Origin of the sequence: Kitasatospora sp. NPDC001547 (genome assembly GCF_042894165.1) — a bacterium.
Classification (GTDB): Bacteria; Actinomycetota; Actinomycetes; order Streptomycetales; family Streptomycetaceae; genus Kitasatospora.
The window spans coordinates 405,852-462,788 of record NZ_JBIAVL010000004.1 but is presented as its reverse complement, the minus strand read 5'-3'; the positions used below and the strand labels follow the sequence as shown (position 1 = coordinate 462,788).

General features: G+C 74.4%; 46 protein-coding genes and 1 pseudogene (2 of these 47 running past the window's edge). 21 read left to right on the top strand and 26 right to left on the bottom strand.

What is annotated here, in order from left to right:
* From ACFY0X_RS10275 to ACFY0X_RS10250, 6 genes are all read right to left on the bottom strand, one after another.
* Positions 1–1,476, bottom strand: partial view of a glycoside hydrolase family 36 protein gene (locus ACFY0X_RS10275; protein WP_387751597.1) — the 5' portion only. 273 nt of this gene lie to the left of the window's left edge; only the first 1,476 of its 1,749 coding nucleotides appear in the window; the start codon lies at positions 1,474–1,476; its stop codon lies beyond the left edge, outside the window.
* 2 nt (positions 1,477–1,478) lie between these two features.
* On the bottom strand, positions 1,479–2,306 hold the full coding sequence (locus ACFY0X_RS10270; protein WP_387751594.1) for a carbohydrate ABC transporter permease: 828 nt from the start codon (positions 2,304–2,306) through the stop codon (positions 1,479–1,481).
* A complete protein-coding gene (locus ACFY0X_RS10265; RefSeq protein WP_387751591.1) occupies positions 2,303–3,217 on the bottom strand; it encodes a carbohydrate ABC transporter permease in 915 nt (304 codons plus the stop codon). The genes ACFY0X_RS10270 and ACFY0X_RS10265 overlap by 4 nt, the downstream gene beginning before the upstream one ends.
* On the bottom strand, positions 3,214–4,554 hold the full coding sequence (locus tag ACFY0X_RS10260) for an ABC transporter substrate-binding protein (protein WP_387751589.1): 1,341 nt from the start codon (positions 4,552–4,554) through the stop codon (positions 3,214–3,216). Before ACFY0X_RS10260 ends, ACFY0X_RS10265 begins: the two co-directional genes overlap by 4 nt.
* A 277-nt stretch (positions 4,555–4,831) precedes the next feature.
* Positions 4,832–6,058, bottom strand: coding sequence for a radical SAM protein (locus ACFY0X_RS10255; RefSeq protein WP_387751586.1), 1,227 nt, complete (start codon positions 6,056–6,058; stop codon positions 4,832–4,834).
* 20 nt (positions 6,059–6,078) lie between these two features.
* Positions 6,079–6,813, bottom strand: coding sequence for a hypothetical protein (locus tag ACFY0X_RS10250; RefSeq protein WP_387751583.1), 735 nt, complete (start codon positions 6,811–6,813; stop codon positions 6,079–6,081).
* A gap of 304 nt (positions 6,814–7,117) precedes the next feature.
* On the opposite strand from ACFY0X_RS10250, the gene ACFY0X_RS10245 reads away from it, so the two are divergent.
* Both ACFY0X_RS10245 and ACFY0X_RS10240 read left to right on the top strand, forming a co-directional pair.
* The gene (locus tag ACFY0X_RS10245) at positions 7,118–8,074 is read left to right on the top strand and encodes an aromatic prenyltransferase (RefSeq protein WP_387751581.1); all 957 of its coding nucleotides are present in this window, start codon (positions 7,118–7,120) and stop codon (positions 8,072–8,074) included.
* The gene (locus ACFY0X_RS10240; protein WP_387751578.1) at positions 8,071–8,862 is read left to right on the top strand and encodes a class I SAM-dependent methyltransferase; all 792 of its coding nucleotides are present in this window, start codon (positions 8,071–8,073) and stop codon (positions 8,860–8,862) included. Before ACFY0X_RS10245 ends, ACFY0X_RS10240 begins: the two co-directional genes overlap by 4 nt.
* Positions 8,863–8,936: 74 nt before the next feature.
* On the opposite strand, the gene ACFY0X_RS10235 is transcribed toward ACFY0X_RS10240, so the two are convergent.
* The 3 genes from ACFY0X_RS10235 to ACFY0X_RS10225 all read right to left on the bottom strand — a co-directional run bounded on the left by ACFY0X_RS10235 (position 8,937) and on the right by ACFY0X_RS10225 (position 11,265).
* Positions 8,937–9,518, bottom strand: coding sequence for a DUF2785 domain-containing protein (locus tag ACFY0X_RS10235; RefSeq protein WP_387751575.1), 582 nt, complete (start codon positions 9,516–9,518; stop codon positions 8,937–8,939).
* Positions 9,519–9,623: 105 nt separating this feature from the next.
* On the bottom strand, positions 9,624–11,012 hold the full coding sequence (lysA, locus tag ACFY0X_RS10230) for a diaminopimelate decarboxylase (protein ID WP_387751572.1): 1,389 nt from the start codon (positions 11,010–11,012) through the stop codon (positions 9,624–9,626).
* A 61-nt stretch (positions 11,013–11,073) separates the two neighbouring features.
* Positions 11,074–11,265, bottom strand: coding sequence for a hypothetical protein (locus tag ACFY0X_RS10225; protein ID WP_387751570.1), 192 nt, complete (start codon positions 11,263–11,265; stop codon positions 11,074–11,076).
* Between the two features lie 274 nt (positions 11,266–11,539).
* Here ACFY0X_RS10225 and ACFY0X_RS10220 point away from each other — a divergent pair.
* The 3 genes and pseudogenes from ACFY0X_RS10220 to ACFY0X_RS10210 form a co-directional block, all read left to right on the top strand.
* A pseudogene (locus ACFY0X_RS10220) lies at positions 11,540–11,752 on the top strand (potassium-transporting ATPase subunit B); the annotation flags it as partial.
* 274 nt (positions 11,753–12,026) lie between these two features.
* Positions 12,027–12,512, top strand: a complete 486-nt coding sequence (locus tag ACFY0X_RS10215; protein WP_387751567.1) for a universal stress protein — start codon at positions 12,027–12,029, stop codon at positions 12,510–12,512.
* 482 nt (positions 12,513–12,994) lie between these two features.
* The gene (locus ACFY0X_RS10210) at positions 12,995–13,456 is read left to right on the top strand and encodes a hypothetical protein (protein WP_387751564.1); all 462 of its coding nucleotides are present in this window, start codon (positions 12,995–12,997) and stop codon (positions 13,454–13,456) included.
* Positions 13,457–13,491: 35 nt separating this feature from the next.
* On the opposite strand, the gene ACFY0X_RS10205 is transcribed toward ACFY0X_RS10210, so the two are convergent.
* The 6 genes from ACFY0X_RS10205 to ACFY0X_RS10180 form a co-directional block, all read right to left on the bottom strand.
* A complete protein-coding gene (locus ACFY0X_RS10205) occupies positions 13,492–17,304 on the bottom strand; it encodes an ATP-binding protein (RefSeq protein WP_387751562.1) in 3,813 nt (1,270 codons plus the stop codon).
* A 105-nt stretch (positions 17,305–17,409) separates the two neighbouring features.
* Positions 17,410–18,765 (bottom strand): nitrate/nitrite transporter, encoded by a 1,356-nt coding sequence (locus ACFY0X_RS10200; RefSeq protein ID WP_387751559.1) that lies wholly within the window; start codon positions 18,763–18,765, stop codon positions 17,410–17,412.
* Positions 18,762–19,121: a nitrite reductase small subunit NirD gene (gene nirD / locus ACFY0X_RS10195; RefSeq protein ID WP_387751557.1), complete on the bottom strand. Its 360-nt coding sequence runs from the start codon at positions 19,119–19,121 to the stop codon at positions 18,762–18,764. Before nirD ends, ACFY0X_RS10200 begins: the two co-directional genes overlap by 4 nt.
* The gene (nirB, locus tag ACFY0X_RS10190) at positions 19,118–21,706 is read right to left on the bottom strand and encodes a nitrite reductase large subunit NirB (protein ID WP_387751554.1); all 2,589 of its coding nucleotides are present in this window, start codon (positions 21,704–21,706) and stop codon (positions 19,118–19,120) included. Before nirB ends, nirD begins: the two co-directional genes overlap by 4 nt.
* Positions 21,703–22,926 (bottom strand): NAD(P)/FAD-dependent oxidoreductase, encoded by a 1,224-nt coding sequence (locus ACFY0X_RS10185; RefSeq protein ID WP_387751551.1) that lies wholly within the window; start codon positions 22,924–22,926, stop codon positions 21,703–21,705. Before ACFY0X_RS10185 ends, nirB begins: the two co-directional genes overlap by 4 nt.
* On the bottom strand, positions 22,923–25,040 hold the full coding sequence (locus ACFY0X_RS10180) for a molybdopterin oxidoreductase family protein (protein WP_387751927.1): 2,118 nt from the start codon (positions 25,038–25,040) through the stop codon (positions 22,923–22,925). The genes ACFY0X_RS10185 and ACFY0X_RS10180 overlap by 4 nt, the downstream gene beginning before the upstream one ends.
* 330 nt (positions 25,041–25,370) lie before the next feature.
* On the opposite strand from ACFY0X_RS10180, the gene ACFY0X_RS10175 reads away from it, so the two are divergent.
* Together ACFY0X_RS10175 and ACFY0X_RS10170 are read left to right on the top strand one after the other, a co-directional pair.
* A complete protein-coding gene (locus tag ACFY0X_RS10175; protein ID WP_387751549.1) occupies positions 25,371–26,492 on the top strand; it encodes a uroporphyrinogen-III synthase in 1,122 nt (373 codons plus the stop codon).
* Positions 26,492–27,187, top strand: a complete 696-nt coding sequence (locus tag ACFY0X_RS10170) for a sirohydrochlorin chelatase (protein WP_387751546.1) — start codon at positions 26,492–26,494, stop codon at positions 27,185–27,187. The genes ACFY0X_RS10175 and ACFY0X_RS10170 overlap by 1 nt, the downstream gene beginning before the upstream one ends.
* A 323-nt stretch (positions 27,188–27,510) precedes the next feature.
* Here ACFY0X_RS10170 and ACFY0X_RS10165 read toward each other — a convergent pair whose 3' ends face one another.
* From ACFY0X_RS10165 to ACFY0X_RS10150, 4 genes are all read right to left on the bottom strand, one after another.
* Complete coding sequence (locus ACFY0X_RS10165; RefSeq protein ID WP_387751543.1) at positions 27,511–28,458, bottom strand: phosphorothioated DNA-binding restriction endonuclease; 948 nt, start codon at positions 28,456–28,458, stop codon at positions 27,511–27,513.
* A 53-nt stretch (positions 28,459–28,511) separates the two neighbouring features.
* On the bottom strand, positions 28,512–30,620 hold the full coding sequence (locus ACFY0X_RS10160) for a hypothetical protein (RefSeq protein WP_387751540.1): 2,109 nt from the start codon (positions 30,618–30,620) through the stop codon (positions 28,512–28,514).
* A gap of 85 nt (positions 30,621–30,705) precedes the next feature.
* A complete protein-coding gene (locus ACFY0X_RS10155; RefSeq protein WP_387751537.1) occupies positions 30,706–31,803 on the bottom strand; it encodes a tetratricopeptide repeat protein in 1,098 nt (365 codons plus the stop codon).
* 132 nt (positions 31,804–31,935) lie between these two features.
* On the bottom strand, positions 31,936–32,583 hold the full coding sequence (locus ACFY0X_RS10150; protein WP_387751534.1) for a lysophospholipid acyltransferase family protein: 648 nt from the start codon (positions 32,581–32,583) through the stop codon (positions 31,936–31,938).
* A gap of 422 nt (positions 32,584–33,005) precedes the next feature.
* On the opposite strand from ACFY0X_RS10150, the gene ACFY0X_RS10145 reads away from it, so the two are divergent.
* Positions 33,006–33,611: a transglycosylase family protein gene (locus ACFY0X_RS10145; RefSeq protein ID WP_387751531.1), complete on the top strand. Its 606-nt coding sequence runs from the start codon at positions 33,006–33,008 to the stop codon at positions 33,609–33,611.
* A 128-nt stretch (positions 33,612–33,739) separates the two neighbouring features.
* On the opposite strand, the gene ACFY0X_RS10140 is transcribed toward ACFY0X_RS10145, so the two are convergent.
* The 4 genes from ACFY0X_RS10140 to ACFY0X_RS10125 form a co-directional block, all read right to left on the bottom strand.
* Positions 33,740–35,677: an amino acid transporter gene (locus ACFY0X_RS10140; RefSeq protein ID WP_387751529.1), complete on the bottom strand. Its 1,938-nt coding sequence runs from the start codon at positions 35,675–35,677 to the stop codon at positions 33,740–33,742.
* A 335-nt stretch (positions 35,678–36,012) separates the two neighbouring features.
* Positions 36,013–37,644, bottom strand: coding sequence for a multicopper oxidase family protein (locus ACFY0X_RS10135; RefSeq protein ID WP_387751526.1), 1,632 nt, complete (start codon positions 37,642–37,644; stop codon positions 36,013–36,015).
* Positions 37,645–37,790: 146 nt separating this feature from the next.
* Positions 37,791–38,321, bottom strand: coding sequence for a hypothetical protein (locus ACFY0X_RS10130; RefSeq protein WP_387751524.1), 531 nt, complete (start codon positions 38,319–38,321; stop codon positions 37,791–37,793).
* An 85-nt stretch (positions 38,322–38,406) separates the two neighbouring features.
* Positions 38,407–39,330, bottom strand: coding sequence for a LysR family transcriptional regulator (locus ACFY0X_RS10125; protein WP_387751521.1), 924 nt, complete (start codon positions 39,328–39,330; stop codon positions 38,407–38,409).
* 125 nt (positions 39,331–39,455) lie between these two features.
* Between ACFY0X_RS10125 and ACFY0X_RS10120 the strand changes: the two genes are divergently transcribed.
* From ACFY0X_RS10120 to ACFY0X_RS10060, 13 genes are all read left to right on the top strand, one after another.
* Positions 39,456–40,502: a YncE family protein gene (locus ACFY0X_RS10120; RefSeq protein ID WP_387751518.1), complete on the top strand. Its 1,047-nt coding sequence runs from the start codon at positions 39,456–39,458 to the stop codon at positions 40,500–40,502.
* A gap of 381 nt (positions 40,503–40,883) precedes the next feature.
* On the top strand, positions 40,884–41,024 hold the full coding sequence (locus ACFY0X_RS10115; protein ID WP_387751516.1) for a hypothetical protein: 141 nt from the start codon (positions 40,884–40,886) through the stop codon (positions 41,022–41,024).
* A gap of 128 nt (positions 41,025–41,152) precedes the next feature.
* Positions 41,153–41,377: a hypothetical protein gene (locus tag ACFY0X_RS10110; RefSeq protein ID WP_387751513.1), complete on the top strand. Its 225-nt coding sequence runs from the start codon at positions 41,153–41,155 to the stop codon at positions 41,375–41,377.
* A 105-nt stretch (positions 41,378–41,482) separates the two neighbouring features.
* Positions 41,483–43,093, top strand: coding sequence for a Rieske 2Fe-2S domain-containing protein (locus tag ACFY0X_RS10105; RefSeq protein WP_387751510.1), 1,611 nt, complete (start codon positions 41,483–41,485; stop codon positions 43,091–43,093).
* 11 nt (positions 43,094–43,104) lie between these two features.
* Positions 43,105–44,196 carry a glycosyltransferase family A protein gene (locus tag ACFY0X_RS10100; protein ID WP_387751507.1) on the top strand — a complete coding sequence of 364 codons (1,092 nt, stop codon included), beginning with the start codon at positions 43,105–43,107 and terminating at the stop codon, positions 44,194–44,196.
* Positions 44,193–45,272, top strand: coding sequence for an NAD-dependent epimerase/dehydratase family protein (locus ACFY0X_RS10095; protein WP_387751504.1), 1,080 nt, complete (start codon positions 44,193–44,195; stop codon positions 45,270–45,272). Before ACFY0X_RS10100 ends, ACFY0X_RS10095 begins: the two co-directional genes overlap by 4 nt.
* 20 nt (positions 45,273–45,292) lie before the next feature.
* Positions 45,293–46,306 (top strand): decaprenyl-phosphate phosphoribosyltransferase, encoded by a 1,014-nt coding sequence (locus ACFY0X_RS10090; protein ID WP_387751502.1) that lies wholly within the window; start codon positions 45,293–45,295, stop codon positions 46,304–46,306.
* Positions 46,300–47,487 carry an endonuclease/exonuclease/phosphatase family protein gene (locus tag ACFY0X_RS10085; RefSeq protein ID WP_387751499.1) on the top strand — a complete coding sequence of 396 codons (1,188 nt, stop codon included), beginning with the start codon at positions 46,300–46,302 and terminating at the stop codon, positions 47,485–47,487. The genes ACFY0X_RS10090 and ACFY0X_RS10085 overlap by 7 nt, the downstream gene beginning before the upstream one ends.
* Positions 47,480–48,478: a glycosyltransferase family 2 protein gene (locus ACFY0X_RS10080; RefSeq protein WP_387751496.1), complete on the top strand. Its 999-nt coding sequence runs from the start codon at positions 47,480–47,482 to the stop codon at positions 48,476–48,478. The genes ACFY0X_RS10085 and ACFY0X_RS10080 overlap by 8 nt, the downstream gene beginning before the upstream one ends.
* Before the next feature lie 5 nt (positions 48,479–48,483).
* Entirely contained in the window at positions 48,484–49,566 is a 1,083-nt protein-coding gene (locus tag ACFY0X_RS10075; protein ID WP_387751493.1) for a lysylphosphatidylglycerol synthase domain-containing protein, read from the top strand.
* A 3-nt stretch (positions 49,567–49,569) separates the two neighbouring features.
* A complete protein-coding gene (locus tag ACFY0X_RS10070) occupies positions 49,570–50,529 on the top strand; it encodes an aldo/keto reductase (protein WP_387751490.1) in 960 nt (319 codons plus the stop codon).
* A gap of 270 nt (positions 50,530–50,799) precedes the next feature.
* The gene (locus ACFY0X_RS10065) at positions 50,800–51,129 is read left to right on the top strand and encodes a hypothetical protein (RefSeq protein WP_387751488.1); all 330 of its coding nucleotides are present in this window, start codon (positions 50,800–50,802) and stop codon (positions 51,127–51,129) included.
* 119 nt (positions 51,130–51,248) lie between these two features.
* Entirely contained in the window at positions 51,249–52,184 is a 936-nt protein-coding gene (locus tag ACFY0X_RS10060) for an aegerolysin family protein (protein WP_387751485.1), read from the top strand.
* Between the two features lie 65 nt (positions 52,185–52,249).
* On the opposite strand, the gene ACFY0X_RS10055 is transcribed toward ACFY0X_RS10060, so the two are convergent.
* From ACFY0X_RS10055 to ACFY0X_RS10045, 3 genes are all read right to left on the bottom strand, one after another.
* Positions 52,250–54,934 (bottom strand): LuxR C-terminal-related transcriptional regulator, encoded by a 2,685-nt coding sequence (locus ACFY0X_RS10055; protein WP_387751482.1) that lies wholly within the window; start codon positions 54,932–54,934, stop codon positions 52,250–52,252.
* A 225-nt stretch (positions 54,935–55,159) separates the two neighbouring features.
* Positions 55,160–56,137, bottom strand: coding sequence for a LuxR C-terminal-related transcriptional regulator (locus tag ACFY0X_RS10050; protein WP_387751479.1), 978 nt, complete (start codon positions 56,135–56,137; stop codon positions 55,160–55,162).
* Positions 56,138–56,545: 408 nt separating this feature from the next.
* Positions 56,546–56,937 carry the 3' portion of a LysE/ArgO family amino acid transporter gene (locus ACFY0X_RS10045; protein ID WP_387751477.1) on the bottom strand. 232 nt of this gene lie beyond the right edge of the window, so only the last 392 of its 624 coding nucleotides appear in the window; its start codon lies beyond the right edge, outside the window; it ends in the stop codon at positions 56,546–56,548.

Here is a 56,937-nt window from a genome sequence, read left to right as displayed (position 1 = left end):
GCCGAGGTCCGGGCGGGCCGGGAGCAGTTCGCCGAGCTGGAGGGTGGCGGCGTGCTCGCGGAAGACGCCGAGCCAGAAGGCCATCGCCTCGCGCTGGCCCTCGCTCTGCGCGGCGAGGTCGACGGAGACCTGCGGCACCGAGAACAGCACGTTGATCAGGTGGCAGGCGACCTGCTCCGGCGGCTCGTCGCGGTGCCACATCAGCATGTCGGCGTGGACCGGGACGGGCCCGGCGGCCAGCCGCACGTCGACGGTCCGCTGCCGGTTCTCCTGCGGGCTGAGCGGGCAGTCGGTCGCGCGGATCATGGTGGCGTACGGCCACAGGCCGGGGCTGACGTACGGCTGGCGGTGCTCGATCATCGCCTCCGGGTCGGCGGCGGTGATCCGGCGGCGGATCCCGGCGAGCAGCCGCTCCACGCCCTCCTCCACGCTCGCGCAGTCCGCGCCGGGGCGGGCCGGCGCGGCGTCGGCGCTCTCGGCGGCGCGGGCGAACCAGTCGACGAAGTCCACCTTGAGGCCGTCCATGCCCCACTCCTCGACGGCCCGGGCGAGCCGGTCGGTGAGGAAGGCCCGGACCTCGGGGTGGCGCGGGTCGGCGACGATCGCGCCCATGTGGGGGACGTCGGCCAGCGCCAGGTGGCCGATCTCCCGGTACGCGGCGCTGTCCTTGCCGATGAACGGCAGCGCGTACCAGAGCAGGTAGCGCACCCCGAGGTCGTGCACCCGCCGGACGTGGGCGGCGGTGTCGGGCAGCGAGACCGGCTCCCAGTCGCCGCAGTGGGCGTAACCGCGGGTGCGGTCGGCGGTCATCCAGCCGTCGTCCACGATGATCACGTCCAGGCCCAGCTCCTTGCCGAGCGCGGCCTGGGTCTCGACGCCCTTGGGCGTGACGTCCTGGTGCATCGAGTACCAGGTGGAGTACGCGGGGCGGCGGGCGGCCTCCGGGATGTCAGCCGTTCGGCCCTCGCCCCACCAGGCGGCGAGGTCGGCCAGGGCGCGGCCGAAGTGCCGGCGGGAGGTGTCGATCCGGACGGTGAGCCGGTCCTCGGCCTGGGCCCAGAACCGGAACTCGCCGGTCTCCTCGACCACTCCGGCGCCGACCAGCACGTCCGGGCGCCCGGCGGCGAAGGCGCACAGGGCGACGTCCCCGGTGCCGACCAGCGCGGCGATCGGCGCGCCGTTGGCGAGGCCGGTACGGCGCGGGGCGCTCCAGGCGGCGGGCAGCCAGCCGGTGCCGCGCGGCTCGGGGGTCCACAGGGCGGTGGCGTCGACGCAGGGCACCCGCCACTCGATCCGCACCCCGCCCGCGCCCTCGGCGGTCACCTCCACCACCCCGTCGGCGAGGCCCCGGGCGGTGCCCGTACCGCTCACCCGCAGGTCCAGCCCGTCGGCGTACAGCGGGCGCAGGCCGCCGGCGGCGGTGGGGGCGTGCGGCTCCCAGACCTCGGCCGTGGCGGTCTCGTCGGTCCCGGTCATGGTCATCCCTTCGTGGCGCCGGCCAGCAGGCCGGAGATGAACTGCCGTTGGAGGACCAGGAAGAGGACCATCATCGGCAGGGTGGACAGCGCGGTGCCGGAGAGGATCGCGCCGTAGTCGGTGTTGGACTTGTTGCCGTGCAGCGTCGCCAGGGCGACCGGCAGGGTGTGCATCTCGGGGCTGCGCAGGGCGATCAGGGGCCAGACGAACTGGTTCCAGGAGCCCAGGAAGAGGAAGATCGACAGGGCCGCCAGCACCGGGCGCATGACCGGCACCACCACGCTGAACAGCACCCGCAGTTCGCCCGCGCCGTCGACCCGGGCGGCGTCCAGGAGTTCGTCCGGCAGGCTGCTCAGCGACTGCCGCATCAGGAAGACGGCGAAGGGCACGCACAGGCCGGGCAGGATCAGCGCCTGGTAGGTGTCCAGCAGGCCGAAGTCCGTCATCATCGTGAACAGCGGTACCAGCGTGACCTGTTCGGGCACCACGAGGGTGGAGAGCAGCAGGGCGAACAGCAGGGTGCGGCCGCGGAAGCGGAACTTGGCGAAGGCGTAGCCCGCGAGCAGCGCCACGACGAGGGCGCCCAGGGTCTGGATCCCCGCCACCAGCAGGGAGTTCCCGACCACCCGGAGCAGGCCGATCTTCTGCTCCAGGTGGCCCAGGTTCTCGCCGAGGCTCCCGCCGGGCAGCAGCTTGGGCGGCCAGTCGAAGACCTCGGTGTCCTTGCGGGTGGCGGAGACCACCAGCCAGTAGAAGGGGGCGACGGACAGCCCGGTGACGGCGGCGAGGAAGAAGGTCAGCGGCCAGCCGCGCAGTTTCCTGAGGTTCACTTGTCCTTCTCCCCCATCAGGCGCATCTGGGCGGCGCCGAGCACCGACACCAGCAGGGTGAGCGCGTAGGCGATGGCGGAGGCGTAGCCGAAGTCGAAGTACCGGAAGCCGTTCTGGTACAGGTACATGGAGACGGTCAGGGTGGCGTTGTCCGGTCCGCCGCCGGTCAGCACGTACGGCTCGTCGAAGAGCTGGAGCGTGCCGATGGTCGAGAGCACGACGGTGAACAGCAGCACCGGGCGCAGCGCGGGGACGGTGACCGAGGTGAACCGGCGGATCGGGCCGGCGCCGTCGACCATCGCGGCCTCGTACAACTCCTTGGGAATGGACTGGAGTCCGGCGAGGTAGATGACGGCGTTGTAGCCGGTGTAGTGCCAGGTGAGCACCACGACGACGGCCATCCGGGCCCAGCCGGGCTGGCCCAGCCAGTCGACGGAGGGCAGGCCGACGGCGTTCAGCACCCGGTTGACCATGCCGTCGTCGGCCTTGAGCAGGTAGGCGAACATCACGCCGGTGGCGACCAGGCCGGTGACGGAGGGCATGAAGACGCCGAGCCGCCACACCGTGCGCCAGCGCACCAGGGCGGAGTTGATGCCGACGGCCATCAGCAGGGCCAGTCCGAGCATCAGCGGGACCTGGATGACGAGGATCTCGCCGGTGTTGCGCAGGGCCGTCCAGAACAGCGGGTCGTCCAGCAGCCGCCGGTAGTTGGCGAGGCCGGCGTCGCGGGTGGCGGAGCCGGAGCCGGTGGTGAAGGAGAGCAGCAGCGAGTCGACGACCGGGTAGGCCTTGAACACGCCGAAGGTGAGCAGGGCGGGGGCGAGCAGCAGGTACGGTACGGCGGCGCGGCGCCGGCGGGCCGTTCCGGCCTTCCCCGCGAGGGAGGTGGCGGGCGGGCTGGCGGCACTCATGCGATACCGCGCCCCGTCTGCTGGGCGAGCTGCTTGGCGGCGTCCTGGAGCACGGCGGCCGGGTCGGCGCCCTTGAGGAGGACCTTGACCTGGGCGTCGCTGACCAGCTTGAGGGCGCGCGCGTAGTCGCCGGAGTAGTTGGTGGGGTCGCCGCCCTCGGTGGCGAGGTCGGCGAAGGTCCTCAGCACCGGCTGGCCGCCGTAGTAGGCGCTCGGCGCGGCGTACAGCGGGTCGGTGTAGGCCTCGGTGAGGGCCGGGAAGACGCCGCCCGCGTCGAACATGGCGTTCACCGAGGCGGGGCGGGTGACGGCGTACTCGACGAACTTCCAGGCGGCCCGGCGGCGCGGGCTGGAGGAGGCGACGGCCAGGTGGGTGGAGTTGACCAGGGCGGTGCGCCGGCCGCCGGGGGTGACCGCCGGGGGCTTGGTGAGGCGCCAGTTGCCGCTCTGGTCGGGGAACTTCTTCTCCAGGTAGTGGGCGACCCAGGCGGGCATCGCGGCGACCGCGAGCTTGCCGGCCTTCATCACGGGCGGCCAGCTCTGGACGCCGGGGGTGTCGCCGACCAGCCCGGCCTCGTCCAGCCGCTTGATGATGGTCAGGGCGCGTACGGCCGGTTCCGAGCCGACGGTGATCCTGCCCTGGAGGTCGAAGTAGAAGGCGCCCTGGAGCTGCATCAGGGACTGCAGGAAGTCCAGGTCGGGGGTGGGGTTGGCGGCCCGGTTGAGGCCGATCAGGGCGGTGCCGGGGTTGGCGGCCTTGAAGCGGTCGGCGACGGCGAGCAGGTCGTCCCAGGTGGCGAGGGCCTCGGGGTCGATGCCGGCCCTGTCGAAGTAGTCCTTGCGGTAGAAGAAGCCGAGCGGGTTGACCTCCCAGGGCAGCGCGTAGGCGTGGCCGTCCTTGCCGGAGACGACCGGCCACAGGCCCTTGGCGAACCTGTCCTTGTGCGCGTCGGCACCGAGCGAGGAGAGGTCGGCCAGGCCGCCGGGGAACTTCTCCAGGTATCCGGGCAGGTAGTCGCAGCCGATGTGCAGGACGTCGCCGAGGCCCTGGCCGCCGGCCGCCATGCCGACGGTGATCTTGTCCCAGATGGCGGGCTCGCCGATGTCCTGGACGTCGACCTTGATCCCCGGGTTGTCCTTCTCGAAGGCCGGGACGATCCCGCGCAGGGCTTCGGCGGCGGTGGCCCAGGACCAGACGGTGATGGTGCCGGTGTCGGCGTCCCCGCCGGCGCCTGCCGAGCCGGAGCCGCCGCAGGCCGCGAGGGTGCCTCCGGCGGCGACGGCCAGCAGGCCGGCTCCGGATGCGCGGAGGAGGTCGCGACGGGAAAGGTGTGACATTGCATTCCTCTCGGTGGGGTGGCGCCGGAAGGCTGTGGTGCGCAGGGGGGTGCTGGGTGGGGAGAGACGGGTGCGGCGGGGGCTCGACACGGTTTGAACGTTCAAACACACAAAACAAATCAGAACCGAACAGGTTCCAACGAGCGGACACAGCAAACGCCCGCCCTCCCCGTGCCGTCAAGCCCTGGGCACGGGAAGGGCGGGCTCCGCAACCGTTCCGTTATCAGCCGGGGGCCGCGCCTCGCCCGGCGTCCCGACGGCTCCGCCCGGCGCCCCGTCAGCCCCGCCCGGCGTCCACCGGTTCGAACACCGTCCCCGGGGTGACCGGGATGCCCCGGGACATGGCCTCGAAGTCCAGGATCGGGTGGGTCAGGATCTCCTCGACCTCGTCGGTCAGCAGGTTGCCCAGGATGAACTCCTCCTCGGCGCCCGAGCCGAAGGTCACGACCTGCCCGCTCGACTGGATCATCCAGTTCAGCAGCTCCCGCTCGCCGCTCTCCGCCAGGTGGATCTCCCGGCCGGGGTGGTCCCGCCGGATCGCCTCCACCACCTCGCGGACGTCCTCCACCGCCACCCCGAGCCTGCGGACGGTGGCCGGTGACGCCCGCCGGCCCCACCACTGGAAGATCACCCACTGGGCGACCGACGGATGGGACATCACCTCGGCGGCGAGCTCGGGCAGTTGGTGGAGGTTCTCGGCGCTCGCCACGGTGTGCACCCGGACGCGGTCGAAGCCCTCGGCGTCGCACAGGGCGAGGGAGTCCAGCAGCGCCTGGAGCAGGTTGCCGTCCGGACTGCGGCGGAAGGCGCGCTGCACGTCCGCGGTGACGGCGTCCAGCGGCAGCCGCAGCGAGGACAGCCCCCGCAGCCGGGCGAGCTTCTCGGCGGTGAGCGTGTAGCCGGTGGTGTCGAGGCCGACCTTGAGGCCGCCGGCGACGGCGTGGTCGACCACGTCGAAGATCGGCGGCCACAGCAGCGGGTCGCCGCCGGCCAGGACCAGGTCGCTGGTCCCGTGCGCGACCAGCTTGTCGGTGATCCGGTACGCCTGCGCGAGGTCGATCTGCTCCGCGGCGAACGGGTTGTAGCAGCCCTGGCAGGACATCGGGCAGCGGTTGTTGATCGACCAGTTGACCCGTCGGACGCGGCGGCCGGTGCGCGGCTGCCCGGCCCGGCCGCGGATCCCGGCCACCAGGTGGGCCAGCCGCCGGCCCTGCGGCAGGGTGGTGCTGGCGAGCAGGTCCGCGGCCCGCTCGACGGCGGCCGCGGTGGCGTTGTTCTGCAGCAGCAGGAACGCCAGGCGCCACCGCATGGTCTCGTCCGCCGGGTCCTGGCGAAGGGCCTGTTCGACCCGCTCGGTCAGGGCGCCGAGGTATCCCGGGTTGAAGTGGGCCGGCTCCAGGCGCCGTTGGAAGTCGTCGGCGATCGACCCGCGCTCCAGCGCCCTGTCGTAGCCCGCCCGCAGGGGGTGCGGGGGAAGGATCTCCACGTGCTGCCGAGTGGACATGAAGTGCTCTCCGGTCGTGGTCAGTTCGGGGCGGACGGCAGCAGGACGAGCATCGAGTCGGCGGACGGCAGGCCCATGCTCTCGACGAAGACCGCGTCGCGGACGAGCCGGGCGACGTCGGGATGGGTGGGGGTGTCGAGGTAGCGGGCGGTCGACTCGAGCGGGGTCACGCCGCGTTCGGCGATCAGGGTGCGCAGGGCCCGCGGGAGGTTGTCGAGGTTGTCGCGCACCTCCTCCAGGTCGAACCGGTCGGCCAGCCGCGTCGCGGCCCTACGGGCCTTGGCCAGGTTGGTCGTCGGGTCGAGGACGGTGGCCTTCGCCAGGTAGTAGGGGACGGGCTGCATCATCCAGGACAACGCGGCGCGCTGGTCGCCCTCGGCGCGGCCGGGGTGGACGAAGGCCTCCGGCCCGAGCCCGAGCCCGTCGCAGAACCACTCGGGCCGCATGCTGATCCGGTAGTGGGCGTGGCCGGCCATCCGGAACGCCGGAAGCATGGCGATGACGGACGTCGTCTCGATCCGGAAGGTGTCCGAGATCCGCTGCATCCTCCGTTCCACCAGGGCCCGGACCTCCGGCACGTCGGCGCCGTCGGCCACGACGTGGATCAGGTCGAGGTTGGAGACGATGTCGCCGCCGGGCCCGGTGCGGTGGTCGCCGCGCGCGAGTGAACCGGTCGCCGCCACCGACATGTCGGTCACGTCCGCGTACTCGCGGGCCAGCTCCTGGAACAGCAGGGGGACGTCTTCGGGTCTCACGTGGCTCCTCGGGGGTCGGCGGCGGCGGTGAAGGCGCGAGCCTTCACCCTCTCTTCCAAGTCCTTTTACATCGTGGAGACTTCGTATTCAGGCGCGCAGCCTAACAGCGGCCCGCCACAAACGGTCGAGTTCGCATCAACTACCCCAGGAGTCCGGACTGACAGATCGACAGAAGCGGTCTGATTCGGTCAACCGGGAACCGTGCGCCCGCGCTTCTCCCCTCTGGCGAAATGATCTTCTCAGTGGTTTGATCACTGAGGGACTGGGGCGGAGCCCCTGCACGACCGAAGGGGGAACCCCTCTGATGACCTCTGCCGTCGGCTTCTCGCCGTCCCGGTTCCTCCAGGACGTCGAGGCCACCGCGGACCTGCTGGGCGTCGACCACTCCCTGCCGACGACCCGCCGCGTCCTGGACGCGTACGAGGAGAGCTTCCACCGCGGAGCCGTCCTGTGGCGCACCGACGACAGGCCCGGCGGCGCCCTGAACTACCGCTTCTACGACCGCGTCCCCATCGACTCCGTGGACATCGCGGTGCGGGCCGGACTCCTCGGCCCGCACAGCCGGACCGCCGGCCTGGTCTCCGCCTGGAGCTCGCTGTACGACGGCTCGACGGAGCTGTGCGACTTCGACGCGGTCCGGGGCCTGGTCAAGACCTGGGTGTACCTGGGCGGGATGCGGCCCGTGGCGGAGGTCCTCGACGCCCCCGGGGTCCCGGACACGATCCGCCGCCATCACGACCGGTTCCGCGAACTGGGCCTGACGTCGGTGCGGCACGTCGCCGTGGACTACCAGCACGACACCGCGAACCTGTACTTCCGCACCCGGGAAGGGCTCGGTCCGGCGGGCGTGGAGCGCCTGCTCGCCCTGTCCGGGGGCGGGGCGCCGGACGCGGCGACCTTCCGGGACATGACGGCCTTCACGGCCCCGGACGGGCACACCTTCTCGGTGACGCTGCGCCTCGGGACCGGCCGGATCGAGCGCGTCGGCGTCTACGCCCTCCGGCTGCCCGCCGGGCGGTTCCCGCGCGTCAACGAGCGACTGGCCGCCTTCTTCCGGGGCGCTCCCTCGTACGACGAGGAGGAGATGAACGCCGTCGCCTGGTCGTTCGGCGCGGGCGGCAGCCGCTACGTGAAGGCGGAGCGCAGCTACTGCGGCCGGCTGGTCGAGCTGATGCGCGAGTGGAACAGCCCGATGACCGACCCCGGCGAGCAGCCGCGCGTCAGCCCCGTCGCGGCCCGGCTCCCGAACGGAGAACGATGAGCGACCCGGTCTACCAGGACGGAGTCCTCGCCCACGGCACGCGGGGCGAACGCGAACGCCTGCGTCTGCTGGAGGAGCTCAACGACCCGGCCACCGTCGCCGTCTTCGAACAGCTCGGTGTCGCCGCGGACTGGCACTGCGTCGAGGCGGGGGCCGGACACGGGTCCATCGCCCGCTGGCTCGCCGCCCGCTGCCCCGACGGCCGGGTGACGGCCACCGACCTCGACACCGCATTGCTCGAGGCGTCGCCCGTACCGGCCAACCTGACGGTCGCGCGGCACGACGTGACGCGGGACGGCTTCCCGGCGGGCTCCCAGGACCTGGTGCACGCCCGAGCCCTGCTCGGCCACCTCCCCGACCCGGAACTCGCCCTCGACCGGATGGCCGGCTGGCTCAGGCCCGGCGGGTGGATCGTCGTCGAGGACCCCACCTACCTCCCGGCCGCGGCCTCCCCCTATCCGCGGTTCGCCGAACTGCTGGAGGCCTGCCAGCAGTTGCTGGCCAGGGCCCACGGGACGGACCACTCCTGGGCCCGCCGCATCCCGGCGGCCATGGCCCGTGCCGGCCTCACCGACGTCGGCATGACCATCCGCGTCGCCGTGTGCGGAACGGACGACACGGAGGACGCCTTCTGGCGCCGGTGCTTCGCCCAGGCCACCCCCGGGCTCATCGCCACCGGGCTGATGACGGCCGAGCAGATCACGGCGGCGGTCGCCCACCTGGACGACCCGGCCTTCGCCGACACCGCCTGGATGATGGTCTCCTGCTGGGGCCGCCGCCCCGCGTGAGCCACCGGCGCCTGGACCCACCCGCGTGAGAAGTCGGCCGGGCCGACTTCTCACGCGCCGGTGCTCCCCCGGGCCTACAGGACCGGGCGAAGGACCTCGGCCAGGCCGGCCTTGACCGCGTCGCCGTGGGTGAGCGGGACGGGATGCCCGCCGCGCTCCGCCGAGACGCCGAGGTCCGTCGGCGCGAGCAGGCGCTCGGCGGCGAGCGCGAGCATCACCTCCGGGTCGACGTCGGGCCGCAGGCCGACGGCCCCCAGCAGGTCCGCGCCGTGCGCCACGGCGTGCAGCCAGCCGAGTTCGTCGTCACGGCCCCGTAGGTCCGCCTCCGCGGGGTACCAGGCGGCGAACGCGTCGAGCCAGGCGGGCCGGAGCCGGCCCCGGCGCACGATCATCTCCAGGACGAGCGGGGCGAAGGTCCGGGCCTCGATCCGCGGATCGGTGAAGCGCTCCGCCATCAGGTCGCCGAGCGCCAGGCACCGGTCGCCGTCGACCACCCCGCGCCGGATCCAGGCCGCCAGCACCGCGTACGGGTAGCCGTCCCTGACCTCGGGGTCGGGATCGCCCAGCGCGTCCGCCAGCTCCGCCACCAGGTTGTCCAGCCGCCACCCCGGGGGGTGCGCGCAGTCGCTCTCGTAGATCTCCTGCCAGTTCGTCACGGACAGGACCCTACTGATCGCTTCCACCCGCTCTCACCTGCTCTTTCGCCGGGAACCCGCGCGGGAAGTCGGCCGGGCCGACTTCTCACGCGCCGGTGCTCCCCCTCAGCGGCCGACCTCGCGGAGGCGGAAGTCCTCCACCGTCTCCCGCCGGATCAGCAGGCGGGCGCGGCCGTCCCTCACCGCGACCACGGCCGGGCGGCCGACCAGGTTGTAGCCGGAGGCCATCGACAGCTGGTACGCGCCGGCCGACGGCATCGCCAGCAGGTCGCCGGGGCGCAGGTCGGCGGGCAGGGCGGCGTCGCGCACCAGCACGTCGCCGGCCTCGCAGTGGCGGCCGACGACGTCCACCCGGGCCTCGCCCGCCTCCGCGTGGCGGCCCACCAGCCGTACCGCGTACGGCGATCCGTACAGGGCCGGGCGCGGGTTGTCGCTCATGCCGCCGTCCACCGCGACGAAGCAGCGGCCCTCGGCGGCGTGCTTGACGGAGAGCACCCGGTAGACCGCCACCGCGGCCGGGCCGGCGATCGCGCGGCCGGGTTCGACGATCAGCCGGGGCACCTCCAGCCCGGCCTCGGCGCAGCGCACCGCCAGCCGGTCGGTCACCCGTACCGCGAACTCGGCGAGGTCCAGTCCGGTGTCCCCGGGCAGGTAGCGGATGCCGTGGCCGCCGCCGAGGTCCAGCTCCGGCAGCTCCACACCGTGCCGCTCCCGCACCTCGGCGAGCAGCCCCACCAGCGCGTCCAGCGCCCGCAGGTACGGTTCGACCGAGGTGATCTGGGAGCCCAGGTGGCAGTGCAGGCCCGCGAGTTCCAGCCCCGGCTGGCCGAGCACCCGGGCGACGGCGTCCGCCGCGTCGCCGCCCTCGATCGGGAAGCCGAACTTCTGCCCGCCGACGCCCGTCCGCACCGCCGCGTGGTGCCCGGCGGCGATCCCCGGCACCACCCGGACCAGTACCTTCTGCGGCGTGTCGGCGGCCACCAGCGCGGCCAGCCGCGCGATCTCCGCCGGGCCGTCGATGACGATCCGCCCGACCCGCAGCCGCCGCGCCAGCCGCAGTTCCTCCGGGGACTTGGCGTTGCCGTGCAGCAGAATCCGCTGTGCCGGGAAGCCCGCCGAGACCGCCAGCCGCAGCTCGCCCGAGGAGCAGACGTCCAGCCCCAGGCCCTCCTGTTCCACCCAGTCGGCCATCGCGCTGCAGAGGAAGGCCTTGGCCGCGTACAGCACCTCGGCGTGCGGCAGTGCCCGCCGGTAGGCCCGGGCGCGGTCGCGGACCTCGGACTCGTCCAGCACGTACAGCGGGGTGCCGAACCGCTCGGCGGCCTCGGCCAGCCCCACCCCGCCGACCAGCAGGTCGGCTCCCCGGCCGGGCCGCGCCGAGGCCGGCCAGGGGCCGCCGAGCGCGTCGGCGGGCGTGGCGGGGGGCGTGGGGACGGGCGGGATCGGCGGGATCGGCGGGACGGGCGGGGCGGGCGGGGCGGTGAGCTGGGTCATGGCGGCTGCTCCTGTGGATCGGCGCGGGGTGGCGGTGTCGGTCGTCCGCGTGGGGCCGGGGTCAGTCCTCGTAGTGCATCGCGAACCGGCAGTGCGCCGGGCGGATGCGCCCCCGGTCGGCCGCCGGGGCCGGTTCCGGCGGCTCGGGGCGGTCCCCGCGGTCCCGGCGGTCCCGGCCCCAGGCGGCGGGCAGGAGGCGGACCGTCCGCTCCGGCGGCTCCTCGACGTCGACGGCGGCGGTGACAGTGGTCATGGAGGTCCCTTCGAACAGCGGCCCGTACGGCCGGACCCCTCCAGTGGAGCCCCTCCGCCGACCGGTCGCACCCGTCCTTGACGCAGGGCGTACGGTCCGGCGGCCGTCCTTGACGCCCTCCTGACGGCGTTGCGGCCGGGGTGTCAGGGAGGCGTCGGGGACGGCCGCTTCGCCGCCAAGGCCTCGTCAAGGCGGGCATGTTCCCCGTTCCTCCGGTGGTGGGCTGTCCGCCGTCCCCGCAGCCCCACCCCGTCTGCGGCGCACCCCGGCCGCCGGGAACATCGTCGCGACGACCGGCGACGGCACCGACGACGCCCCCGCGCCCGCCCAGGCGGACGTCGGTGTCGCGATGAACTCCGGCACCCCGGCCGCCGAGGAGGCCGGCAACATGGTCGACCTCGACTCCAACCCGGCGAAGCCGATCGAGATCATCCGGGTGGGAGAGCAACTCCTCATCACCCGGGGCGCGTTGACCAAATTCTCGATACGGGCTCGGCGGGCCCGTCCTGCCGTTCCTCGGCATCAAGGCGATCGACCTGCTGATCCAGTTCGTGCCCGGGCTGGGCCCGAGAGGTGCGGGAGCGGGGCCCTGTCAGCAGGCCGTCAAGATGGGTGCGCCCGGCGTCATGGTGGTGTCAGCGGCGGTCCGGAGGGCTCCGTTCCGGGGTTGACTGGAGTCATCCGAAGCAAGGAGTGCCGAACCGGCGGAGCCCGACCGAGAGTTCCGCCGGGCGCTCCGCCGGAGAGACGGAGGAACGGCCATGACCAGGACCACCCGAGTGATCGTCGGCCTGAGCGGATCACTGAGCAGTCTGGCCGCCCTCTACCACGCCGTCGGCGAGGCGGCCCGGCACCGGGCGGTGCTGGTGCCCGTCGCCGCCTGGACCGCGAACGAGCGGGACGGCCTGCGCCCGCCCGCCGAACCGGAGCACGCCGCCCGGCGGCGCCTCGACGTCGCGTTCGAACAGGCCTACGGCGGCTACCCGTCCGGCCTGGTCATCCACCCGCTGGTGGTCAACGCCGACCCCGGCCCCGCCCTGGTCGGCGCCGTCACCGGTCCGGACGACCTGCTCGTCCTCGGCGCCGCCACCCGCCGCCGCCTGGACCGCCTGCGGCACGGCTCGGTGGCCCGCCACTGCCGCCACCGGGCCGGCTGCCGGGTGGTCGAGGTCTCCCCCTCGGCGCTGCTCGCCCGCCTCGAACTCCCCGCCCGCACCGGCGCGCCGCTGCCTCTGCTGGCCCGCTGAGGACGCTTCGCACGGGTTCGGTACGGTCGACCCGCTCGGCCCGCTCGGCCCGCTCGGCCCGCTCGGCCCACTCGGCCCACTCGGCCCGCTCACGTCGGGAGCCCCTGGTGATCAGCCAGGGGCTCCCGACGTTTCGCCGTTCCCCCGCGGGCCCGGGTCCCGCGACTTCGACACTCCTGTCGAAGTTGGCATGCCCGGGCTATGCTGACCCGAAGCCCGGAAGTCCGGCCACCACCGGCCTCCCGCCCCGTCGACGAACGCACCGCCCAGGCGCGACCGACCGGAAGGAGCTGCCTCCAGCCCTCCGAACGCGGCCAACGCCCCTCCCCCTTCACTTTCTTGACGGCCCGTCAATTCACGTCCCGCGATTTCACCGCCTGAGCCGTGACGCGTGCCCCGGGCCGCCCACCACCGTTGTACGGAAGGTGAATCGCCGCGCCCGCCCGAAACCCCCGGCCGCCCCGCCGAGGAGGAGGTTCCGCATGACGACGTCCCGGACCCACCCGCGCCCCGCCGAGGCCGCGGTCCTGCTCACCGCGCTCAGCCTGCTCGTCCTGGAGGAGATCGCCCTCGGCATGGCCGAGGAGGACGACCGCCCCGTCATCGGCGGCATCCTGATCGGCGCCTCCGGCACCGGCCTCCTGGTGGTCGGCGCGGTACTGCTCAGCCGCTGGCTCGACCTCCGCCGCCCCCTCCCGCTGCCCCCGCCCGGCCCCAACGGCCGCGAGTACAGCGCCCGCGCCCTCGAAGGCTTCCCCATGGAGGCCGTCCGCCCACTGCTGCTCGCCGAGAACGCGCCCCAGCTCGGCCACCTCTACTCCGCCTGGATGCTCGCCCGGGCCGGCCGCCCCGCCCCCTGGATCGCCCGCCGACTCCCCGTCCCCCTGGACGCCGCCCAGCTCCTGGTCGACACCGCCCGCTCCGCGGGCCTCGACCGGGCGTGATCAGCGCCGCGGACCGGGCGCCGCGTCCGCGGCGGTCAGGAGGGGTCGGCGTCGGCCGTCGGGACCCGGGCGAGGGCGTCGCGGATCAGCTCAGCCACGTCAGGGACCTCGATGCCCCACGCACGGAACCAACCGGCGATCTGCGCCATCGGATGCCCCGTCCGCAGCGACACCTTCAGCAGGTCAGCAAGGTCGAGGTCCCCGATCCACAACAGCCGGACCGAAAAAGAGCTGCCCCGGCTGAGGAGGTCGACAGCCTGGTCCGTTGATAGTCCGGTCGGCAGATCGTCACAGGACGGCAGGATCCCGCGTGTCCTCAGGTGTCGAGCCAGCTCTGCCGGATGCCGCTTGAGCGTACGAGCCGCCATGATCAAGCGGGCGAACGGCACGGGGTCGGCCACCAACAGGTCGTCCCAGTCCATCGCGCCATCGGGCGAGAAGAGCTCACGGTCCAACCGGGTGAGCGTCTCCGGCAGAACGATCGGGATCTCGAAGCCATAGGCGCCGTACCGCTCGATCACCTCACGCAGCGAGGATTTCCTCAACTCCCGTAGCTCGAAGAGCTTCTGGTAGGTCAGCCTGGCCACGTCGTGCCATCGCAGTCGACCCTCGCAGAACAACTCCAGGTCTTCCGCACAGGCATCCCCTGGAACACGCGCCAGACGGAATCCCGCGCCTCCGAGCACCTCCACGGCCCGTTCGACCGCGATTCCCAGGTCCCGCGCCGCCTGCAAGAGGTGCCCCGCCGGGACCACATCCGCCCTCCTCAACCATGGGTTGGATCCATCGAGACCCCAACTCAACAGCGCCACAGTCGTATCGGACGGGAAGGGCGGCAGGCCCGTCGGATCCGCAGCGAGACCGTGCCGCGCCATGGCCGCACAGACCTGGTCGACCGAAATTCCGAGCACTTGGCTGCTCCTGGCCACAAGCCCAGGAGCGACCTCGCCTCCGGGCTGCGCTCCGCTCCAGAAAGTTCCCTTCCCGGACCGCTTCCAGAGGAAAACCGGATCGGTGTCGACAGCGATGGCGAGATCAACGACTTCCCGAGGGGCCAGCCGACCCTGCTCGACCCAGAGATCTGCCGCAGCCGCTGCCGGGATTCCATTCCGATCGGCCAGAACCAGCACGTCATTGACGGTCACCGGTGAGTCGCCACCGACCGACGAGAACGCGAAAGCCTTACGAGGGACCGCACCGAGTTCGGTAGCGCGGGCGACAGCGATCTCGGAGCTGACGCCGAGTTCCCGCGCGACGTCCGAGGTCCACCGGTCGTAGAGGTACCCCGGGGCCCATGACCTGGCACCGGGCCTGCCACTCGGCGCCAGCACTGCGATATCCGAGGGAATCGCTGGGCGCACCTGCACGGGCTTGAACAACTCCTCGCAGAGCACGGCGAGTTCCGGAAATGATCGATCCAACCCGTGTGCCAGCATCCGCCAGAGCAGGATGTGGTCCGGCGGATTCCCGACGACCTTCCCGCTCACGGATTCATCATGATTCTCGAACCACTTGAGGATTTCGCCATCCGCCAGAAGGAAGCCGGTGCGGCGACTGTCGTAGTTGACGCCGAGGAATTCGAACCGGCGACCCTGGCGAATGGCTTCGCCGGCCACCAGGTCGGCGAGGTCATAGTTCCCCTCCGTCACCCGGTGGATCCACTCCATACTCAGCACGGCCGAGTCGCGGCTCACGAACTCGCCCACTGCCGCCTCCAGCAGTCCCCTGACCGCCTCCGAAACGTCGCTGATGACGCGGCGGCGATCGACCGACAGCTTCGTCGGCGACAGCCTTCCGGAGAGGTTCACCACGGCTCCGGACAACCCGCCCGGCGAGACCACGCCCCGCACGACCTCCGGCTCGACCACCAGACCGTCCACCAGTAGGGCTCCGCCGTGCTCGCACCACGTCACCTGCGCGCGGTCCGGGGCAGCGGCCCAACAGGTAGTCCGGCCACTGGCGTTGAAGCCGAAAGTTTCGCCCTTTGGCGCCTCCCTCGTCTTCAGGACTCCTGGCTCCCAGCTGGCCTGACGGTCGGCGTGCACCGCCGCCGTACTGAACTCCGCCACCGCCAGGAGGCGTTCGAGGACATCCACGCACGACCACGAGTCCGCCATCTCGACGTCGTCCCGCAGGTACAGCCGCACGGTCGTACCGGGCTGACGGCCACAGGCATTCCGTTCGGCAATCCGGAAGAGGTGGCTCGGGCCGTAGATGGAGACCTCCAGCTGCGGGCCGAGGCTGCCGTCTACGTGCATGCGGCAGGTGGTCACCCGGATCTCGTCGGCGAGCATGAAGTAGCTCAGCACGCCGATGCCGAAGCGGCTGTTGGGGTACAGCTCGACGGGTGGGTCGACCTTGCGCCACTCGGCGCGTTCGAGCTTGAAGTCGAGTTGCTCGGCGAAGCGGGCGCCGGCGTTGGAGAAGACGCCCCTGAGCTCCTCCTCGCCCATGCCGACGCCGTTGTCCTGGCATTCCAGGTAGGCGCGGCCGTCCTCGTCCAGGCCCTGGCGGAACTCGATCCGGCCTTCGTAGGTGAAGGTGGCGATCGGGTTCGTGCGGTCGAGGTACTCCGTGCGGGCGCGGCGGTACCGGCATGCGTCCAGGGCATTCTGGTAGAGCTCGCGGACGGCCAGATCCCGGTCGCGGTACAGCTCGACGCCCATCAGCAGGCTGCGTACCCGGCGTTCGTCCAGGCGGAACCTCGCCCAGCCGGTGAAGGCGCCCGCAGCGGGGACGGCCTCGTCCGAGGTGAGGCGGGTTGGCAGGGGATGCGAGGTGAGGACGCGGCGGACGGCGTGGAGGAGTTCGTCGGCCCGGGCGGTGTACTCGCGCAGGCCTTCCACCACTGCCTCGTGATGACACTCGGCGCGCAGCACCGGCAGGTCGTACGAGCCGCCCCAGACGGCGAGTTCGAGTGTCCGGCGCAGGTCGACGAGGTCGACCTCGTACTGCTCCGGGATGCCGAGGTGTTCGGCCACGATTTCGGGCAGGGCGGTCATCTCGACGGCCGTCCCGTACGCCAGCGCCAGCAGCAGCGCCAACCGTGGTTCCCGGACGTGCTGTTCGCCCGGGGCCCGCAGGTGGTCGTCGGCGCTGAGGTTGGCCAGGTAGTCGCGGTTCCCGACGTCGGGGCCGCGGCGCAGGCCGTGCAGCAGGGCGCAGACCCGCTTGAGGGTGAAGGTCTCGCCGAGTTCGAACAGCACAGGCAGCCGGTCGAGGATCTCCCGCACGCCGTCGGCGTCGGCGAGGTCCTCGTACTGGTCGAGCCAGCGGTGGTAGAGCCACCAGCCGAGCGGGGCGGTGGAGTTCGGCCGGGTCCGGGTGCGGCCCACCAGCAGGTCGTAGGACTCTGTGAACTGCTCGTACGCCGCACGCTCGGTGTCTGGCTCGGACGAGGGCAGCAGGTCGGTCGGGGCGACGGAGACCCTCGCCGCCGCCAACCGCAGCGAACGGACCCGGTAGAGGAACGGAAGCACCGCCAGCAGCGCCGCCTCGGCCGGGTAGAGGTCCAGGCGGTCGTTGCCGAGCAGCCAGTCGACTCGTGAGGCGAAGCGCTCCGCGATGCCCGGGTCCTGCCAGGGATCGTCCGCCAGGTCGACCGAGTCCCGCAGCACGGCCAGCTCGCTCACGGCCGTCAGCACGACGCGCCGGTACGGCTCGACGTCCCGGTCCTCCCGGACGTGCTTCCAGACGCGGGACTCCGCGGCGGCCCGCACCCAGTGGTCGGCCCCTTCCGGCACCGCCGGGGGCCAGCTCCCGTCCAGGTAGACGGCCCCGATGCTCCCTGCCTGCACGACCGGCCCGGTCACTGCGCCGTTCACCGCGTTCGTCGTGTTGTCGACCATGCCCTGCGCCCTCCCCATGTGCCGGGGACGAGCGTAGGGCAATCGCGGTTCGCGCCACGGTCGTCGGTCGGGATGCCGCGCGCGGAGTGACGGGCGACCAGCCCCTCAGCGCCGCCGGAGCCAGACCGCCCAGGTCAGCGCCGAGCAGGCCGCGTAGGCCAGCAGGAACCCCGTGTACGCCGCGTCCCCGTTGCCGCCGGCCAGGAAGGACTGCCGGAACGCCAGGTTCACCAGCACCCCGCCGAACGCCCCGACCGCTCCCGCGAGCCCGATCAGCGCCGCGGACCGGCGTCGGGAGTCGGCCTCGGCGGCCGCCGGGTCGGCGCCGGCCGCGACCGCCGTCCGGGCGACGGCCTGGTAGTGCGCCGGGATCATCTTGTACGTCGAGCCGTTGCCGATGCCGCTGAGCACGAACAGGGCGACGAACCCGCCGAGGAACAGCGGCAGCGAGCCCGCCCGGGAGGCGGCGAGCACCACCGCCGTACCGGCGCCCATGGCGGCGAAGGTGCCCAGGGTCACCCGCGCGCCGCCGTACCGGTCGGCGAGGCGTCCGCCGACCGGCCGCAGCAGCGAGCCGAGCAGCGGCCCGAGGAAGGTGAGCGCGGCGGCCTTGGCAGGGGAGTCGAAGCGCTCGTGGAACTGCACCTGGAGCACCTGTCCGAAGGCGAACCCGAAGCCGATGAAGGAGCCGAAGGTGCCGATGTAGAGGGTGGAGACGGCCCAGCCGTACGGATCGCGGGCGACCTCGCGCAGCGCCCGCCCCTCCCCAGATCCGCCCGAGCCGCCCGAACCGCCCGACGCCACTGGCAGGTTGTCCATCCGCCACCACGCCCCCGCCGCCGCCAGCAGGATCAGCGGCAGGTAGAGCAGCGGCAGCAGCCGGGGGTGGGCGGCGCCGGCGGTGGCCAGCACCAGCAGCCCGAGCAGCTGCACCGCGGGCACGCCCAGGTTGCCGCCGCCCGCGTTGACGCCGAGCGCCCAGCCCTTGAGCCGGTGCGGGTAGAAGGCGTTGATGTTGGCCATCGAGGAGGCGAAGTTGCCGCCGCCGACGCCCGCCACGCAGGCGACGGCCAGCAGCGTCCCGTACGGCACCCCGGGTTCCAGCACCAGGGCGGCGAGCGCGGTGGGCACGAGCAGCAGCAGTGCGCTGATCACCGTCCAGGTCCGGCCGCCGAAGCGGGCGACGGCGAAGGTGTACGGCAGCCGCAGCAGCGCGCCGAGGGCGGTCGGCAGGGCGGTGAGGGTGAACTTGCCCGCGGTGTCGATGTGGTACTCGGGGCCGAGGAACAGCACCAGGACCGACCAGAGGCTCCACACCGAGAAGCCGATGTGTTCGGAGAGCACCGAGAAGACCAGGTTCCGGCGGGCGATCCGGGCGCCGTCGCGGGCCCAGAACTCCTCGTCCTCCGGGTCCCAACCGGTCAGCGGGGCGGGCGATCTGGTGTCGAGGACGGTCGTCATGCCGCGGCCTCCCCGGCGAGGGCCCGGACCGGCCAGCGGCGCAGTACGGCGGGCGTGCCGTCGGGGGCGGTGTCCTCGTCCAGGCAGCGGCCGTCGGTGAGGTCGTAGACCTGCTTGTACATCGGCGAGATGAGCGTCGGCCGGTCGCCGCGGCTGCCGAGCAGGCCGCGGGCGAGGACGGGGGCGCCGCTGAACGGGTCGAGGTTGTCGACGGCGTACAGCCCGTCGGAGCCGTCGCGGAAGAGCGCGACCTGTCCGGCTTCGGGGAGCAGCACGGCGACGCCGCGGCCGGGTTGGAGGTCGGTGAGGTCGCAGACGGTCTGCCAGCTGGTGCCGTCGTGGATCTGTACGGTCACGGGGTGAGCACCTCCAGTCGGGCCCCGGCGACCAGCACCGGGGCGTTGAGGGTGTGGCCGGCCTCGCCGGGGCGGGCCGGGCGGATCTGGCCGCGTTCGGGGACGAAGGTCACGGCGGGGTCGGGGGTGCCGGGGGCGTTGACGAAGGAGGCGAAGCGCCGCAGCCGCTCGGGGTCGGCCAGGGTCGCGGCCCATTCGTCCTGGTAGCCGCTGATGTGACGGCCCATCAGGTCGTCCAGTTCGGCAGCGATGCCGAGCGAGTCGTCGAGGACGACGGCGCGCAGGTGGTCCAGGCCGCCCTCCAGCCGCTCCAGCCAGACCGAGGTGCGTTCCAGCCGGTCGGCGGTGCGGATGTAGAACATCAGGTAGCGGTCGATGGTGCGGATCAGCGTCTCGCGGTCGAGGTCGGCGGCGAGCAGGTCGGCGTGGCGCGGGGTCATGCCGCCGTTGCCGCCGACGTAGAGGTTCCAGCCGGCCGAGGTGGCGATGATGCCGAAGTCCTTGCTCTGCGCCTCCGCGCACTCGCGGGCGCAGCCGGAGACGGCCGCCTTGAGCTTGTGCGGGGAGCGCAACCCCCGGTAGCGCAGTTCGAGTTCGATGGCCAGGGCGGTGGAGTCCTGGACTCCGTAGCGGCACCAGGTCTCGCCGACGCAGGACTTCACGGTGCGCAGCGACTTGCCGTAGGCGTGCCCGGACTCGAACCCGGCCTCGACCAACCGGTGCCAGATCGCGGGCAGTTGGTCGACGGTGGCGCCGAACATGTCGATCCGCTGGCCGCCGGTGATCTTGGTGTACAGGCCGTGGTCGCGGGCGATCTCGCCGATGGTGATCAGACCCTCGGGGGTGATCTCGCCGCCGGGCACGCGGGGGACGACGGAGTACGAGCCGTTGCGCTGGAGGTTGGCGAGGAAGTGGTCGTTGGAGTCCTGGAGCGCGCCCTGCTCGCCGTCCAGGATGTGGCCGTTGCCGAGGCTGGCCAGGATGGAGGCGACGGTCGGCTTGCAGATCTCGCAGCCCTCGCCGCTGCCGTGCCGGTCGCGCAGTTCGGTGAAGGTGGTCACCCCGGTCACCCGGACGATCTCGTACAACTCGGCCCGGGTGTGGGCGAAGTGCTCGCACAGGCCCTTGAACGCGGAGACCCCGGCGGCCTCCAGCTCCTCGGTGACGACGGTGCCGAGCTGCTTGAGGCAGCTGCCGCAGCCGGTGCCGGCCCGGGTGCACTTCTTGACGGCGGCGACGCTGTCGGCGCCCTGCTCGCGGACGGCGGCGCGCACCGCGCCCTGGGTGACGTTGTGGCAGGAGCAGAGCACCGCGTCGTCGGGCAGCGCGACCGGCCCGGCGGCCCCCGCGAACCCGGCGGGCAGGACGAGCTGTTCGGGGGCCACGGTGAGCGGTTTGCCGCCGACGGCGAGCGGGCGCAGGGTGCCGTAGCCCTCGGTGTCGCCGACCAGGACGCCGCCGAGCAGCGCGCCGTCGGTGCCGATGACGAGCTTGCGGTAGACGCCGCTGCGGCTGTCGCTGTAGAGCACGTCGAGGGCGCCCTCGGCGGTGCCGTGCGGGTCGCCGAAGCTGGCGACGTCCACGCCGAGCAGCTTGAGCTTGGTGGAGAGGTCGGCGCCGGTGAAGGCCGCGCCGTCCAGGCCGGCCACCGTGCGGGCGGCCGTCTCGGCCATCTGGTAGCCGGGGGCGACCAGGCCGTAGACCCGGCCGTCTACGGCCTGGGCGCACTCGCCGATGGCGAGGACCGCCGGGTCCTCGGTGCGGCACCGCTCGTCGACCACCACGCCGCCGCGCGGGCCGACCGGCAGTCCGCAGTCCCGGGCGAGCTGGTCGCGGGCGCGCACCCCGGCGGAGAAGACCACCAGGTCGGCGGGCAGCTCCCGGCCGTCGGACAGGGCGAGGCCGCGGACCCGGCCGTCCGGGCCGGTGAGCACGCCGCCGGCGCCGGCGCCGGTGTGCACGGTGACGCCCAGGTCCTCGATCTTGCGGCGCAGCGCTGCGCCGCCGCCGTCGTCGACCTGGACGGCCATCAGCCGGGGCGCGAACTCCACCACGTGGGTGGCCAGGCCGCCCGCCCGCAGGGCGCCGGCCGCCTCCAGGCCGAGCAGTCCGCCGCCGACCACCACGCCGGTGCCGGCGGTGGCGGCGTCGGCGCGGATGGCGTCGACGTCCTCGATGGTGCGGTAGACGTGGCAGCCGGGGGCGTCCGTCCCGGGCACCGGCGGTACGAACGGCACCGAGCCGGTGGCCAGCACCAGGACGTCGTAGCGGACTTCGGCACCGGACCGGGTGGTGACGGTCCGCCCGGCCCGGTCGATCGCGGTGGCCGGGTCGCCCAGGCGCAGGTCGATGCCGTGCTCGGCGAGGAAGCCGGACGGGCAGAGCGCGAGGTCCTCGGCGGTGCTGCCGTCGAACAGCGAGCTGAGGTGGACCCGGTCGTAGGCGGGCCTGGGCTCCTCGGCGAGCACGGTGACCCGCCAACCGCGCGCGGCCGACTGCTCGGTCCAGGCCTCCAGGAAGCGCTGGCCGACCATGCCGTGGCCGACCAGGACGAGGTCGCGGACAGTCCGGTCGTCAAGGGTCATCGCGCTTCTCCAGTCATTGCGGTTCCTCGGGTGAGCAGGTGCAGGGGGTGGCCGGCCAGCGCGCCGCCGTCGGCGAAGGCGCCGGCCAAGGCGTCCACGGCGGCCAGGTCGCCGAGCAGGATGGCGCCGACCAGCCGGTCGCCGCGCAGGACGAGCTTCTTGTAGCTGCCGCGGGTGGCGTCGGCGAGCCGCAGCACGTCGAGGCCGGGGTCGAGGGTCTCGTCCACGGCGCCGAAGGCGGCGTACTCCAGGTCTCCGGTGCTGAGCCGGGCGCGCGGGCTGGTGCCGGGGTAGCGGGCTTCGGGCTCGGCGCCGGAGAGGCGACGGGCGAGCACGTCGGCCTGTTCCCAGGCGGGGCCGGCCAGGCCGTGGACGGTGCCGCGGTGCTCGGCGCAGTCGCCGATCGCGGACACCCGCGGGGCGACGGCCAGCCGGTCGTCGACCAGGATGCCGGTGCCGACCGGCAGGCCTGCCGTGTGGGCGAGCGCGGTGCGCGGGCGGGTGCCGCAGGCGAGGACCACCAGGTCGCAGTCCAGCCGGTACCCGTTGGCCAGCTCCACGGCGGCCACCGACTCGCCGCCGTGCACGGCCCGGGCGCGGTTGCCGGTGTAGCAGTCGACGCCGAGCGTCCGGAGCCGCTCGCGCAGCACGGCGGCCGCCTCCGGGTCGAGCTGACGCTCGATCAGGTGCGGCGCCTGGTGGACGATTTCGGTGCGCACCCCGAGCGCGGCCAGCGCCCGGGCGGCGCTCACCCCGAGCACCCCGCCGCCGATCACCACCGCCCGCTTGGCGCCCACCGCCTCCTCGGCCAGCCGGGCGCAGTCCTCCAGGGTGCGCAGCGTGTGCACGCCCTCGACCAGGCCGTACCCGTCGGGGCGGCGCAGCCCGCGGACGGGCGGCAGCACCGGGTTGGCGCCGGTGGCCAGCACCAGTTCGTCCCAGGGCTCCATGGTGCCGTCGGCCAGCCGCAGGGTGCGGGCGGCCGGATCGAGGGCGACCACCTCGCAACCGGGCCGGGCGGACGCCCCGCCGAGCGGCAGGGCGATCGACTCGGCGTCGTAGCGGCCGGTCAGCACCTCGGCGAGCAGCACCCGGTTGTACGGGGCGCGCGGCTCGGCGCCGTACAGCGTCACCTCGCCGGCGCCGCCGAGGGCGCCGTACCGCTCGGCGAAGCGGGCGGCCGCCATGCCGCCGCCGACCACGGCGATCCTCGGGGTCATTCCGCCGCCTCCTCTCGGGCGTGTTCCGAACCTGCCGCGTCCGCTCCGGCCGTGTCCGACCCGGCCGGCTGCGACCGGAGCGGCTCCACCCGGACGGCGCAGAGCTTGAACTCCGGCATCCGGGAGACCGGGTCCAGCGCCGGGTTGGTGAGGCTGTTGGCCCGGCCGGCGCCCGCCCAGTGGAAGGGCATGAAGACGGTGTCCGGCCGGATCGCCTCGGTGACCCGGGCCGGGGCGACGGCCCGGCCGCGCCGGCTGGTGACGGCCACCGGCTCGCCGTCGGCGATCCCGAGCCGCGCGGCGAGCCTGGGATGCAGCTCGACGTACGGTCCGGGCGCGGCCGAGTTCAGCTCGGCGACCCGGCGGGTCTGCGCCCCGCTCTGGTACTGGGCGAGCACCCGGCCGGTAGTCAGGTACAGCGGGTAGGCCTCGTCCGGTTCCTCGCCGGCCGGGCGGTGGGTGACGGCGGCGAACCGGGCCCGGCCGTCCGGGGTGGCGAAGCGGTCCAGGAACAGCCGGGGCGTGCCCGGGTGGTCCGGCGTCGGGCAGGGCCAGAACACCCCGTCCTCGGCGGCGATCCGGGCGTAGTCGATGCCCGCGTAGTCGGCGTCGCCGCCGGCCGAGGCACGGCGCAGCTCGTCGAACGCCCGCTCGGCCTCGACCGGGAAGCCGTCCGCCGGGAAGCCGTCCGGCACCCCGAGCCGGGCGGCCAGCTCGCGCAGCACCCACAGTTCGCTGCGCACGCCCTCGGGCGGGTCGACGGCGCGGCGGCGCAGGATCACCCGGCCCTCCAGGTTGGTGGTGGTGCCGGTTTCCTCGGCCCACTGGGTGACCGGCAGCACGACGTCCGCGAGCCGGGCCGTCTCGGAGAGCACCAGGTCGGCGACCACCAGCAGGTCCAGCGCGCGCAGCCGTTCGGTGACGTGCCCGGCGTTCGGCGCGGACACCGCCGGGTTGGAGCCGGCCAGCAGCAGCGCCCGGACGCCGCCGGGGCGGCCGAGGCCGTCCAGCAGCTCGTACGCCGACTTGCCGGGACCGGGCAGGCTCCCGGCGGGCACGCCCCAGACGGCGGCGACGTGCTCGCGCGCCGCCGGGTCCTCGATCGAGCGGTAGCCGGGCAGCTGGTCGGCCTTCTGGCCGTGCTCGCGCCCGCCCTGGCCGTTGCCCTGGCCGGTCAGGCAGCCGTAGCCGCTGTACGGACGGCCGGCCTTGCCGGTGGCCAGGCAGAGGTCGATCCAGGCGCCGACGGTGTCGGTGCCCTTGCTCTGCTGCTCCGGGCCGCGCGCGGTGAGCACCATGCCGGTCGCCGCCCGGCCGAACAGGCCCGCCGCCTCCCGCAGTCGGTGGGCGGGCACGCCGGTGATCCGCTCCACCCGGTCGGGCCAGTGGGCCATCGCCGCCTCGCGCGCCCGCTCGAAGCCCGACGTCCGCTCGGCGACGAACTCGTGGTCGACCAGTCCGTCGGCGATCACCAGGTGCAGCAGGCCGAGGGCGAGCGCCAGGTCCCCGCCGGGGCGGGGCTGCAGGTGCAGGTCGGCCAGTTCGGCGGTGCGGGTGCGGCGCGGGTCGACCACGATCAACTTCCCGCCGTTCTCCCGCAGTTCGCGGAGGTAGCGGACGGCGGGCGGCATCGTCTCGGCCGGGTTGCCGCCGACCAGGACCAGGCAGCCGGTGTGCGGGATGTCGGCGAGCGGGAACGGCAGTCCGCGGTCCAGGCCGAAGGCCCGGCGGTGCGCGGCGGCGGCCGAGGACATGCAGAACCGGCCGTTGTAATCGATGTTGGCGGTGCCCAGCACGACCCGGGCGAACTTGCCCAGCAGGTACGCCTTCTCGTTGGTCAGCCCGCCGCCGCCGAACACGCCGACCGCGTCCGGCCCGTGCTCCGCCCGGACCCGGGCCAGTCCGGCGGCCACCCGGTCCAGTGCCTCCGGCCAGCCGGCCGAACGCAGCGGCCCGCCGGGGCGGTCGCGCAGCAGCGGGCCGGTCAGCCGGACGTCCCGGGCGAGCAGCGCCGGCGCCGAGCGGCCCTTGCCGCACAGCGCGCCGCGGTTCACCGGGAAGTCGGGGCGCTCCAGCACCTCGACGGGCAGGTCCGCCCCCGGCGCCAGCCGCATCCCGCACTGCAGCGAGCAGTACGGGCAGTGCGTGTCGGTGGCGGCCACGGCGGCGGCACGGCCGGTCGACGCGGCGCTGGGGCTGGTCGGCCCGGCACCGGGGCCGGTCGTCGTGGCGCTGGGACTGGTCGGCGTCATGCCCAGAAAGGTCGCCGCCCGCTGTTTCGCGAGCGGGTCGCCGGTGTTGCGTGCGCGGTACACCTCGCTCACGCCGTCCCGGCCGCAGGGTGCACGGCCGGACATCTGCCGTAACCTCGGCGGCACTTTCGCTTACCGGCAGGTGACGGCCGGGCAATGCCCCCGTAACACGTGCGGCGGAGGCTGACCGGCATGGCAACCCTCACCCAGCCGGGGCCCCTCACCGGCTACACCGTCGGCGTCACCGCCGCGCGCCGCCGCGAGGAGCTGACCGCGCTGCTCACCCGGCGCGGCGCCCAGGTGGTCGAGGCCCCGGTGCTGCGCATCCTGCCGCTCGCCGACGACCTCGCCCTGCGCGAGGCCACCGACCGCTGCCTGGCCGGCCCGCTCGACTACGTGGTGGCCACCACCGGGGTCGGCTGGCGCGGCTGGATGAGCGCCGCCGAGGGCTGGGGCCGGGGCGCCGCGCTCGCCGAGGCCTGCCGCGGCGCGGTGGTGCTCAGCCGCGGCCCCAAGGCCACCGGGGCGGTCCGGGCGAGCGGGCTGGACGAGGGCTGGTCCCCCGCCACCGAGGCCACCGACGAACTGCTCACCTGGCTGCTCGCCCGCCCGCTGGCCGGGCGGCGGATCGCCGTCCAGGAGCACGGGGTCCGGCTGGACGCCTTCGCGGCGGCGCTGCGCGAACGCGGCGCCGAGGTGATCTCCGTCCCGGTGTACCGCTGGGCACCGCCGGAGGACCCGGGGGCGGTGCGCCGCCTGCTCGACCAGACCGTACGGCGCCAGGTGCACGCGCTCACCTTCACCAGCGCCCCCGCGATCACCGCGCTGCTCGCCGCGGCGGAGGACGAGGGCCTGCGCGAGGCGCTGCTCGACGCCCTGCGCGCGGACGTCCTGCCGGTCTGCGTCGGCACGCTCTGCGCCCGGCCGCTCACCGAGCTCGGCCTGCCCGCCGTCCACCCCGAACGCGGCCGGCTCGGCGCCCTGGTCCGACTGCTCGCGGACACCCTGCCGGGCCGATCCCGACGCGAAGTCCCCCTGCCCGGGCTGCTGCTGACCCTCCAGGGGAACGCCGTCCTGGTCGACGGCGAGAGCCACCGGCTCAGCCCGCGCGGCGCCGCCGTCCTGCGGGCACTCGCCGAGCGGCCCGGCCGGGTGCTCAGCCGGGCCGAACTCCTGCGCGCCGCCTGGCCGGACGCGAGCGCCGACGAACACGCGGTGGAGGCGGCGGTCGGCCGGCTGCGGGCCGCCCTGGGGCCGCACGCGGGGCTGATCCGGACGGTCCCCAAGCGCGGCTACCGGCTGGCGGCGGGCTGATGCTGCTCGCCGTCGCGCACGGCAGCCGGGACCAGGCGGCCGGCGCCTCGATCCGCCTGCTGCTGCGGACGGTTCGCTCGCTCCGGCCCGAACTGCCCGTCCGCTGCTGCTTCCTGGACCTCGCCCGCCCCTCGCTCGCCGAAGCCCTCTCCCAAGTCGCCGGCTCCCGGCCGGTCCTGGTCCCCCTCCTCCTCTCCAACGGCTACCACCAGCGGGTCGACCTCCCCGCCGCGCTCGCCGCCGCCGGTCTCCCGCTGCCCCACCTCGCCCCCGTGCTCGGCCCGCACCCGCTGCTCGCCGAGGCCCTCGCCGACCGTCTCACCGAGAGCGGCGCACCGCCGCACGCCCCCGTGGTGCTGGCCGGCGCCGGCTCCTCCGACCCCGCCGCCCTCGCCGACACCGCCCGGATGGCCGCGCTGCTGGCCGCCCGGCTCGGGCGCCCGGTCACCCCGTCGCACCTGTCGGCCGCCACCCCCACCCCGCACCAGGCGGTCGCCGACCTCCGGCGGGCCGGCCACCCCGAGGTCGCCCTCGCGAGCTACTTCCTCTCCCCCGGCTTCTTCGCCCGCCGCGCCGCCACGACCGCGGCCACCTGGACCAGCGCCCCCCTGGGCCCCCACCCGGCCGTCGCCCGCCTGGTGCTCCACCGCTACGACCAGGCCCGGGCGGCCACCGAGGCGCTCGCGGCCGCCTGACCGCACCCGGCTCCGGCGAGGTCGGCTGCGGTCGATCTCTCCTGGCCGTTCCGAGCCCCGTGACGTGCGTGAGAAGTCGGCCCGGCCGACTTCTCACGCACACGGCCTCGGTCTCACCCACCTCCCTGGCACGCCGTCAGGTCGCCGACGCCCGCGACCCGCTGCCCGCCGCCCTGGCCCTGCTGGGCGACCATGCCTGGCCGAACCCACGGGCCTCGCGCCACCCCCGTACGGCGCCCACCCCCGAACCCGCCCTCACCCGGCAGCCGCACACAAACGGTGGCCCGTGCCCCAGGACACCCGGGGCACGGGCCGTCACATCGTCAGGTGGTCGAACCCGCCCGCCTCGACGCCACGCAGGAGGGCGTCGAATCCGACGGTTGGCGCGGTTCGCCGTGGAAGACCTGCTGCACGTGCCACTCCCGGTGCCGGTCCGCGACCGGCGGGCGGCCGGGTTGGGGGCCGATCACGGGGCGGCCGTTCAGGGCGAGCACGTGGCGGCGGCTGGCCTCGCTGCGGCCGACGAAGCGGTCGGAGACCAGGATGCGGTGGCCCTCGCCCAGGCCCAGCACGCCCTTGTCGAAGAGCTTGTGGTGTAGCGAGCACAGGCACAGGCCGTTGTCGACCTCGTCCGGCCCCTCGTGCGACCACCAGCGCACGTGCGCGGCCTCCAGGCCGACCGTGCTCGCCCCGAGGGCGCCGTCGTAGCCGCAGAAGGCGCACTGGAACTCGTAGGCGGTGAGTATCAGTTCACGCATCCGCCGGTCGCGCTGCCGCCGGGCCGCGGTGTCGGCCCCGCCCGCGAGGACGGTCTCGGCCCGCTCCAGGTCGAGGCCGACCGCCTCGCAGAGCTCGGTGTGCAGGGAGGACGGGAAGTTGACGTCCAGCAGCACCCTGGCCATCCGTCCCAGCAGGGCGGGGTCCTCCGCCAGGGACTCGCGCAGCGCGGGTGCGAGCCGACCGGTGGCGCCGCTCGACCGGAGGACCCCGATCCCGCTGCCGGGGCTGCCCGGGCCCCGGTCGGTGCGGACCTCCCACACCCCGTCGCTGACCAGGTGGTGGAACGGGTAGGCCGGAGTCGTCGGACGCGGCGGCCCGTACTCGGCGAGCAGTCGTCTCAGCTCCTCCTCGACCGCGCTGTACCGCAGTTCGCCCTCCGCGTCCCGCTGGTAGCCGCCCAGGGCGTACAGCAGCAGCAAGGGCTTGTGCGGCGCACGCTCGCCGCGCTTCGTCCAGCGCCTCAGCCGCGCCACCCGGTCGAGCCAGTCCATGCCCGCCAGCGTAGTACTGCAGCCGTAGCGGGGCCGCAGCCGCCAAGTCCGCCTCAGTGCCCGCCTCGGTGCCCGCCGTGCGTCGTCGAGGAGTGGGAGAGCTCGCCGCGCGCCTGGTCGCTGATGTCCATCAGGCTGCTGATGAGCTCCCGGCCCTCGTCGTTCAGCGGGGTCAGCCGACCGACCAGCTCGCGGCTCCGCACGATGTCCGGCGCGTTGATCCGCGCCTCGATCTGGTGGAGGGTGGCGTGGAGCCGGTTGCGGTACTGCTGGATGTGGTTCTCGACGGCGTCGATCAACAGCAGGCCCTGCTGTTCGGCCACCTTCCTGAAGTCGTTCTGGGCCGTGACGACCTGCCCCGCGATGGCCTGCTTCCGTTCGCCGCGGGCCCGTTGGACGACCGACTCGCGTTCCTTGAGCGCCTTGGCACCGGCCACGGCGGCCGCGCCGACCGCGACCGCGGCCGCCACCGGCAGCGCGAGGGTGGCCAGCGAGAGACTCGTCATCAGCCAGGCCGTGCCCCCCGCGACCGGGCCGATCAGCCCGACGGTCGCGCCCGCGGTCTGCACCATGCGGTAGAGGTCCGACGGGCTGCGCTCAGGCCTGGAGCCCAGCATCCCCGTGGTGTCGAAGGGTTCGGGCGCGACCAGCCGGAAGTCGCTCTCCTCGTCGCCGAGGGACGCGCTCAGCAGGGCGTGCCCCTCCTGGCTGAGCGCCTCCAGCGCGTGCTGCCAGAGCACGGCCGGCCCGGCGGGAGCGGTCATCCACTCGGCGAACACGTGGTTCTGCCGCACCTCGATCTGGTTGTTGTGCTCGGCATCGAGGTTGCCGCCGTCGATCAGCCCGTCCAGCCCCCGGTGCAGGTGGTCGGCGAGCTTCCCGAAGGGCTGCTCGGCTTCCCGGATCCGCCGGTCGAGGCTCTTGCGCAGCTGTGCGCTCACCCGGTCGGCGGAGTCCTCCGTCCTCCGGATGCGCTCCCGCACCTCGGCGAGCTGGTCGGCCAGGTCGCTCACCGAGAGCTGGTGCGCGCCGACCTGGTCGAGGACGGGGCGGTGCCTGCGCTTGACCAGCAGCCGCGCCTCGTCGGCGATCTGGACGAGGTGCCGGTAGCCCGCCCCGCCGTCCACCAGGCCGGACAGCAGCGCGCGGAGCGATTCCATGTTGCTGTTCCGACGGTTCCGCCCGGCGATCCTCGCCTGTCCGTCCTCCTCCTGGAAGGCGGCCTGGGCCTCCCAGGCGGGAGAGACGGCGACGAATCCGGGCCCGATGAACGTGGCGTCGCTGTAGGGGCCGTGGCCGAAGTGCTGGTACAGGTAGGCGTTGTTCGTCTCCTGCGTGGTGCGCCAGGCCAGCTTCTGCGTGGTCGCGTCCCGCTGGTTCGCCCGGTCGATCCCGGTGAGCACCCACAGGACCTTCTTCCCGGTCTCCAGGTGGTGCCGGTGCAGGTCCCGGATCAGTTCCAGCTCCGGGTCGGAGAGGCTCGACGTCGCCTGGGTGACGTAGATGAAGCAGTCCGCCTCGGCCCAGGCCCGCCGCATGATCGCGTCGTGCGACCGGTCCGGGGACTGCGCTCCGGGCAGGTCGTAGAGCTTGGCCGCCAACGGCGGGTCCTGGAGCAGCAGTTCGATCTCCTTGACGGTGAGCCCGATGTGCTCCGGCCGCCGGTCCTGCAGGTTGTCGCCCGAGCCGTAGGCCGCCACCTCGGCCGGCGAGAGGTCGCTGCCGATCTCCACCCACCCCTCCGCCGTGGACTCCGCGAAGCAGACCCGCAGCAGGCCCCGCTTGAACTCCGGATCGGAGGGGCCGCGCCGGACGGGCACGACGGTGGAGGGGCAGGCGGTGGTCGCGTTGGAGGCCGAGGGCAGGATTCCCGTGTAGAGGTCGGCGACGCCGCCGTCGTCCTCCTCGACCTCGACGTACTTCAGACCGTGCTGCAGGCCGCTGACCAGGAAGCTCTTGCCCGAGGACTGGCTGCCGACCAACGCCACGTTCAGCATCGCCGACAGTGCGCGGGTGCGCATGCTCCGCATCTGCCGCACGTCCCGGGCGATCTGGTCGCCGTCCAGCTCGAGGTCGGGGGCGGAGGACAGGTTCTGCAGCCACCGCTCCGCCGCCGTCAGGAGGCGTTCGAGGTCTTCGCGAAGCTCATCGACCGTCGTCATGGGAGATGAATACCGCACGATTCGGTCCAAGCGCAGCAGAACGGGAACTTCACCGCGTCACCGCGGAGTGCCACCCGTGGCGCCGTCAGGCGCTGCCCAGGCCGTCGTACCGGGCCCGGAACTCGGCCCGTTCGTCCTCGTCCGGCGCCGTCTCCAGCGCCACGGCGGCATGGTGGTGGGCCCGGCCGTCCCCGAGCATCCGGTAGACCATCGCCAGGGCGCCGTGCCCGTAGAAGTCGAGTTCCTCGACGGCGGCGAGGCTCTCGGCCAGCCACAGCGCCTCGGCCGCGTTCCCGGTGCCGGCCTCGGCCTGCACCACGCAGCGCAGGACGTCCGGGTTGTTGGGGCTCGTCCGGTACTGCGACCGGAGGTCCCGGACGGCGCCGTGCGTCTCCGCGGGCTCGGCCGCGAGGGCGAGCAGCCGGTCGGGGTCCGGCGCGGCGGCGGGCGGGGCCGAGCGCCAGTGGTCGAGGCGGCCGGACCCGGGGGCGACCCGCACCAGCCCCAGCACCGCCGCCTGCCACCGGGCCTCGGCGCCCGCCCGGTACGCCGCCGCCGCGAGGAGTTCCAGCACCGGTTCGCGGTCGGGGTCGAGGTGGTCGGCCCGCTCCAGGACGCCCACCACGTCCGGCCAGTCCACGCCGCTGCGCGGGACCGCGGCCAGCTGGTACAGCACCCTCCCCAGGGCGAGCCACTCGTCCGGGCCACCTGGCCCGTCGGCGACCAGTCCGGAGAGCACGCCGGCCTGCTGCCGCAGCACGTCCACGGACGCCTCGTGCCACCGCAACCAGGCCCGGACGTCGACGAGTTGCCGCTCGGCGGCGACCCAGTCGGGGTGGGCCGCGAGGACGCGCTCCAGCTCCCGGGCGGCCCGGTCCACCCCGCCGATCCGGGTGTAGCCGGTGGCGAGGTCGCACCGCGCGGCCGGGTCCTCCGGCCCCGCGTCCGCCAGGAACTCCAGCAGCGGGACCGCCTCCGCGAACTGCCCCGCGACCAGGTGGGCCGACGCCAGTGCGTGCAGGTCCCCCGGGAGCGGGTCGGCCGACAGGGCCGCCGCCTTCAGCGCGGCCAGCCCCTCCGCGTCCGGAGCGGAGACGAACCGCTCGAAGCACGCGAGGACTTCGGGACGCGTACGGTCCGCCCGGTACTGCGGCTCCCAGTCGATGCTCGGTTCCCCGCTCACACACGCCTCCCCAGTCATCCGTCCCCCACCCGGCCTACCCGCGCTCCCCACCGTCCCACCCCGCACCGACAAGCCGCTCCGCCGACCGGCGCGCAGCGCCGCGGCACACCGGTCGCGCGACCATGCGGGGGCTCACCGCCGGGGGCAGCGGCGCTGCGCGGTGCGCCAGGCGGCGGTGACGGCGTGGTGGGCGGCGGCGGTGGCGGCGGGGATGTCGCCCGCCAGCTGGAGCGGGGTGCCGAGGTGGACGTGCAGGGCGGGGCGGCGCAGCGGGGCGGTGGCGAAGCCGGCGAGCTGTTTGGCGGCGCCGCCGGAGCTGAGGCGGCGGGCGCCGCACTGGCCGAGCGGCACCACCGGGGCGCCGCTCGCCGCGGCGAGCCGGGCCAGGCCGGTGCGGAAGGCGCGCGGCTCGGCGTCGTGCGGGTCCCGGCGCTCGGGCAGGCCGCCCTCGCCGTAGATCAGGACGACCCGGCCGGCCGCGAGGGCCGCCGCCGCGGAGTCCAGGGCCGTGGCCGCCCGGGCCGTCCCGCGGTGGACGGGGATGTGCCCGCCGGCCCGCAGCGCCCCGCCGAGCAGCGGCACCCGCCACAGCCCGGCGGTCGCCATCACCACCGGCTCGGTGCCCAGCCGGCGCAGCGCGGCCAGCACCACGCCGGGGTCGGCGAGCGAGCTGTGGTTGGCCGCGACGATGCTGCCCGGGGCGACCGGGCCCGCGACCTCGGACGTGACGGACAGACGGCCGAGGGCGGGCACCAGGGCGGCGGCGATCCGGCTGAGCATGGCGGTTCCTTCGTGGGACTTCGGCGGAGTGACGCCTCCATGCTCGCCGGGCGCCGCCGCCGGCCGCCTGAGTAGGAGTACTCAAACCGGACCGGGTCGGCCGCGCCGCACGGTGATCCGGTCCACGGCCGTCCCGCTCGGAGACCACCACGGGGACGGGCTCGTCGTTCTTCGTCTCGTGCCCGAGGTAGGTGTCGGAGACCGGGAAGGAGGAGACCCCCCGTCCCTGTGGATCGGGGAGCGGCCGGGCCCGGCGACGAGGGTGACGGCCGATCGGCCGCGGGCCGCCGGAGTGGCCCGGGGCCGCCGTGCGGGTGACCTGTCGGACGTGTCGGCGGCGAAACGCCCCGTGCGGCGTGCCTGGGTGGGAGGGCGCCGTCCGCGGACGGCGCCGGTCCTGTCCCCGAGCCTGAGAGCCGCCCATGCCTGCCACCGCCCGTCTGCGCCGCATCGTCCCGACCGCGCTCTGCGCCCTGTCCGTGGCCCTCGCCGCCGCCCCCGCGGCCCACGCCGCGCCACCGGGCCGCGACAGCGGGTCCGACCCCGGGAGGGCGGGCGACGGCTCGTACGACTGGGACCGCGTGGCGGCCTGCGAGAGCAGCGGCAACTGGCGCATCAACACCGGCAACGGCTACTACGGCGGCCTCCAGTTCGACCAGCCGACCTGGCGGGAGAACGGTGGCCCGGCGTACGCCCCGCGAGCCGACCTCGCCACCCGCGAGCAGCAGATCGCCGTCGCCCAGCACCTCGCCGACCGCCGCGGCCTCTCCCCGTGGCCCGTCTGCGGCGCCCGCGCCACCCGCGGCCACGGCGGCCGCGAGACCGTCCTGGCTCCCCCGGCCGCCCCGGCCCGGGCCGCGTCGAAGGACGGCACCTGGACCGTCCGCGAGAACGACACCCTCGCCGACATCGCCGAGGCCCTGCGGGTCCCCGGCGGCTGGCCCGCGCTGTACGAGCTCAACCGTGCCGCCATCGGGGAGGACCCGGACCTCATCCACCCCGGCCTGGTCCTCGACCTCCCGTCCTGACCCCGCCGGCCCACCCCGGTCCGCCGCCCGCGCCCGCCCCGGCGCGGGCGGCGCCGCACCGGGAGGACCTCCCGGACGCGCCGACGGCCCGCCCGCTCCTGGTGAGCGGGCGGGCCGTCGCCGGTGGGTCAGCCGACGTGGACGCGCGGGCGGCGCGAGCGGTCCGGCTCCGCCTCGCGCAGCACCTCGCGGGTGACCGGTGCGACCTCGCCCTGCCCGAACAGGAAGAACCGCAGGAACTGGGCGAAGGGGCTGCCCTCCGTCCACTCGAAGTAGAGGTGCGGCTGCTGCCCGGTGCGGTCCCGGACGTTCAGCGCCAGCGCGGCGAGCGCGTTCGGGATGCTGGAGCTCTCCAGGGTGAGCACCCGGTAGCGGCCGTGCAGCACCTCGCCGCGCACCGTCAGCTCGGCCTCGAAGTCGGAGGCGTCGCGGACGGTCACCTCGACGAAGACCAGGTCGTCCTCGCCGGGGATGTCGTTGTCGGCGCGGATCTGGCGGATCTTGTCGCGGTACTCGGCGACGTCGCGGTGGCTCGGCTCGTTGGCGATCAGCCGCAGCGGGCGGTGCGCGTAGTCCCTGATGAAACGTTCCGCCGTGTCGTCCAGGGCCACGCTGGTGACGCGCAGCTCGAAGGCGCGGCGCAGCCGGGAGAGCAGCGAGACGAGGATGATCCCGGCGATGAAGCAGGCGCCGATCTTCAGGCCGTCCGGCCGCTCCAGCACGTTCAGCACGGTGGTGTAGAGGAAGATCGCCGAGATGGCCGCGAAGGCGACGGTCCAGCCGCGCTCGCGCTTCCGGTACGCGGCGATGGTCACCGCGATGGCGGCGGAGCTGATCAGCACCAGCACACCGGTCGCGTACGCGCCGCCCTGGGCGTCCACGTCCGCGTCGAAGATCCAGGTGACCAGGAAGCCGATCAGGGTCAGCACGATCACCATCGGCCGCACCGCGCGGGCCCAGTGCGGGGCCATGCCGTAGCGCGGCAGGTACCGGGGCAGCAGGTTGAGCATGCCGGCCATGGCGGAGGCGCCGGCGAACCAGAGGATCGCGATGGTGGAGAGGTCGTAGACGCTGCCGAAGGCGCCGCCCAGGTACTCGTGCGCCAGGTACGCCAGGGCGCGGCCGTTGGCGTCGCCGCCGGCCTTGAACTGGTCGGCCGGGATGAGCAGCGTGGCGATGAAGCTGGTGGCGATCAGGAAGCAGCTCATGATCACGGCGGAGGTGGTCAGCAGCTTGCGGGTGCCGCGGATCCGGCCGGCCGGGTTCGCCTCGGTGTCGTCGGGGCCGCCCTTGATGTGCGGCATCACGGCGACGCCGGTCTCGAAGCCGGACAGGCCGAGCGCCAGCTTCGGGAAGGTCACCAGCGCCACGCCGACCATGACGATCGGGTTGCCGTGCTGGGCGGTCAGCGCGTCCGTCCAGTCGGTGACCACGTGCGGCGCCTCGACGATCTTCCAGAGGCCGACCGCCACCACGACCACGTTCAGCAGCAGGTACGTCCCGACCAGGAACACCGCCAGGCCGATCGCCTCGCTGAAGCCCTTGAGGAAGACCGCGCCGAGCAGCGCCACCAGGACCAGCGTGATCAGCACCTGCTTGCCGCCGAGGGCGCCGGTCAGGTGCGGGTTCTCCACCAGGTGCGCGCTCGCGTCGGCGGCCGACAGCGTGATGGTGATCAGGAAGTCCGTGGCCGCGAAGCCCAGCAGCGCGAGGACGAACAGCTTGCCCTTCCAGAACGACAGCAGCCGCTCCAGCATCGCGATCGAGCCCTCGCCGTGCGGGCTCTCCTTGGCCACCCGCCGGTAGACCGGCAGCGCGCCGAGCAGGGTGACCACCACCAGCACGATGGTGGCGATCGGCGACAGCACGCCCGCGGCGAGGGCGGCGATGCCCGGCTGGTAGCCGAGCGTCGAGAAGTAGTCCAGGCCGGTCAGGCACATCACCCGCCACCAGCGCCGGCCGGGGTGCGCACCGTGCGCGGCGGGGTCCTCCGCGGCCGCGCCCTCGGGCGACGCCTCCGGGGCGCCCTCCGCGGTGGACGGCTGCGCGGGCTTCGCCGCGCTCACGTCCTCCAGCAACCAGCTGCGGAGGCGTATTCGCGCGGACGGCGCGTCCGACTCCGCCGTCTCCGTCGAACCCGACGAAACCACCTTGCACCTCTTGTTTGAAGACCCCGGGAAGAACGCCGTCGAGCGACGGCAGTGCGACACGCTATGCGACCGGCGTCAGGAATCCGCCATCGGCCGCGTTAAGAAAACGTCATGGCCGCGCGGGTCGGCGGCGGCGGCACGCCGAGGTGGGCCGGATGCCGGGAGGGGAAGGACCCCGAACCGGTGGAGAATTCGGGGCCCTTCCCGGGGCGAGACCCGGAGGCTTTCTCTCTCGGGGGGGGGAGCCTGGGTCAGGCCCGGTAACCTAGGACGGTCATCATGCCCGTCTCCGCGTGGTAGACGTTGTGGCAGTGCACCATCCACAGGCCCGGGTTGTCGGCGTCGAAGTCGACGGCCAGGGTCGCGCCCGGCAGCACCACCGCGGTGTCCTTGCGCGGGCCGTCGCCGGGCAGCGCGAAGCTGTGGCCGTGCAGGTGGACGGGGTGCCACATGGTGGTGCTGTTGCGGAACTCCAGCCGCACCCGCTCGCCCGCCGCCACCGGGTGGCGCTGCGCCGGGTCGTACCCGCGGCCGTTGAACGCCCAGTCGGCCTTCGCCATCCCGCCGGTGAGCTCCAGCCGCACCGTGCGGTCCGGCTGCCTGGCGGGCAGCCGGACGGCCGGGGCGGCCCTGAGCTGCCCGGCGGTGACCAGCCGGCCGTCCAGTTCGGCCGGGCGGACGGCGGCGTCGGGCGCGGCGCCCCCGCCGGTGCGCAGCACGGCCAGGGCGGTGGCGTTCTTGCCCTCGGCCAGCGCGGTCAGCGGGAAGGCGCCGTCCCCGGCGGTGACCAGCACGTCGTAGCGCTCGCCCATGCCGAGCAGCAGCGCCTGGGTGGTGGCCGGTTCGACCGGGAAGCCGTCGGTGTGGGTGACGGTCAGCTCGTGGCCGCCGAGGGCGACCCGGTAGGCGGTGTCGCCGCCGGCGTTGACCAGCCGGATCCGGATCCGGTCGCCGGGCTTGGCGGTGAAGGTCTCCGGGGCGGTCGCGAGTCTGCCGTTGACCAGGTGGAACGGGTAGGCGACGTCACCGGCGTCGCCACCGAGCAGCGTGCTCCGGGCGCCCATCAGCATCCGGGCCGGGCCGGTCGGGGCGGCCGGGGCCGTCCCGGACGTTCCCGCCGGGTCGTGGCCCGGCATCCCGGACATGTCGTGCCCGGAGCCGCCCGAGTGGTCCGTCCCGCCCATGCCCCGGGCGAGTTCGGCGAGGACGGCGTCCGGGGTGCTGCCGTCGACGCCGTCCACCCAGTCGTCCAGGACGACGACCCACTCCCGGTCGTAGGCCAGCGGCTCCTTGGGGTCCTCGACGATCAGCGGGGCGTACAGGCCGCGGTCCTGCTGGACGCCGGAGTGCGGGTGGAACCAGTACGTGCCCGGGTGGGCGAGCGCGAAGCGGTACTCGAAGGAGGCGCCGGGCCTGACGTCGGCCTGGGTCAGGCCCGGCACGCCGTCCATGTCGTTGCGCAGCGCGAGGCCGTGCCAGTGCAGCGAGGTGGACTGCGGCAGGTGGTTGGCGAGGGTGACGGCGAGCGTGTCGCCGAGGGTGGCGCGCACCTCCTGGCCGGGCAGCCGGTCGCCGTACGCCCAGCTGCGGACGGTGCGGCCGCCGAGGTCGAGGGTGGTCTCGGTGGCGGTGAGCGCGACCTTGCGCTCCGGTCCGGGGTTGCGCGCGGCCTCGGCGGCGGCGACCTCGGGGCCGTTCGGGGCGAGGTAGCCGGCCGGGGCGGCGGACGGGCCGGTCGGGCCGGACGTGGCGCTCGTGGCGCCGTGGTTCATGGACGCGTGGTCCATGCCCTGCATGGAGTCGGAGGAGCAGGCGGTGAGCAGGCCGGTCCCGGCGGCGGCGAGCGCGGCGCCGAGGACGGTACGACGGGTGGGTGTGCGCATGGCGGAGTGCACCTCGTGCGGTGTGTGGGTGTGCGGGACGTCGCGTCGGCCGTTCCGTGCGCGGGCGCCGCAGGGCGCGAGCGGGCGTGCGGAGGTGCGCGCGGGCGCCACTGAGCGGGCGCGGGCACGGGACGGCGGGCGCGCGCCTACTGGCGCAGCACCGAGAGCCGGGTGAGGAGCAACCGCCCGCCCCCGGGCGGGGGCAGGGCGCGGACGGCCCGCAGCAGCCGGGCCCGGACGTCGGCGGCGGCGTCGCCGCTGCGGCGCAGCAGCGGGCCGACCAGGAGGAGCAGCAGGGTCCAGCCGGACAGGACGGCGAGGCAGACGGTCATCGGGTCCATGCCGCCGGGGGCGGCGGGGTCGGCCGTGGCGCGGGCGGCCGCGGGGACCGCCGCGGGTTCGACGGCCGGGCCGTGGTGCGCGGCACCCGCCGCCGGGAGCACGGCGGAGGCGCCCATCGCGTAGCCGTGCGTCGCGGAGGCGCCCATCGCGTAGCCGTGCGTCGCGGAGGCGTGCGTCCCGGCCCCCTCGTGCCCGCCGGCGCCGGCAGCTCCCCCGTGTCCGCCGCCCGGATGCCCGAGGGTGTGCATGGTCACGAGGCCGAGCAGCAGGGCGGCGAGCAGCAGCAGGCGCGGCGCCCACGGCACCGGCGGGCCGAACGGCCGTGACCGCACCATCCTCCGCCTCCCGTCGACGCCCGCCTCGATGTACCCCGGCAGGGTATCCCGAGTTCACCTCGGGGGCCGCGCCGGGGCGCCGCGTTCACTCCCTCGGACGCTCCCCCGCCCCACGGGGGCCGGCGCCCAGCACCGCGGCCGCCACGTGCTCGCGGAACCAGCGGTGCCCCGGATCGGCCGAGTTGCGCGGGTGCCAGGCCATGCCCAGTTCCAGCGGGGCGAGTTCGAGCGGGATCGGGAACGTCCGCAGCCCCAGCGCGGCCACGGTGTCCGGCAGCCAGTCCGCCAGGACGAGGGTGACCAGGTCGCTGTCCCGGGCCAGCAGCATCGCGCCGGTGTGGCTGGGCACGACGACCGCCACCCGGCGCCGCAGCCCGAGCCCGGCCAGCGCGGTGTCGATCGGGCCGAGCCGCTTGCCGCGCCGGGAGACGCCGATGTGGTCGACGGCGGCGAAGCGCCGGGCGGTGATCCGGCGGCCGTCGAACAGCGGGTGGCCGTCGCGGGCGAGGCCGACCAGCGAGGCGCTCAGCAGTCCGCGGCTGCGGATCTCCGGGTCCAGCTGCCCGAGCACGCCCAGCTCCACGTCCACCAGGCCCTGCCGCAGCGCCGGGCCGCCCTCCAGGCTCTCCGGCAGGAACACCACGTCCACCCGCGGCGCCTCGGCCCGGACCCGCTCGGCGAGCGGTCCGGCCGTCCGGGCCAGCAGCAGCTCACCGGCCTGCACCGTGAAGGTGCGGTCGAGGTGCACGGGGTCGAACCCAGCGCCGGGCCGCAGCACGTCGTCGCAGCCGCGCAGCAACGCGGCCACCTCCTCCCGCAGTTCGAGCGCCCGCGGGGTGGGGACGAGGCCCTGCCCGGCGCGCACCAGCAGCGGGTCCTCGACGGCCCGGCGCAGCCGGGCCAGCATCCGGCTGACCGCCGCCGGCGAGGTGCCGAGCCGCTCGGCCGCGCGGGTCACGCTGTTCTCCTGGAGCAGGGCGTCCAGCGCCCGCAGCAGGTTGAGGTCCATCGACCGTACGCTCCCGAGCTGTGTCTTTGCGTCCTGGGCAACTATGCGATGCCGATTCTTGCATTGTTCCGGTCGGGGCCGCCGACGAAGGTGGAGACGACCGCGAAACCTTCTGAGGAGTCCTCATGTCACAGCCCTCCCGCGCCGCCCGCGCCGGCGACGTCCTCGCCGTCGTCAGCCAGAGCGGTCCGACCGTCTCGTTCTTCGACGCCGCCACCGACCGGCTCCTGGACACCGTCGAGGTCCTCGCCGAGCCGCACGAGCTGTGCTTCGACCCGACCCAGCGGCTGCTCTGGTGCACCAGCGCGTACCGCTCGGGCTACTACCACGCCAACAGCGGCCGCCGCACCGAGCTGACCGTCATCGACGCCGACACCCGCCGGATCGTCGAGGTGATCGACCTCGCCCCCGAACACGGCCCGCACGGGCTGGCGTTGGACACCGCCCGGCGCCGCCTCTACGTCAGCGTGGAGGGCGGCGAGGACCGCCCCGGCGGCGTCGTGGTCATCGACACCGAGACCCGCCGCCCGCTCGGCCGGATCGACACCGACGCCCCCGGCCCGCACTGGTTCGCCGTCTCCCCGGACGGCCGGACCGGCTTCGCCACCAACAAGGAGGCTCCCTTCGTCTCGGTGGTGGACCTCGAACGGGGGGTGCTGACCGCGAAGGTGGAGGTCCCCGGCAGCGAGGGCCTGGCCGTCTCCCCCGACGGCAAGCGGGTCTACGCCGCCGGCCCGTACCTCTCCACCTCCGCCGCCCCCGCCGCGGCCCCCGGCGTCCGGGTCATCGACGTCCCGACCGCGACCGTCACGGCCGTCCTGCCCACGGAGTCCCCGGCCCTGCCGGTCCACCTCACCTCGACCGGCCGGATCCTGGCCGGCGAGGTCCGGCTGGCTCCCGACCCGGCCAACGCCCTGGGCCGTCAACTCCCGGGCCGCCTCACCGTGTTCGGGGCCGACGACCACCGGCTGATCGGCTCCGTCGAGGTGGGCCTCTTCCCGCTCACCATCACCTCCTCCCCGGACGGCGAACTCGCCTACGTCGCCAGCGTGGTGTCCTCCACCGTCGACGTCATCGACCTGGCCACCCTGACCCCGGTCTCCCGGCTGACCATCCCCAAGCTCGCCGACCCGGGCGCCCACGGCCTGGCCTACCTCCCCCGCCCGGCCTGACCCCGAGCGCTCCTCCACCCCCGCCCCGGGCCCCTCGCGCCAGAGTTCCGCGCGAGGGGCCCGGGGCGTTCGGCCGCACCGGCGGGGCGGGGGCGCGTCGGCCGCACCGGCGGGGGACGGACCGCGCCGGTGTCCACATCGCGGGACGCCCGGCGGCCGGGAGCTGACAGCTTCCGCCTGACCCAAACCTGCCAAGGCCGCTGCCGCGCAGCTCACTTGGGGTCGACCCGGTGACCCGTCCCTGGCCCGAAGCTGCCACGCGTTTGGTGTCACCCCGGAACCCGTGTGAGCGCTCCGGGACGCGTGCGAATCTTGGGACCGCAGAGGCCGCGGACGAACGAACGCGGCCCGAAACCCCCCCACGATTCGGAGGACTTCCCCATGTTCACCTCCGCGCGTTCCCGCGGCCCCGTGCACCGGGCGACGACCGGGCTCCGCACCGCACCGGCCGTCGCGTTCCCCGGCTGTCCGGCGCCGGAGGCCGTCCGGGCCTCGGCCGGCGACGGCTTCTCCTGGGGCTGACCGGCCGGTCTCCCCCACACCTCCCGGGACCTCCGGTTCACCTCGTCGGCGTCCTGCTGACCGCCGCCGCGGGCGGCTCGGCGGACGCCCGGCCGACCGCCGGGGCCGTGCTCGCGGCCCTGGACGGCGTGACGTCCGCGCGCGACGGCGTCGAGCACGTCCATGTCCAGGTCACCCCGCGCGGCGTCCGGTTGACCTTCTACCTGGCCGGCTGCGATCTGGTCGACGCCGTCGGCCGCGCCATCGCGATCGCCCACCGCGCCGTCGCCGGACCGACCGCGCTCGCCCGGTTCGCCGTCGCGGACTTCAACGTGCTCGACCGCCCCGCCCGCCCGCCGCACGGCGCCCGCTGACGCCCGCACGGGACGGTCACCCGACGGCGGCTCCCCCACGCACGCACCGCCGTCGCCCACCCGGTCCGCCTCCTCCCGAAGTCGCTCGACCGCCTTTGGAGACTCATGCGCATCACATCCGTCGGCCACGCCGGCCTGCTCGTGGAGACCAGTGCCGGGCGCATCCTGTGCGACCCCTGGTTCAACCCGGCCTTCTTCGCCTCCTGGTTCCCGTTCCCCGACAACGAGGCGATGGACACGGCCCAGCTGCACACCGCGGAGTACCTGTACGTCTCCCACCTCCACCACGACCACTTCGACGCCGAGTGGCTGCGGACCCGGATGTCCAAGGACACCGTGGTGCTGCTGCCGGACTTCCCGGTCCGCGACCTGCGGACGTCCCTGGAGGACCTCGGCTTCCGCCACTTCGTGCAGACCCGGGACCTCGAACCGACCCCGCTGGACGGCGGCGTCCGGGTGATGGTCAACGCGCTCACCTCGCCGACCGACGGCCCGATCGGCGACTCCGCGATCCTGGTCGACGACAACGGCACCAGGATCCTCAACCAGAACGACGCCCGCCCGGTCGACGAGCCCCGGATCAGGTCCTTCGGGCCGCTCGCCGGGCACTTCCTCCAGTACTCCGGGGCGATCTGGTACCCGATGGTGTACGACTTCCCCGCCCGGATGAAGCAGACCGTCGGCCGCCGCAAGCGCCGCAACGGCATGGCCCGCGCGCTGAACTACGTCGAGCAGTACGGCGCCGAGCACGTCTTCCCGTTCGCCGGGCCGCCCTGCTTCCTCGACGAGGAGCTCTTCCACCTCAACGACCTGGACGGCGACGACGCCAACATCTTCCCCGACCAGTGGGTGTTCCTCGACTTCCTGCGCGAGCACGGGGTGGCCAACGCCCACCTGTTCCTGCCCGGCACCGTCACCGAGTTGGGCCCGGACCGAGGCTTCCGGCTGGAGCAGGTCGACGAGCGGACGGTCGCCCGGATCCGCGACGACCGCACCGGCTACCTGCGCGACTACCAGGCCCGCCGGGCCGAGCGGATCCGCACGGAGAAGGCCGGCTGGCCGACCGACCGCACCGACCTGCTGACGAGCCTCCAGGAGTGGGTGGAGCCGCTGCTGCGGTACGCCGACCACACCTGCGAGGGCGTCAACGGCCGGGTCCTGGTCGAGGTGGTGGACGGCGCGGACGCGGCCGGGGCCCCGGGCGCGGGCACCGAGCAGATCCTGTTCGACTTCCTGGACCGCCGGGTGGCCCGCTGGGCGGGCGAGGAGTGCCGCTACCGCTTCGAGCTGCCCCGGCCGCTGGTGGAACGGCTGGTCGCCGAACGCTGCCCCGACTGGGCGAACGAGCTGTTCCTGTCCTGCCGTTTCAAGGCGGCCCGCAAGGGGCCCTTCAACGAGTTCGTGACCACCTTCTTCGCCTCCCTATCGACCGAGCGGATGTCCTACGTCGAGGGCTACTACGCGGAGTTGAGCCAGACCGAGGAGCGCGCCCGGGCCGGCGACTACGTCGTCCAGCGGCTCTGCCCCCACCTCAAGGCGGACCTGGTCCGGTTCGGCTCCCACCGGGACGGCGTGCTCACCTGCCGGCTGCACGACTGGGAGTTCGACCTGGCCACCGGCCGCTGCCTGACCAGTGACGACCGGAAGATCATCAGCGAGGCGCGGGTGAACCCGTCCGACGATGACCCGGACCTGCCCGAGATCCCCGCGGCCTGAACAGGACTGTCATGACCCTTCCCCTGGTGTCGGTGGTCATCCCGCTCTACAACGACGCCCGCACGCTGCCCGCCTGCCTGGAGGCGGTGACCGCCCAGACCTACCCCAACGTCGAGATCGTCGTGGTCGACGACGCCAGCACCGACGACTCGGCCCTGGTCGCCGAGCGGTACCCGTGCCGGCTGGTCCGCCAGGAGCGCAACTCCGGCCCCGCCGAGACCCGCAACCGCGGTGCCCGGGAGGCCCGCGGCGAGATCGTGTTCTTCCTGGACGCCGACGTCGGCCTGTCCCCGACCTCGGTCGCCGCCGCCGTGGAGCGGCTGGCCGCCGACCCGGAGGTCGGATCGGTGTGCGGCATCACCGACAAGCACCCGCTGCTGCCGACCACCCGGGTCGGGGACTACCGGATCCTCCAGTCGTACTACTGGCGGATCAGCTCCGAAGGCACCGTCACCCCCTGGTTCTCGGCCCTGGCGGCCATCCGCCGGTCGCTGTTCCTGGACTCCGGCGGGCTGAACCCGGCCCTGCGCCAGACCGAGGAGATCGACTTCGGCGTACGGTTGTCGGCCACCCACCGGATCGAGCTCAGCTCCGCGGTGGTCGGGCGGCACAACGACGAGGAGCGGCTGTCCGCCCTGGTCCGCAAGCTGTTCCGGCGGGCGCGGCTGCGGGTGCCGCTCTACGTCGACCACCGGGGCTTCATGCGCGGGTTCGAGACCCGCTCCCGGGCCTTCGCCGCGCTCGCCGCGGCCGGCGCGACGGCCTCGCTGCCGCTGGCCCTGGTGTCCCGCCGGACGCTTCCGGTCACCGCCGCGCTGGCGGCCGGCGCCGTGCTCGCCGACCGCGGCTTCCACGCCTTCCTGGTCCGCGAACGCGGGGTCGCGACCACCGTCGCGTACACCGCCCTGCACTTCGCGGCGGGCACCGCGGTGACCGCGGGCGCGGCGGTCGGCGCCGGCCAGTGGCTGCTGAGCCCGCGGTTCCGGCGGCTGTACCGGCGTCAACTGCCGCCAGCGGGCGCCGGTCCAGCCGCCGGTGCCTCGTCGGCGGCACCCGGCGCGGGCCGGAACCCGCTCCCGAGCGGGCCGGCAGGCCGCCCGTGACCCCCGACACCCCCCGACCCGCCGCCCGCCCCCAGCGCGTCCTGCTCACCGGCGCGGCGGGCTTCCTCGGCAGCGCCCTGGTCCGCCGGCTCGGAAGCTCGCCCGGGCACCGGGTGGTCGCCCTCGACCGCCGCCCGCTGCCGCCCGCACTCGCCGCCCTGCCCTCCGTGGAGGCGGTGGTCGGCGACGTCCGGGACCGCACCCTGCTCGGCCGGCTGACGGCCGAGACGGACGTGGTGGTGCACGGCGCCGCCGCGCTGCCGAGCCACCCGGCGGCGGAGATCCGCTCGGTGGACGTCGACGGCACCCGCACCGTCCTGGACGCCGCCCGGCGGGCCGGGACCGACCGGGTGCTGCACATCTCCTCCACCGCGGTGTACGGCCTGCCGGAGCGCACGCCGACCCCGGAGTCCCACCCGCTCGTCCCGGTCGACCCGTACAACGCCGCGAAGATCGCCGCCGAGCGGCTGTGCGCCGACCACCGGAGCCGGGGCATGTGCGTGCCCGTGCTGCGCCCGAAGACCTTCATCGGCCCGGGCCGGCTCGGCGTGTTCGCGATGCTCTTCGACTGGGCGCTGGACGGCCGCGGCTTCCCCGTCCTCGGCGGCGGCCACACCCTCAACCAGATGCTGGACGTCGAGGACCTCTGCGACCTGGTGACCGCGATGCTCACCATGCCGGGCGAGCGGATCAACCGGGAGTTCAACGTCGGCGCGGCCGAGTACGGCTCGTTCCGCGAGGACTGCCAGGTCGTCCTGGACCTCGCCGGCCACGGCAGACGCGTCGTCCCGCTGCCGCTCGGCCCGGCGAAGGCGGCCCTGCGGACGCTGGCCGCGCTGCGGCTGTCACCGGTCTACGGCCGCCTCGTCCAGAAGCTCACCCGGGACTCCTGCGTCGACATCACCGACGCCCGCGAGGTGCTCGGTTTCACCCCCCGCCACTCCAACGCGACCGCCATCGGGCGCAGCTTCACCTGGTACCGCGAGAACCGGTCCACCGTGGCCGGAACCACCGGCCGGACGCACTCCGACCGCTGGCGCGAGGGTGCCCTGCGCACGGTCAAGGTCCTCTTCTGACAGCAGCGAAGGGAACGGAAGTGAGTACTGCGAGCGAGTACCGCGAGGGCCTGGTCGGCCCGCCGGTCCATCCGCCCGACGGGGACACCGGCCCCCCGACCGCCGAACCGCCCGACGGGCCCGGCGCGTCACCCCGGAAGCCCGGACGCGGCGCGCTGGTGCGCGGCCTGGTCCGGCTGGTCCGACCGCACCAGTGGGCGAAGAACGCGGTCGTCCTGGTGCTGCCGCTGCTGGAGTCCGGCACCTCGCCGTGGCCGGCGGTCGTCGGCGCGCTGCCCGTCCTGGTGCTGTTCGTCCTCGCCTCCTCGGCCACCTACGTCGTCAACGACCTCGCCGACCGGGAGCGGGACCGCCGCCACCCGGTCAAGCGCCACCGCCCGATCGCCTCCGGGGCCGTGCCGGTCCCGGCCGCCGTCGTGCTCGGCGCCGTCCTCTACCTCGCCCTGCTGGCCGGATCGGCGACCGCGGGGGCCGCCGCGGTCCCCGTGCTCGTCTACGCGGTCACCAACATCCTGTACAGCTTCGTCCTCAAGCACGTCTCGGTGGTCGACGTCTTCGTCATCGCCACCGGCTTCGTGCTGCGGGTCTGCGCCGGCGCCATGGCGGCGTCGGTCTCGATCTCCTCGTGGTTCCTGCTCTGCGTCTTCTCGGTCTGCATCCTGCTGGGCTTCGGCAAACGCCGGCACGAACTGACGTCGGTCCAGGGCGGGCCCTCCGAGCTGCACCGGCCGGCCCTGCGCGCCTACTCCGTCCCGTTCCTGAACAGCATGGTCACCTTCGCCGCGTCGGTGACCGTGCTCGCCTACGTGTCCTTCCTGCAGAGCGACGCCGCGGCCGGCGGCATGCGCCAGCTGCGGATCCTGCTCTCCACCCCGCTGGCGGTCTTCGCGATCGCCCGCTACCTGCAGATCCTGCTGGTCAGCGAGGGCGGCGGCGAACCCACCCGGACGCTCTTCACGGACCGGACCATGCTCGCGGTCGGCGGGCTGTGGCTGGCCGGCTTCGGCCTCCTGCTGGTGGTGCAGTCGTGGTGACGCTCCCCGGGCCCGGCCGCTCCGCGCTCCCCGGGCCCGGCCGCCGCCTCCTCCCCCGGCCCCGGCGCTCCTGGTTCCTCGCCGACCGGGCCGCCACCTGGCCGGTCCGGCTGCTGACCGGGGCGAGCGCGGCGTGGCTGCTGTTCTGCGCGCTCCAGGAGGCGCTGACCGGCCGGGCCTGGTTCTGGGTCGTCCCCGGCTCCGCGCCCCCGCCGGTGCTGCTCGGCGTCCCGCTGCTGGTGCTGCTGGCCGCGCTGGCCGTCCGGCTGCGCCGCAGCCCCAGCCGGGTGCGCTGGCCGGCCGCCATGGGCGCGCTCTCGCTCGCCGTGGGACTGGACCAGTCCGGGCTGACCCTGGCCGCGGCGACGGCCGACCGGACCGTACCGCCCGGCGCGGTCCACGTCGTCGCGCAGAACACCGAGTACTGGGGCTCCGACGTCGACCCGGACCGGTTCTACGCCTACCTCAGGGCGCAGGACGCCGACGTCTACCTGCTCCAGGAGTACCTGCACTGGGACGACTCGGCCGGCGCGGACGGCGCCCGCGAGGTGGACGACACCGCCCGGCTGAGGCGCGAGTTCCCCGGCTACCAGCTCGTGATCCGGGGCGAGTTGGTGACGCTCTCCCGCTTCCCGGTGGTGGCGCAGCCGCCGGTCGGCCCGGACCGGGAGCTGCGGGCGAGCGGGGAGGGCGACTGGTCGCGGGTCTTCGCCGGGGCCAAGGTGCTGCGCACCGACCTCGCGGTGAACGGGTCGGTGGTCTCCTTCTACAACGTCCACATGCTCGTGCCGGTCGCCTACGGGATGCCCCCGCGGGACTTCCCGGCCGACGTGCACCGCCGGCAGCGGGAGCGCCGGCAGCAGTTCGACGGGCTGCTCCGGGACGTCCGGGACAACCCCAACCCGCTGTTCATCGCCGGCGACTTCAACACCAACGCCGGCATGGGCGACCTCAACGTGCTGCGCGGCCTCGCCCAGGACGCCGCGGACGCGGGCGACACGGTCCTGCCGACGTCCTGGGACGCCGGCAGCTGGCACGACTGGTGGCGCTTCGACTGGGCGTTCACCGCGCACGGTGCCCGGACCCACCGCTACGCGCTGAGCAGCCCCGAGGGCACATCCGACCATCTCCGCCAGGACGCCTGGATCTCCGGGCCGGCATCGGGAGGCACGCATGGCTGACGCACGACCCACGGTGTCGGTGATCATCCCCAACTACAACTACGAGAAGACCATCGCGGCGGTCGTCGAGTCCGCGCTGGCGCAGACCTATCCCGTGCACGAGGTGCTGGTCGTCGACGACGGCAGCTCGGACCGCTCCCCGGAGATCGTCCGGCGCTACCCGGTCCGGCTGATCACCCAGCGCAACGGCGGGGTGTCCGTCGCCCGCAACCGGGGCGCGGCCGAGAGCACCGGCGAGATCCTGTTCTTCCTGGACTCCGACATCGCGCTGGACCCGGACGCGGTCGGGAACGCGGTGGCCCTGCTGGAGGAACAGCCCGACCTCGGCTGCGTCCACGGGGTGGTCGGCAAGCGGGCGCTGTTCGACGACGGGCCGGTCGAGCGCTACCGCGTCCTGCACGAGTACTGGTGGCGCCGGCGGGCCACCGGCCGGGTCCGCACCGTCTTCTTCGCCATGTGCGCGATCCGGCGGACGGTGTTCGAGGAGATCGGCCCGCTGGACGAGACCCTGCGGGAGTCGGAGGACGTCGAGTACAGCGAGCGGCTGTCGGCGAAGCACCCGATCCTGCTGACCGAGCGGATCACCGGCCGGCACGACGACGTGGACCGGCTGGGCGCGCTGCTCGGCGAGCAGTACCGGCGCTCGCAGCTGCTGGTGGCGTTCGCCGGCGCCCACCGGTTCAGCCCGGGGGCGCTCAAGGCCAACCGGATGCCGGGCGTGCTGGCCACCGCCGCCACCTGGGGGAGCCTGCCGCTGCTGCTCCTGACGCCCCGGGCGGCCGTCCTCCCGGCGCTGGGGGTGGCCTGGTTCGCGGTGGCGGACCCCGGGTTGGCCCGGTTCGTGGTGCGGGACCAGGGGCTGCGGTACTACCCGGTCTTCGTCGGCTACCACTTCCTGCTGCACACCGCGCTGGTGGCGGGCGTCGCCCGGGGCGCGGTGCGGGCGCTCACCGAGCGCGGCTTCCGGCGGCCGCGGCACCGGGCGTCATGACCGGCGTGTCCGGGGGGCGTCCGGCCGCGGCGCCGGCGGTGGGCGCCGCACCGGCCGGCGATGCGGCGGCGGACGGCGCTGCGGCGACGGGCGGCGGGACGGCGGACGGCGCGACGGCCGTGGGCACGGCGGCGGGGCAGCCCAGGGCGCGGCACCGCCTGCTGACCGCCGTCCTGCTGCTGGCCGGCGTCGCGGGCCTGGTCGCGGTGGCCCGCAACGACGCCTGGAGCCTGGTGACCAGGATGGCGGACGGGCGCTTCCTGGCCCTGCTGGCGCTGTCCGTGCTGACGAACGTCGGCGGGCTGCTGCTCGGCCTGCTGTCCTGGCGGGCCGTCCTCGACGACCTGGGGCCGCCCGTCGGGCTGTTCGGCAGCGCCCGGATCTTCTTCTGCGGGCTGCTCGGCAAGTTCCTCCCGACCCCGGTCTTCGGGCTGCTGGCGCACATCCAGCTCGGCGCCGAGTACGGGGCCACGGCCGGACGGATGGTCACCACCTACGTGGTCAGCCTGGGCATCACCATGCTGACCGCCTGCCTCGCCGCGCTCGGCATCGCCCCCGCCGTGCTCGGCGGGAACACCTGGTGGCTGGCCCTGCCGGTGCTCGTCCTGCTCTGCTTCGTGGTCCGCCCGGGGCTGATCGGCGCGTCGGTGGAGCGCGGCGCCCGGCTGTTCCGCCGACCGCCGCCGACCGGACGCAACTCGCCCCGCGCGGTGCGGGTCTCGCTCGCCCTGGCGCTGCTGTCCTGGTTCTCGGCCGGGCTGCACCTGTGGCTGATCGTGGTCGCCCTGGACGGGCCGCCCGCCCGCTCGCTGTCGGCCTGCGTCGGCGGCTTCGCGCTCGCCACCGTCGCCGGGACGCTGACGATCGTCCTCCCGGACGGCCTGGGCGCCCGGGAGATGGTCCTGGTGCTGTCGCTGTCGACGGTCGTCCCGGTCCCGACGGCGGGCGCCGCCGCGATCGTCTCCCGGCTGGTCTGCACATTGGCCGAACTGGGCACCGCCGGGGTAATGATTCTGGTGACCCGGTCCCGGCGGGGCACACCCCCGGCCGCGACCGGCGACACCACCGACGACCCCCTGGAGGGATGACTGATGCGGTACCGCAGCCTCGGAGTTGACGGAAAGTCGGCCAGCGCGCTCTGTCTCGGCGCGATGACCTTCGGCACCACCGTCGACGAGGAGACCGCGACGGCGATCCTCGACCGGTTCACCGAAGCCGGCGGGACGTTCATCGACACCTCGAACAACTACGCCTTCTGGGCGCCCGGCGCCGACGGCCACGAGAGCGAGGAGCTGCTCGGCCGCTGGACGGCCCGCCGCGGCAACCGCGACGACCTGGTGCTCGCCACCAAGGTCGGCGCCCGCCCGGTGCCCGGACTGCCCTTCCCCGAGCACATCGAGGGCCTGTCCGCCCGCGCCGTGCGCGAGGCCGCCGAGGGCAGCCTGCGCCGGCTCGGCACCGACCGGGTGGACCTCTACTACGCCCACGTCACCGACCCGGCCACGCCGGTCGAGGAGACCATGGGCGCCTTCGCCGGGCTGGTCGCCGACGGCAAGGTCACCGCCCTCGGCTGCAGCAACCACGGCGCCGCCGAACTGGCCGCCGCCAACGACCTCGCCGCCGAGCGGGGTTGGCCCGGCTACCGGTGCGTCCAGCAGCGCCACAGCTACCTGCGGCCGCGGCCCGACGCGGACTTCGGCATCCAGAAGCACGCCGACGACGCCCTGCTCTCGTACCTCGCGCCGCGGCCGTCGATGACGCTGCTCGCCTACTCCCCGCTGCTCGGCGGCTCGTACTGCCGTCCCGACCGCCCGCTGCGCGAGCAGTACGAGCAGCCGTCGACGAAGGCCCGGCTGGCCGCGCTGGCGGAGGTGGCCGAGGAGACCGGCGCCACCGTCAACCAGGTCGTGCTGGCCTGGCTGATCGGCCACCCCGTGCCGACCGTCCCGGTCGTCGGCGCCAGCTCCGTCGCCCAACTGGAGGAGAGCCTGGGCGCGTTGGACCTCGTCCTCGACGAGGAGCAGCGCCGGCGGCTGGACACCGCGGCCTGAGCGACCCGGTCCGCGCTCCGCCCAGCCGCCGGGGCCTGTCGTGCGGGACAGGCCCCGGTAGCCCTGGGACGCGCGCGCACTTGGGGAACGCGCACTTCCGGGACGCACACCCCTGGGACGCGCACCGCGCCAAGTTCGCGGTTTTCCACGATGCCCGGATGCGGCAGTCGCTGCCAGTCTGTGACCACCACCGCACCCCGCAGCCGGGGCGGGCCGATCCGCCACGGGTGACCGGCTGTCGCGTGGAACGTCCAGAAGGGAATATTTGTCATGAACAGGCGAATTCGCGCGGCCTCGCTCTGCGCCGCCCTCGCCGCCGCGGTCCTCGTCGGCGGCACCGCCCAGGCGTACGCCGCCGCCTCTTCGGCCGCCCCCGCCCGGCCGCACGCCGCCGTGGCGCCCGCCGACGCGCCGACCGCCCTCCAGGAGGGCACCTCGGCGCAGGCCATCGACATCTGGCGGTGGGCCGGCCGGTACGACACGTACGTCGCGGCGGAGGCCGCGTACTGGGTGCTGTACGGCCTCGGGAGCGCCGTCAAGCAGAAGATCGAGCAGGTCTGGGTCGACGGCGCGTACCGGTGGGAGCTCTACATCCAGTAGGTCCCCGGCCACGTCCAGCGAGTCCCCCGCCGCCGGCCCCGCGCCGCGACGCCCCCGGATCCGACCACGGCGAGCGTGCCGCATCCGCTCGCCCCGCCACGAAGAGAGTTGGTCACCCCATGCAGCGTACGACGTCCACCACCGCCCTGGGCCGCACGGCCGCCGGTGCCCTCACCGCCCTGCTGATGGCGGCCGGAGCGGTCTCCCTCGCCCCGTCCGCGCAGGCCGCCGCACCGGCCGCGCCCCAGGCCTCCGCGGCGCAGCGCCCGGCCGCCGAGAGCGAGGCGGCGAGCGTGCCGCGGATCACCGCGGACCGTTCCACGAAGGTCACCGTCTCCAACAACAGCGGGTCCGGCCTGACCAAGACCTGGGAGAAGCTCGACCACGGCTGCTGGACGAACGACATGCTGCCGCCCGACTACGTCCCCAACTCGAAGTCCGCCACCTGGCAGAGCGAGTCCTGCGGGTTCGCGACCGGGACGGAGGGGAGCATCACCTACACGCTCTCCGACGGCGGCGAGGTCAAGCTGCACTGGAACAACCCCTACTGGGGCTCCAACGACTACAGCTGCACCGTCCCGTACGGCTACACCTGTTCCCGCAGCGGCGGCAGCGGGGACAACACCTCGGTCTCGTTCTCCATCGGGCGCGCCTCGTTCGCCGCCGCGTCCCCGGCCGCTGCGGAGGCCCCCGCCCTCACCAGTGCCGCCCGCAGCACCTCCGTCAACTTCACCAACAACTCGGGCAAGCTGCTCACCCGTTCCGGCGCGAGCCTGCAGTGGGGGATCTGGTCCGACAACGGGATGCCGCCGTCCATGATCCAGTCCGGCGTCACCGCGAAGTGGGAGAGCGAGTCGGACGGCTTCATGACCGGCACCGAGGGCGACGTCACCTTCGACGTCCTCGGCGAGCAGGGCAAGGTGAAGGTGCACTGGAACAACCCCTACACGGGCAGCAACAGCTACAGCTGCGACGCCCCCTGGGGGTACAAGTGCACCTGGCAGGGCGGCGGTGGCGACAACGCCGCGGTCTCCTTCACCCTGTCGAAGTCCTGATCGCGCCGGCCTGACCTGAGCCGCTCCGCCCGGGTTCATCCGCACCCGGGCGGAGCGGCGTGCTCCTACTGCCCCAGCACCGCGACCAGTTGGGTCCGCCGGGCGATCCGCAGCTTGCGGTAGGCGTTGGTGAGGTGCGTCTCCACGGTGCGGCGGGTGAGGAAGAGCGCGTCGGAGATCTGGGCGTTGGTGTGCCCCGCCGCCGCCAGTTCGGCCACCCGCCGCTCGGCGGGGGTCAGTTCGTGCCCGGCGCTCCGGTTGCGCACCCCGCCCTCGCGCAGCGCCCGCGCCGTCAGGTCGAGCAGTCGGCCGGTGGCCGGCGCCCCGTTCTCCGCGGCGGGCCCGGCCAGCCGCAGCGCCACGGCGTGCGCCTCGCGCAGCGTGTCGCGGCCCTTGCGGGCGTTGCCCGCCCCGATCCGGGCCCGGCCCAGGTCGACCAGGACCTCCACGAGTTCCACCGGCGCGCAAGCCGGCCTGAGCAGCTCGGCGCCCTCCGTCAGCGCCCCCAGGGCCACTCGGCCGCCGACGGTCGCGGCGAAGGCCCCCAGCGCCCGGCCGACGGCTCGCGCGGTCCCCCAGGTCCGGGCGTGGCGCAGCTCCTCCTCGGCGAGTTCCCGGGCCTCCTCCCGCCGCCCGAGCCGCACCAGGGCGAGCGCCGCCCCGGAACGCCACGGCGTGGCGACCGGGCTGACGAAGTCACGGGCGCTCTGGCCGGCTCCGCAGCGCAGGTGGTCGTCGAGCGCCGCCTGCCAGTCGCCGTCCGCCGCGTGCAACAGGGCCCGGGCGTGGCTGAGTTCGTTCCACTCCCAGGAACTGTCGCTGCCGCAGGGGCCGGCGAGGTCCACGGCCTGCCACGCCCCGGCGCGCCGCCCGGTCTCGCACCGGGCGGTCGCCACCATGGCCGCCAGGTGCGGCAGCCGGACGCCCCGCCCGGCGGTCGCCTCCACCAGGGGCGCGTTCTCGGCGACGACCCGCTCGAACTCGCCCGCCCAGAGCGTCGCTTCGGCCCGGACGCTGAGCAGGCTCTGGAGGCCCGCGTCCGTCAGATCCGGCGGGACGGGCGGGGCGGGCAGGCAGAGGCCGGTCAGCTCGCGCGCCTCCGCCAGGCGGTCCGCCCACTGCAACAGGGTGGCCGCGCTGCCCAGCCAGGCGGTCCGCAGCCGCGGGTCCACCGGCGCCGCCAGCCGCGGCCGGACCCGGGCGAGCGCCTCGGCCGCCGAGCAGAGGCCGGCTCCGGCTTCGTACTCGGTGATCAGTCCGCACACCAGCGGCTCGATGGCCGGGGCTGCCGTGGGGGCGAGCGCGCGCAGGCCCGCGACGGCGCCGCGCCACGCGTCGCCGTCGTGCGAGGAGACCAACGCGCCGAGGGTCTGCAACACCTGGACGAGCTCGTCGTCGGTGGCGCCCCGGCCGGCCTGGTGGAGGATCCGCAGGGCGGTGTCCGGGTCCCGGCCGGCGACGAGGGCCGCGCTGAGGGCGGTCGCCGCGGTCGCCCGGTCCCGGAGATCGGTGTGCAGGTCCAGTCCGGTGTGGAGCCTGCGGATGCCGGCGGTCGCGTTGCTCGGGAGTTCCAGCGCGCCGAGGCGCATGGTGAGGGCGGCGCGCCGATCCGGGTCGAGCGGGCCGCTCAGGGCGTGGCGCAGGTACGCGGCGGACTCCGCGACGTGGCCGGCGCGCATCGCCTCCTCGGCGGCCTCGGCCAGCGAACGGGCCATCCACACCTCGCCGGGCCGGTCCACCCGCAGGAGCCGGGCGGCCACCGCCCTCGCGGGCGCACCGCTCTCGTCGAGCAGTTCCGCGATGCGGGCGCGCAGTGCGGCGATCTCCTCCGGCTCCGCGGCGGCGAGGACGGCCTGCCGCGCGAGGGGGTGGCTCAGCAGTCTGCTCAGGCGACGCACCGGCCGCTCGCCCGGGGAACGCCACGACGGGCGGCGGCCGGAGAGCCGGTGGAGCAGGCCGGGGCCGGCCGGCATCCCCTCCTCGGCCGCGGCGGCGAGCGCGAGGCAGGCGTGGCGTAAGCACGGATCGGCCCCCCTCAGCCAGTCGGCGATCGTGTCGCGGTAGCGGCTGCGGGACCGGGCGGACGGTCGGCGGGGGATCCGTCCGTCGCCGAGGTCGGCGGCGAGGGCCCGTACCAGGGCCGGGTTTCCGGCACTCGCCTCGACGCAGGTCACGGTGGACCCCTGGTCCAGGCCGGCGGCCCGGGCGATCCGGGCGACCGCGGACGCGCTGAGGGGGCGGAGGGCGACGGACACGCCCGTGGGGCCCGGGAAGGGGGCCGGACCGCACGGGTCGGCGCGCTCGGTGGCCACCAGCAGGACGGGGATCCCGCCGATCCGGCGGGCGAGGTAGCCGATCCAGCGCCGGGACGGCTCGTCGGCGTGGTGGAGGTCGTCCACCGCGAGCAGCGTCGGCCGTTCGGCGGCCGAGCGGGTCAGCCGTGTCGTCAGCCGGTGGAACAGCCGCTGTTCGTCCGGCCCGGCCGGCGCCGAGAAGGGGACGGCCTCGTCGTCCGCGAAGAGCTGCCGGACGAGCCCGAACGGGAACGCCGTCTCCTCCGGCACACCGCGCGCGCGGCCCACCCGCATCGCGTCGCCGTCCGCCTGCTGCCGGACGATCGCCTCCAGGGCGGCGCTGCGCCCCATGCCCGCCACCGGCGCCGAGAGCAGGACCCAGCGTCCGCTGCCCGCCCGCGCGGCGGCCGCGGCCGCCGCGGCCGCCGCCAGCACCTCGTCGCGCTCCAGGAGCATCTGATCCCATCCCCTTCTTCCTGTTCACCACAGGAATGTCCGCCACCGGAATACCGTGACCGTCTCCCCTCGTCGGATCCTCACCCGGTTACGGCACGAACCGACTCGCCGCACGGAAAACGGCGCGATCACGCGCGTGGCGGAGCCTGATCTCGCCGCTGTTATCACGTTTCACCCACGAACTTTCCGCCCGCGCCGACCGAGCACCGGAATTCACCGGCCGGGTCAGAGCCAGCCCTCCTTCGCCGCGCGCACCCCCGCCTCGAAGCGGCTGCGCGCGCCCAGCCGGTTCATCAGCTGGGAGCTCATCCGGCGCACCGTGCGCAGCGACAGCCCGAGCCGCCGCGAGGCCGCCTCGTCGGTGCAGCCGATGCTCAGCAGGAGCAGCAACTCCCGTTCCTGGGGCGTCAGGTCGTGCTCGTTGCGGGGCGGGTCCTGGCCGAACGGCGTGCCCGCCGCCCAGAACTGCTCGAACAGCAGGGCCAGCGCGGTCACCACCCCCGGGGTGCGGACCTCCAGCGCGCCGGCGCGGCCGTCCTGCGGGTCGATCGGCACCAGCGCCGTCTCCCGGTCCACCACCACCAGGAGCATCGGCAGCAGGGGCACCGTGCGGGCCTCGCCGCCGAGCCGGGTGAACCAGCGGACGTACTCCAGCGTCGGCGGGTCGTTGCGGAAGCTCTCCTGGTAGACGCTCCTGATCCGCACCCCGCGTTCCAGCGCCTGCCGGTCCAGCGGTTCGCTGGCGTCCATGGTGTCCGGCAGCTGGGCGCCGCCGGGCAGCAGCGAGAGGCACTCGCGCTCGGCGGTGGAGGCCAGGTCCTCCAGGCGCTTGCGGACCACGTCCAGCCCCTCCAGCCGGTGGATGATCTCGTGCCGGGACGGCCGGTTGGCGTTGAACCGGGCGCTCAGCGCGGTCACGGCCTGCTCGGCGGACTCGATCTGCCGCTGTCGGCGGCTGAGGTCGGCGGTGGCGCGCGAGAGCAGGAACCCGAAGCCGATGTCCGGGTTGAACGGCACCGCGTCCAGGCAGCCGTCCTCCAGGTTCACCAGGTCGAGCTCGGCGAGCTGGTTCAACGCGGAGCGCACCCGCTCCTCGCTCCACCCCAGCCGCTCGGCCATGTCGCCGATCCGGAATCCCGGCTCGTCGACGAGCAGCCGGTACACCGCCTCGGCCGATGGTTCGATGCCCAGAACTTCAAGCACAGCGTTCCCCCGCCTGATCCCGCCCGATTCTTCAGGGAGGCTAAGCCAGCTCGCCGATCAGGTCTAGACCAAGTTTCCTCGGATGCCCGCCGTCCGGCCATCCCCGGGCCGGGCTCCGTTCAGTCGCGGTCCGTTCCCCGCCGGGCCGGCCCGGCGCCCGCGCCGCCCGAACGGCGCCGGCTCCCCGCCGTGCCCGTCGCGGGCCGGGTCGGGGCGGCGACGAAATCCGTCCGCGGCGTCATCCGGTCGCTTTTCCCCGGCATTCGGACGGCACCCGCCGACACCGCTCGCCGGAATTCCCTCCGCGGCGTGCCCGTTGAACCGCAATCCCGCATCGGGCGCCGCCGCATCACGCCACGCCCCCCTCGTTCACGACCCTCCGCCCCCCGCGGAACGACGGAACGACCCTCAGGCCCCGGCGACCAGCATCCCGCCCATGGCCAGCATGGTCGCCGCGACCACTCCGTCCAGCACCCGCCAGGCCTTCGGCCGGGACAGCACGCCGCTCAGCAGCCGGGCGCCGAAGCCGAGGGCGGCGAACCAGCCCAGGCTGGCCAGCGCCGCGCCCGCGCCGAAGGCCCAGCGCAGGTCGCCGCGGTGGGAGGCGAGCGAGCCCAGCAGGACCACGGTGTCGAGGTAGACGTGCGGGTTCAGCCAGGTCATCGCCAGGCAGGTGAGGACCGCCCGCCGGACGGAGCCCGCCCCCGGCCCGCCCTCGGTGAGCGCGGCGGCCGGGTCCGGGCGCAGCACCCGCCGGGCCGCCAGGACGCCGTAGCAGAGCAGGAAGGCCCCGCCCGCCA

Excerpts from the sequence above, each read along its gene's own strand:
- ACFY0X_RS10265 (WP_387751591.1), bottom strand. The coding sequence starts at position 3,217 with ATGAGTGCCGCCAGCCCGCCCGCCACCTCCCTCGCGGGGAAGGCCGGA.
- ACFY0X_RS10260 (WP_387751589.1), bottom strand. The coding sequence starts at position 4,554 with ATGTCACACCTTTCCCGTCGCGACCTCCTCCGCGCATCCGGAGCCGGC.
- ACFY0X_RS10255 (WP_387751586.1), bottom strand. The coding sequence starts at position 6,058 with ATGTCCACTCGGCAGCACGTGGAGATCCTTCCCCCGCACCCCCTGCGG.
- ACFY0X_RS10245 (WP_387751581.1), top strand. The coding sequence starts at position 7,118 with ATGACCTCTGCCGTCGGCTTCTCGCCGTCCCGGTTCCTCCAGGACGTC.
- ACFY0X_RS10240 (WP_387751578.1), top strand. The coding sequence starts at position 8,071 with ATGAGCGACCCGGTCTACCAGGACGGAGTCCTCGCCCACGGCACGCGG.
- lysA (WP_387751572.1), bottom strand. The coding sequence starts at position 11,012 with ATGACCCAGCTCACCGCCCCGCCCGCCCCGCCCGTCCCGCCGATCCCG.
- ACFY0X_RS10225 (WP_387751570.1), bottom strand. The coding sequence starts at position 11,265 with ATGACCACTGTCACCGCCGCCGTCGACGTCGAGGAGCCGCCGGAGCGG.
- ACFY0X_RS10215 (WP_387751567.1), top strand. The coding sequence starts at position 12,027 with ATGACCAGGACCACCCGAGTGATCGTCGGCCTGAGCGGATCACTGAGC.
- ACFY0X_RS10210 (WP_387751564.1), top strand. The coding sequence starts at position 12,995 with ATGACGACGTCCCGGACCCACCCGCGCCCCGCCGAGGCCGCGGTCCTG.
- ACFY0X_RS10205 (WP_387751562.1), bottom strand. The coding sequence starts at position 17,304 with ATGGTCGACAACACGACGAACGCGGTGAACGGCGCAGTGACCGGGCCG.
- ACFY0X_RS10200 (WP_387751559.1), bottom strand. The coding sequence starts at position 18,765 with ATGACGACCGTCCTCGACACCAGATCGCCCGCCCCGCTGACCGGTTGG.
- nirB (WP_387751554.1), bottom strand. The coding sequence starts at position 21,706 with ATGACCCTTGACGACCGGACTGTCCGCGACCTCGTCCTGGTCGGCCAC.
- ACFY0X_RS10185 (WP_387751551.1), bottom strand. The coding sequence starts at position 22,926 with ATGACCCCGAGGATCGCCGTGGTCGGCGGCGGCATGGCGGCCGCCCGC.
- ACFY0X_RS10180 (WP_387751927.1), bottom strand. The coding sequence starts at position 25,040 with ATGCGGCTGGCGCCGGGGGCGGACCTGCCCGTCGAGGTGCTGGAGCGC.
- ACFY0X_RS10175 (WP_387751549.1), top strand. The coding sequence starts at position 25,371 with ATGGCAACCCTCACCCAGCCGGGGCCCCTCACCGGCTACACCGTCGGC.
- ACFY0X_RS10170 (WP_387751546.1), top strand. The coding sequence starts at position 26,492 with ATGCTGCTCGCCGTCGCGCACGGCAGCCGGGACCAGGCGGCCGGCGCC.
- ACFY0X_RS10165 (WP_387751543.1), bottom strand. The coding sequence starts at position 28,458 with ATGGACTGGCTCGACCGGGTGGCGCGGCTGAGGCGCTGGACGAAGCGC.
- ACFY0X_RS10160 (WP_387751540.1), bottom strand. The coding sequence starts at position 30,620 with ATGACGACGGTCGATGAGCTTCGCGAAGACCTCGAACGCCTCCTGACG.
- ACFY0X_RS10150 (WP_387751534.1), bottom strand. The coding sequence starts at position 32,583 with ATGCTCAGCCGGATCGCCGCCGCCCTGGTGCCCGCCCTCGGCCGTCTG.
- ACFY0X_RS10145 (WP_387751531.1), top strand. The coding sequence starts at position 33,006 with ATGCCTGCCACCGCCCGTCTGCGCCGCATCGTCCCGACCGCGCTCTGC.
- ACFY0X_RS10135 (WP_387751526.1), bottom strand. The coding sequence starts at position 37,644 with ATGCGCACACCCACCCGTCGTACCGTCCTCGGCGCCGCGCTCGCCGCC.
- ACFY0X_RS10130 (WP_387751524.1), bottom strand. The coding sequence starts at position 38,321 with ATGGTGCGGTCACGGCCGTTCGGCCCGCCGGTGCCGTGGGCGCCGCGC.
- ACFY0X_RS10125 (WP_387751521.1), bottom strand. The coding sequence starts at position 39,330 with ATGGACCTCAACCTGCTGCGGGCGCTGGACGCCCTGCTCCAGGAGAAC.
- ACFY0X_RS10120 (WP_387751518.1), top strand. The coding sequence starts at position 39,456 with ATGTCACAGCCCTCCCGCGCCGCCCGCGCCGGCGACGTCCTCGCCGTC.
- ACFY0X_RS10115 (WP_387751516.1), top strand. The coding sequence starts at position 40,884 with ATGTTCACCTCCGCGCGTTCCCGCGGCCCCGTGCACCGGGCGACGACC.
- ACFY0X_RS10105 (WP_387751510.1), top strand. The coding sequence starts at position 41,483 with ATGCGCATCACATCCGTCGGCCACGCCGGCCTGCTCGTGGAGACCAGT.
- ACFY0X_RS10100 (WP_387751507.1), top strand. The coding sequence starts at position 43,105 with ATGACCCTTCCCCTGGTGTCGGTGGTCATCCCGCTCTACAACGACGCC.
- ACFY0X_RS10080 (WP_387751496.1), top strand. The coding sequence starts at position 47,480 with ATGGCTGACGCACGACCCACGGTGTCGGTGATCATCCCCAACTACAAC.
- ACFY0X_RS10070 (WP_387751490.1), top strand. The coding sequence starts at position 49,570 with ATGCGGTACCGCAGCCTCGGAGTTGACGGAAAGTCGGCCAGCGCGCTC.
- ACFY0X_RS10065 (WP_387751488.1), top strand. The coding sequence starts at position 50,800 with ATGAACAGGCGAATTCGCGCGGCCTCGCTCTGCGCCGCCCTCGCCGCC.
- ACFY0X_RS10060 (WP_387751485.1), top strand. The coding sequence starts at position 51,249 with ATGCAGCGTACGACGTCCACCACCGCCCTGGGCCGCACGGCCGCCGGT.
- ACFY0X_RS10055 (WP_387751482.1), bottom strand. The coding sequence starts at position 54,934 with ATGCTCCTGGAGCGCGACGAGGTGCTGGCGGCGGCCGCGGCGGCCGCG.